Genomic DNA, 55566 nt, shown 5'->3' with positions numbered 1-55566 from the left:
CTGAAACGTGGCCGTCGCGATTGCATTGCCAAACACATCGTGCGCCCAGGTCAAGGCCGCATGCGGCGTCATCGTGACGTTGCTCGAAATCAAGCGGAGCTCGCGGCTTTCGCGCGGACGAAGCATCAAGCGGTGCGGCAACAGGTGCACGTGTTCGTTGAATCGATAAGTCGTCGTGTGAAGAACCTTCAGCATAATCAACGAAAGCTCCGATCGGGGCGGCCTCTGGCCAGGCCCCTTATCCGGTGGTCCCCTCGGGAAGTATGGCCGAGTTGAAGATGCCCATGCAAATGTCGATCCAGACGACCGAAACCGGACGAGGCACCGTGCAAGAACGCTGAGATTCATTCATACGGGCATGTTAACGGGTGTCGATGTGCAAGCACAACATCAGTTCGCGGTGCGATAGGATTCGACAAGTGTGACGTGCTGCAATGTGTGGACAGCCTCGTGTCGCGCGACATTCCTGGATAGTGAGGCGACTAGGAGGGATCGAACCATGAAGAACCGGCCACCACTTCCGCAACATTTGAGTCGCCATAGGTATCACGCGCTGCTGGTCCGGCTGCAAATCGAGCTCGTCAAGCTGCAGCGCTGCGTGATTGAGCGCGGCCAGCGTATCCTTGTCATCGTCGAGGGTCGCGACGCCGCCGGCAAGGATGGCACAATCAAGTCGATTGTCGAACATCTAAGCCCGCGTGATACCCGCGTCGTAGCGCTGGGGCCGCCGAGCAATCGGGAACGGTGTTCATGGTACTTCCAGCGTCACGTTTCGCACTTGCCCGCGGCGGGAGAGATCGTGCTGTTCAATCGCAGTTGGTACAACCGTGCTGGAGTTGAGCGTGTCATGGGCTTTTGCACCAAGGAGGAAACCGAGGAATTCCTCGAGACCGTGCCGGGTTTCGAAGCTATGATTGAGCGTTCGGGGATCACCCTGCTCAAGTACTATCTTAATATTTCGAAACAGGAGCAGAAGCGACGGCTCGCCGACCGCCAAAGGGATCCCCTGAAGCAATGGAAGATGAGCCCCATCGATGCCAAGGCGCAGAAGCTTTGGAAAGCTTATTCCGAAGCACGGGACAAGATGCTGGAGCGGACGCACACCGTCACCTCGCCCTGGACCGTGGTCCGCGGCGGTGACAAGGAACATGCGCGGCTTAATATCATTCGCGATGTGCTGTGGCGGCTGAGCTCGGCAAGATTGAGATCGACGGTCCTAACCATCTTGTGAAGAGCATGCCGGCTTGGTTCCCGCGCAGCAAATATGCCGTGAGGCGCCTGCGGGCCGCAGATCAAGTCTTAGCCAGCTGAGAACACCATCTCCAGTCCACTTTTTGGACTAGCGCTTCCCCCAGCAGTAGCTGCGAATACGCTCACGCGCTGAGTATCTCAGCTAATGGAGGCAAAGATGACTCGCATATCACTCGCTTCATTCGCGCTTATTCTGATCGTCAGCCCTGCCAGTCAAGGATTGGCAGATCCGCTCGCAGATAAGCTGACGTCGATGAACGCCCAATGGGATGCTGCCATTAACAACGCGGACTTCGATGCTCTATTACCATTGTATACCGATGACGGCAGATTGTTGCCGCCTGGCGCGCAGCCCGTCACTGGCCCTCTCGCAATCCGTGATTTCTTTGCTGGGCGGGGAAGAAGCGTCAGAGATCATAAGCTTGAGCTTGTGGACGTGCTACCCATCGGGAACTATGCCTATACCACGTCCCATTTCACGGCCACGTTAGTGGTGAATGAGAAGGCGGCGCCAGTTTCCGGCAGCACTGTGAGACTGCTTGAACGCCAACCCGACGGGCAGTGGAAGATAAAATCTCATATCTTTGTTAAAGAATAAATTCGCGTCTGCCACAGACAGTCGGCGCCCACAAACCTGACTGCGACGGGTAGCAGGTGATAAATGATGGTCATGCGCCCTATTGGCCTGTAGCCGTCCTTCTGTCGGGCAACTGTGATGTCTGCTCCAAGGGGTAGACGGACTAGGCACAGCGGGTTGTTTCAAGACCGCTTATGACCCTGGCCGTGTAAAAACGCGAAGATCAAAACATGGCAAGAATTACATTCTTCAGCTCGTTCTCTAAGTTGAACGCGCTTGCGAGTTTGACCGCTAAGACGGTCTTGAACGAATACCTTGTTCTATCGCCGCCAAACGTCCTGGCGTTTTCACACAACCAAGACCCGAAGGCGACCTTAAACTTGTAACCAGCGAGAGGCTGATCGCAGCTTAGCAGAGTCCTTGGTGGGACTTAGCACAAGCGGCACGCTCCCCAGGATCCGCAGCAACCCGCGCAACCACCGAACCCCTAGCCACCATACCCCCAGTCATCGAACCCGATGTCGTCATAGAACCCGATGCTGGCCGCCGCAACCGCAACCACGGAAGCCACGGCAACCACGGAAGCCACCGCAACCACGAACGCCAACAAACCCGCTACCACCGCAACCTCGGATGCCAACAAACCCACCACCACCGCAACCCCGGCCGCCGCCGCACCCCGCGCCACCATGGCCGCACCCGCAACCACCGCACCCGCGCGCTAGCTGCACGCCGCTGCCAAAGTTTTCTCTATCGAAAAGATGGAACGTGGCCAGACTGACGTCGGCCATTTCCTCTTCGCCAAGAAAGAAGCGCTGATTTGGCGAGGTATTGGATTGCGGGATATCGGCAGCGGGCATCGTGGATGCGGATGCACTACCCGCCAGCGAAAGACCCAGTCCGGCGGCACCTAGCGCCTTCACGGTGGTGGCTTTGGCTGTGCGTTTCTGCTTCGAAGCTTGCTTGACCCGTGGCGTGGTCGCACCCTCCGCAGTTCTTGTGAAAACGCTCGGCAAGAGTGCGCTCGGCGAAACCGGCGCGCAAGGGTTACCTGTGCCATAAAATGCGAAACATCTCATCGAGCTCCATTCATCTTCATGAGCGAGATCGAGACATAACCACTTTTGGTTGAGCCATCTGCGCACATGCAGCAGCATGGACCTGCATGTCAGGCCCCTGGCCCGAATGCGAAGTCTAAGCGGGCCGCCAAACAGTCTGCTTATCGGGGTAGACCGGAAACGGCGTTGCGCCCGCGAGCAATAGCTTCTGCGCTCGCGGCCGGTTGTTCAAGGGCGTGCGACAAGCAATGGCAGCACGTCTGCGCCGCCTGCCATGAGGGGATTCGACGGCTCGAAATGCTCCCGCAATTCTCGCTTCCGGACGAGTGAGCGCGCATCGAGAAACGCATCCTTCAGGCTGACCGCTTTCCGGAGCGCGACATTGAAAAAAGCGTCGCCGAAATAGGTCCACTTGGCCTTGTCCTGACAGCCGAACGACGGATGGTTGGCATCGGCCGCGGTGATGACCAGCACGTCGGGATTCGCCAGACGCGGGATAAAAACCCCCGAATAACAAGCCGAGATGACCACCACCTTGTGCCGCACACCTGTTTTCGCGAGCATGTCGCCGAGACGAGATGGCGTGAGCGTTTCTGTGAGCCGCCCCGCCTTGATTGCAAGGCCGTCAGGAGAGCCATGCGAGGTGAGAATCAAAAAGAGAACATCCTTCTCGGTATCCAAGCGGTTGGCTGCCGCCTGCAACGACCTGGTCAGAGCTTCGATCGTTGCATTTCCGCCTTTCTTGGAATTGTACTCCACGTTGATCGGGCCAGTCTCGAAACGGCCGGCTACGACCTGAGCTGCGCCGGTCGCCTCGGATCTAAACACGCCTTGATCGCCGAACAGGCCAAAGGACACCACGCCAACCTTTCCGGCGTCCTCAACAGCATGTACCGGCGAAACCAACGGCCAGATGGTCAGAAAAAAAGCGACGAGCGGCGCGACGAGCCGCCTGATCGAGGACCTGGAGGTCATGGCGAACCTCGATTCGAGATCGCCGCCACAGAACTGCGGCTCAACGCAAAATAGCCGAAAGCCAGTGAATTTTCATCCTTCGAAACGGCACGGGTATTGGTCCGGATATGGCCCGTCCGAGACATCCAACTGCACCGAGCGATGTCCGCATTCAGGGATATCCCGGAAGGCATGTGTTCATGTGGGCCGCCGAAGCGGAACCAGAAATTGCGTGGGGCGAGCGCGCGCTGCGGCTGTCTCCGTTCGATTCCTGGTCGTTCGCGGCGTTTGGCTCGCAGGCGCTCGGACACTTTCTTTTGGAGCGACCGGATGAGGCGGCAAAGGCGGCTTACCGGGCGGTGCAGTCCAATCCAGGGCACAGCATCAACTATGTCATCCTGATCGGGCCCCTGGTCACGCTCCGCCGGTTCGACGAGGCGAAGGCAGCCGCTGCGCGCGTAATTGAATTGCAGCCCAATTTTAGGATCAGTCAGCAGTTTGGCGATGTTGACTGCGCGCCGGCGCTCGCCACGAAGCTCGGCGCGGCATTGCAGACGGCCGGATTGCCCGAGTAGTTAGCCAACCTTGCATACTCGAGCATGTCTGCAGTTGGCCCATCGCTTCAGTTGGCGTAGTGCCACGCAATGGGCGGTCAAGTGAAGAACCCTTACGCGCCGGCGCTGATGGATGATCGCGGCATCCCAGTCGTGCCGCCGGGCGGATCGAGCGCGGGCTCGGCTGTCGCGGTGGCGGCCGGCCTGTGCGCAGCCTCGATCGGCACCGAGACGTCGGGCTCGCTGCTGTATCCCGCGAGCCAAAACGGCCTCGTCACTGTGAAGCCGACCGTTGGGCTGGTCAGCCGGGCCGGGATCGTGCCGATCGCGCACAGCCAGGACACTGCAGGGCCGATGACGCGGACGGTGCGCGACGCGGCGATGTTGTTGAACGTGCTGGCGGCCAAAGACCCGCTCGACCCGGCGACGGAGCGGCAGCGGCGGCCGGTCGACTACACCTATGGCGGCGGGCTGATCTACGACGCGCTCGGTTCCTACAACATGGCCTGGCGCATCGGCGTGGCGGTGGGGCTCGCCGCCGGCATCGTCGAGATCGCGTTTGCGCTGATCAAGCCGACCGCGCCGCCCTTGATGCGAACCAAAGGCATCGTCAAGCCACTGCTCATTCGTTGGGCGATGGGCTGCTGCGTGAAGCAGCGCGTGGCGCGGTTGCCGCAAAGCAGCAAACCGGAATCGAAGCGCATTCAGTAGCTTGAATGAATCGTGTCGATGGTGCGAATCTTGCTCGTCCTTTGACCAAGAATTGGAACCGTCTCTGACGCTTTCCGATCTGGCGACAAGGGAAAGGCCGATAAGCCATGAGGCTGGTCGGTGCCAGTCTCCAGCCATCGACGCTCGACGACCTCATCGCGCCGAGCCGCGCTCATTGTGTCCCGAAAATCCGAGCTGATCTCGCTGGCGTCGTCGCGCCGGCGCGCATGATCATCTCTGCGGTTCCACTCAAACAGGGCCCAGAAGACATCTCTTGCGACTTGGGAGGACGATGATGGAATCAAGAACATCCACGCGCCAAAGGCTCGTGACATTGGTGGTCGCGTTGCTGGGAATTGCACTGCTCTACCTCGCCCTCGGCGACGTTGCGCTCGCGGAGGATGCGGGCCCGCCAGCCTGCGGCGGCAAGATCCTCGAGAAGTGCACGCCCAATCCCGGCGACACCGCCTGGATGCTCACCTCCGTTGCGCTGGTGCTGATGATGACGGTCCCGGGGCTCGGGCTGTTCTATGGCGGTATGGTGCGCAAGAAGAACGTGGGCGACACCGTGATGACGAGTTTTGCGGTGACTTGCCTAGTTACGATTCTGTTCGCGATCCTGACCTATAGCCTGGCCTTCCGCGCCGGCACGCCGTTCATCGGCGGGCTGGACCGCATGTTCCTGAAGGACATCCTCAGCGACATCGGCAAGGGCGGGATCGGCAATCCCAATCCGCTCGCGGCGACGATCCCCGAAAGCGTCTACATCTGCTTCCAGATGACGTTCGCGATCATCACGCCCGCACTGATTGCAGGGGCCTTCGCCGAGCGGATGAAGTTCTCCGCGATGCTCTGGTTCATCGGCCTGTGGGCGATCTTCGTCTACGCGCCGGTCGCGCATTGGGTGTGGGGCCCTGACGGCATCTTCGCCTCCGGCAACGACGCCGCCTGGGTCAAGGTGCTCGACTTCGCCGGCGGGACTGTCGTGCATATCAATGCCGGCGTGGCAGGCCTGATGTGCGCCATCATGCTCGGCAAGCGCAAGGAGGCGGGACCGGCCCACAACATGGTGCTGACCTTCATCGGCGCCTCGCTGCTGTGGGTCGGCTGGTTCGGCTTCAACGCGGGCTCCGCGGTGACGGCAGGCATGCAGGCCGGCATGGCGATGCTGGTGACGCAGATCGYGACCGCGGTCGCCGGCTTCACCTGGATGCTGGTCGAGTGGTCGCTCAAGGGCAAGCCGACGGTCGTCGGCATCTGCTCGGGCGCGGTGGCAGGCCTCGTCGCCATCACGCCCGCGTCCGGTTTCGTCGGCCCGATCGGCGCCTTCGTGATCGGCATCGCGGCCGGCGTCCTCTGCTACTGGGGATGCACCGGGCTCAAGAACATGTTCAGCTATGACGACGCGCTCGATTGCTTCGGCGTCCACGCCGTCGGCGGCATCGTCGGCGCATTGCTCACCGGCGTCTTCGCCGTCGAGCAATATGGCGGCACCGCGGGGGCTCTGGAGGGAAACCCGGGCCAGTTCATCAACCAGTGCATCGGCGTCGCCACGGTCTTTGTCTACGATGCCGTCGTCAGCCTGATCATCCTGTACGTGATCAAGCTGTTTATCGGTTTGCGGGTGTCGGAGGATATGGAGCGCGACGGTCTCGACCTCGCACTGCATGGCGAGGTCGTGCACTAGATCGCCGACGGCAATGTTGAACGAATCCGGCCATCCGCGTTCCCCGCGGATGCGCCGGCACGGGAGAAGGCACGATGGCCGAGATTTTTGCGCAAGGTGACCTGCTGATCGAGCGGGTACCCGATGTAGCGCCATCGGGAACGCTCGCCGAAATCGCCGAAGGTGCGCCTCTGGTCCTGCTGGAGGGCGAGGCCACGGGACATTGTCATGCGATCCACGAGCGCGTGACGCTGTTTCGCGACGACGATCTGGCGCGCGACATTCCGGCCGGGCTCTATCTCGGGCATCTCCAGATCGCCTCGGCCTATGCGCGGGTGACGCATCAGGAGCATGCGCCGCTGACGCTGCCGCGAGGGACCTATGGGGTGCGCCGCCAGCGTGAACTGGGGCCTCGGGATGCGCGCGTCCTCGCCGACTGAGCAGGCGCTGTCTGCGGGCAGATGGCGGCGTTGGGCGATTACCGCGCGCGGTGGAGAGCCATCCGACGCTCGACGGCGCCTGCCGATCGCGACACCGCGGAGCAGGGCGTGCGTCTTGCCTATGAGGCCGCAGGACTGGAGCCGCCGGCCCGCATCGTATGGTGCGACAGCCCGCTGGCGCTGTCCGGGCTTGCCGGCCGGATGTCGCAGGGCGACGGCGGCAATGTGCGCTTTCGTCTCCTCGATCGCCTGCGCCGGCGCATAGCTTCGCAGGTTGAAGCGCGGGTTCACCGGAAGGTGCTTGCCGCAGTCGACAGCGCAGTCGATCCCGCCGACCTGCTGGTCGCCGCTGCGGCCGACGCGGTGATACGCAGCGTGCCGGAGCAAAATCTGTCCATGCTGGGCCAGCTGCGCTGAACCGGCCTGTCGTTCTCCGGCGTGTTACAGGCGCTCGCTGCTCCGCGGGGCTTTTCGACCTGCGCAGCGGGGCCGCACGATCTGTCGTGGCTTGGCGCTTATGACTATCTCCGCGAGGTCCTTGGTCTGCACGCAGAGGCGGAGCCGCTGCGCGGCCTGATGCAGCTCGCGACGAGCGTGGGCTGGCTACAGCCGCACGAGTACACCTGCTGGCCCGCGGAGCGACCGAACCTCATGTGCGGTGACGCGCGCGACCGGCTGGATCACGCCAGCGGTCCGGCACTGCGTTATCCCGACGGCTGGTCGATCTGGGCCTGGCGCGGGGTGGAGGTGCCCCGCTGGATCATAGAACATCGGGACCGGATCACGCTCGCTGCGATCGACGAGCAAGTCGACGTCCAGGTCCGCCGCTGCATGATCGAGATCATGACGCCGGAACGTTACGTCGCGCTCGGCGGCGCCACCTGTGTGGCCGAGGACGAGACCGGAATCCTGTGGCGCCGCAACTGGCTCGCCGCGGACGCCTTGGGCGGCCGTGGAGGTCGTCAACGCCACGCCCGAGCCGGACGGCACGCGCAGGCATTTCTTCCTCCAGGTGCCGGCCAATCTGCGCACGGCGCGCGAAGCGGTCGCATGGACCTACGGCATGAGGGCAGAGGCCTACGCACACCTCGTGCTGAGGACGTGATGCATGCGTGGTCGCTAGCTGCGGTAGTAGCGCCACATCCGCAGGAAGGTGCGATGGATCATGTCCGGCGGCTGATCGAACGGCTCGACATTGATCCGCACCATGTTGGTGTGGCTCATCCGCCAGGGCAGGCGCATCAACCAGCGCCAGAACGGCTGCTTGCGCCAGTCGGCCACCAGCGCGCTGGTGAGCGGTGCGTTCAGCACGATCTGGAGTTCATGCACCGTCATGGCGCGCTCGGCGATCTCGACAAGATCGATGCGCTCGATGGCGCGCCACCGGATCAGGCCGAAGGCCTGGATGAAGATGCCGTATTGGTTCGCGCCGATCGTGGGCCGGCCGGTCTCGAGCAGCGGAATGTTGTAATAGGTAAACCCGGCCGCGAGCGCCGCGAGCGCAAGCCAGTAGAGCGCGCCGGTGAGAAGCGCGGCCGTGCAGAAGATCGCGGCCAGCGCCGCCGTGACGTAGACCGGGAAATAAGTATCGTCGCGGCCATAAGCGACCGAATAGCCACCGACATGTCCCTCGTCCAAGGCTGCGATCATGGACGTGGAGGCTACGACCATCGGCCGCAAATAAAAACGGGGTCGCGAGGGCCCCGTCGGTGCTGCAGGTGGCCTAGGGGTTTGTCCTTATGTGCGGCCGCTTGGGAGTCTAGAGCGGACGTCGCGCGGCCTGGTCGTGATGGGCCGCTTCTGACCCGAAGCTGACACTAACACCGCTGTACGGTGGTTTTGACCAGTTGTAACATTGCATCAAAAGGAGGCAAGGCATTCGGGGCGCCGGCCCGCGAGCGGTCTAAATATTTCCAGCAACTTACCGCGGTCGCTCGGTAGTGCGACATCAGGTGTCGGGGCAACCTGCCGCAATGAATGGCCCGAGCGGGCGCGTGGTTTCGGTACATCACGATCAACGCCATCATGGAGATATCATCATGTCAAACGTGCAGCGGCGTGACGTTCTTATCGGCTCAGCGCTTGCTGCGGCGGCTGTGGCCGCGGCAAAGCCAGCGCTGGCCGGCGATCCGAGCTTCATGAACAACGTCCCCGATCCGCTTCTCGCGGCCGATGACCTGCCGACCTTCAAGTTCGCCTTGGAGAAATCCGAGGGAAAAGTCATCGGCGAAAGTTCCGGCAAGGAGGCGACGGTCAAGCAGCTGCCGATCTCCAAAGGCATCGCTGGGGTCTCCATGCGGCTCGAACCTGGCGCGATGCGCGAGCTTCATTGGCACGCCACAGCAGCCGAATGGGCATTCGTCATCGAGGGCGGCGTTCGCACCACGGTCATCGATCCGCAGGGCCGGGCGGAGACCAACGAATTCGAACCTGGCGATATCTGGTACTTTCCCCGCGGGCACGGCCACATGCTGCAGTGTCTCGGTAGCCAGCCCTGCCACTTTATTCTCATTTTCGACAACGGGTACTTTTCCGAGTTCGGCACCTTCAGCATCACGGACTGGATCGGCCACGCGCCGAAGACTCTTCTGGCCAAGAACTTCGGCGTGCCCGCGGCGACGTTTGACTCGTTTCCGAAGACGGAGGTCTATTTTGCCCGCGGGGCAATCGCTCCGGCACAGCCGGCCGCCCCGTTGCAAGGCGTGAATCTGCCGCCGCAGACGCACAAATACCGTTTGCTCGCCCAGGAACCACACGGGGTCTACAAGGGCGGCCGGGAGTGGCGCGTCGATGCCAGTCGGTTCCCGATCTCGACGACCGTGACCGGCGTCATCCTCGATCTCGATCCTGGTGCGTTACGCGAGCTGCACTGGCATCCTAACGCGGACGAGTGGCAATACGTAATCGACGGGCGGGTGTCCGTCACCCTGTTCGGCTCCCACGGACGGTTCCGCGTCGAGACGCTGGAGAAAGGCGACGTTGGCTACATTCCGCAGGGCTACGGGCACTCGATCGAAAATGTTGGCAATACGCCTGCGCGCATCCTGATCGGGTTCAACGCCGGCACTTACGAGACGATCAATCTGTCGCAGTGGATTGCCGGCAACCCCGCTGACGTGCTCGCCGTCAATTTCGCCCAACCGTCGGAATTATTCGAGAAGTTTCCCAAGCACGACGTGTTTCTCGCGAGCGCCAGCGGCCCTGACAAATCGGCGCGATCAGATGGGCGGTAGTACGTGAGGGTCCACAGCAGCAATCGGGACACGGAGCTTCTAACCGCGAAGTGCCCGAACTAAATTTTGTGTCGATCCGTTGATGAGCTGCGCCACTTCTGCAGCGCGGCATTTGCGGAGATCGCCCCGACATGAACCGACCAACACCGAAAACGTTGCAGCGGCGCTTTTTCTTGGCGCTTGGTCATGCCATTCACGTGACGTGGCCGGTGTTGTCGGCAATTCTGGCGATTCAGCTTGCCCTGGGCTTGCTGACTGGTTTTGTTGAGGGCTGGTCTCTCGGGGATGCAGTCTATTTTACTTTCATTACCGGCCTTACAATTGGTTACGGTGATCTCGTCCCGAGGCAGACGTTGACGCGCGCACTTGCGATAGGAATTGGCTTTCTCGGGCTCTTTGTCACGGGTCTCATAGCGGCAATTGCGGTCTACGCCATGCACTCTGCGCTCACCAATGCCGGGAACGGAGGCAAGTGATCCTGATATCGATGAGGTGATCAAGTAAGAGTGCCGTTTGCTGCATTGGATGAGTCAGCCCTTGGCCCATCAGCGAAGTGGCGACACCTTTCATTGAGGTCCGCTTAGTGGAGTAGAGCGGACTGACTTTGCTCACTCTGAGTTCTTCGCATTTTGACCCGAAGCGGACCTTTAAGTGCCGCCCGGTCCGGACTAGCAGCAGGCCACTGAAACCCTGCAAGCGCGTCTTCGGCAAGTTGAAAACATCGTCTCGAAAACATACGCTCCGTCCAGACGAAACTCAGGGCAGCTTCGTGCCGCGCGTTCCAGCCGCTGGGAAGATTCGCTCCGATGATGAAGCCCGCCGTCATTATCCCGGAGGATCAGTCTTTCGCCCTTGCGACCTTACCGCCCGGCCGGGCGCAGAAACGGCTTGCCCTTGCGGTCATGCTCGCTTTCCTGGGCGTCGTCTTAATCTTGGCAGGGGTGCTCTCGAACGTCCAGCTGGCGCGGATCGATAGCTTCGTCCCGGCCTACGGCACGGCGATGTTCGTGAATGACATGATCACCGCGGTCCTGCTGTTCAACCAGTTCGCCACCCTGCGTTCGAGTGCCCTCCTCGCAATCTCAACCGGGTATCTCTTCACGGGTCTCATGCTTGTCCCCTGGATGCTGGTCTTTCCAGGGGCGTTCGCGCCAGTTGGCCTGCTTGGCGCGGGGCTACAGAGCACGGATTGGCTCAACGCTCTAAGGTACGCCGGTTTTCCTACGTTCGTCATCGCATATACCCTTTTGAAGGTTGCCGATCCGCCCAAGCGATTGTGGGAGGGCTCAGTGGGCGCGACGATTCTTTCGAGTGTTGCGATGACGTCAGCCGTTGTGTGTGCCGTGACAGTTCTTGTCACAGTGGGTGAGGCATACTTGCCCCGCATCATGCTCGACCCGGTCCATTTTTCTACTCTCGCGCTCTATATTGCCAGTTGTCTAATCCTGTGGAACGCAGTTGCGCTCACTTTGCTCTGGATGCGCCAGCGTTCGGTGCTCGATCTGTGGCTGATGGTGGTTGTTTGCGCATATGCAATTGAGATCTATCTGGTCTCGTTTCCCGGTTTTGCCCGGTTCAGCGCCGGCTGGTATGCTGGCCGGGTCTTCGGGTTCGTGTCTAGCATTCTTGTTCTCTTTATCCTGCTGTATGAGATAACGACGCTTCACGCGCAGCTGCTCGGCGCGGTCCTGGCGCAACGTCGCGAACGTGAGGCGCGGCTGATGACCGGCGACGCCGTCTCGGCTTCAATTGCCCACGAAATCAAACAGCCATTAACGGCGATCATAGCCAGTGCCAACGCGGGATTGCACTGGCTTGATCGTGTCGAGCCTGACCTCGATAGTGCCAGGAATGCATTTCGGCGCGTCGTGACCACCGGACACCATGCGGACGCCGTGATCGAAAATATCCGGGTGCATTTCAAGACGGGTGCACGGACCCGGACTTCGCTCGATATCGACGATGTCATCCAGGAAGCTCTGGCCGTCGTCCGTGACCAATTGCGGAGACATCGGGTCGCCGTTCAAGCTGACGTTAACAAACGGCTACCGCGGATAAGAGGCGAACAGGTTCAGCTCCAGCAAGTGCTGGTGAATTTGATTACGAACGCAATTGACTCCATGGCCACGAAGAATGGGGAGCGGGTCCTATCCATAAGGTCTGAAGTCCATCACTTCAGATACGTGATGGTATCGGTAGAAGACACGGGGGAAGGTCTAGAGCCCGGCGGCGCCGTGGATCGGATATTCAACCCGATGTTCACGACCAAAACGGATGGCATGGGCATGGGGCTGTCAATCTGCCGGTCGATCATCGAGGCGCATGAAGGACAAGTATGGGTGACCGCCGATAAAGGCCGCGGCGCCATTTTTCACTTCACGGTTCCGGTAGACTCGGACAGCCCATCCTAGTAGCCGCCTGAGTCCGACTTTGGCCCTTAGCGTCGAAGCGTACCCATCACTTCGGCGTCGGCTGTTCGGGGAAGACCGGACATGGATGCAGGTATGCCAAACCGACGCGAATTGCACTAAGCCGCTGTCGCGGTAGAGCACGACGGCTCGATATCCGCGAGTAGGGAAGTGGCTCCGCTGCCCGGCGACAGATCGGCCCGGGTGGGCTCTGCCAGCAACTAGCTGCGCATGGCGGCGCGGAAACCGACGAAGCTCAACGCGCCCGCCACGGTGACGGCAATCCAGCTCACCCAAAACGGCACATCGACGCCATTCAAGGTGACGGACCATCCATCACAATCCGGATCAACTACAAAAGCGCGCTCAAGGCAAAGATGGCGGCGGCGAGCGTGCAAAAGGCTCTTATGGTCATTGCCCGTCTCCGACGGCACACGAGGACGTGGCTCGCCCCCGCAGCCAAAATGGGGAGGGGCCGGCGCGGCGGCCGCATTCTCAATGTGTCGCACAATCGCCGTTTCGCGACGCCGCGAGTCGGGATCACTTCCGCCTTTGGCACAAATGCGAAGTGCAGCGATGTCCGCGGTTACTGTGAGCGGCACTTCGTCCCCACAATCCGCGAGCAGTGTTACTGCGCCAGAAATCTATATGCGACAATCAGAGCCACCATGCTCGCGAAAATCAGCAGTGCTGGAAGGGGTTTTCGGATCATTGGCTTCGTCGAATGCAGTGCAGCCGATAGACCGGGCTGATTGGGCCGTTTCTCGAGCCGCACGACTTTGCCCTCTGTCATTGGTGTGCGAGCCTTTGGTTCCGGGGGCGCGCCCACGCCTCCCATCTCGCTGTAATAAGCGCTGTAGACCTCGCGAACGGCTAGGGCCGTGGACTCGGCCTCGCTCATTGTCTCGAGCCGAGTTCGATAGTTAGTCAGAAAGCTTTGGGCGCTGGACGGCAGGTCATCGAAACCACCGAGCTTGGCCATCATGAGCCAGGTGGCAAAATCCGCTTCAGCCTTCGTGCGCGCTTTCTTGGCGATACTAGCTTTGGAGCTAGAGGACATGGTGGTCCGATTGGTTTGAACCCGGCCGCGAAGCTGTTCATTGACACCATCCGCGCGGCGGGAAAGGCAATTGGCAATCCAGTCACAGTAATGACGGCGCGGGAGAGTTCAAACGCGAATCTTACTAACTAGTCGGCTCCTGGCTCAGGTTGAAGCGGACTGAGCAGGCTAGCTAGGGTAGGATTCACCTCCGCTGATGCCCCAACGGCAGTAGCTCTGCAACGCACATACGAACAGTAAACGCGGAAAACAGCGCCTGCAGGCCGATCCATTAACGTTTGCGGATATCCACTCCTTCGCACCCTGGCCGCATTCTTCCGCACGTGCAAAGGGATATGGCAACTGATCGGCCAAATCCTCAGCTCATCCACGGTCGTAAGCCACGGTCCGAGTGCCGCGGCGAAAGAGATTTGGCAGGCTGCTGCACGTCGCAGCTGCGGCTGCTTCGGACCCGGACTAGTCACGAACACAATGAATCCCTTGCGCCGCCAGTTTTGAGCCGTATGGCCGCCCATGTCGGCGCGAAGGGTCGAGGGGGTGGGGGCGATACACCGGGAGTTTTCGATGTCCGGTTATTTGAGATTTTGCTTCGCTGGTTTTGCTCTCGCTGGAATTCTTTCAACGACGCCCGCGTCCTCCGACCCTCTTGACGACTTGTTCAATATCGCTCCGCGCGCACGTGCTCCGACCTATCCGGCGCGAGCGGAATGCTTGGCGCGGCCCGGCGACTCGGTCCCCGATGGCCAGCATTGGGTCTATCGAGTCGATGGTCGCCGCAAATGTTGGTTCCTGGCCGAGGGCATTGCGACGGTGAAGAAGCCCGTTCGTTCTCGCATAGCTAAAGATCCCGTGGCTAGTCGTAAGCGGAGCCCGGTCGTTGACGCGCGCGTAGAGTTGCTGCGGCCCAGACCGGCCGAGCAGTCTCAGCCCCCTGTCCCTGAATTCAAAGTAGCTGAGGCTGCTTCCGAACTTGGAACGAGCACGACGGCCCCGATACCAGCGGTACCCGATCTGCATCGGCGTACCAACCAGCTCACGTCGGAGTTCTCCGTGCCGCCCCAAGTTGACGTAGAGAAGCTTCTTGCGGCTGCGAGTGACGCCGCTGCTGCCTCGATGCCCCCGGTTCTGCCGGTGGGCATGGGCCCTAGGGGGGCCGGCGATGAGGGGAGGGGCTGGGCGGTGACCTGGTTGGGCTTGCTGCTGATCGTCTTAGGAGTCGGCTCCGTATCGAGCTCAAGCCGTGCGCTACGCGAAGCCGTGCTGTTGCGCTATCGGGAATTGATGGGTCTCGGAGCCGCACCAGGAAGAGCAAGCTACGGCATGTAGTTGTCACGTGGCGAGATCTCGGCATGTCGCCGTGTGACCCAAAGCGGATCTAGCCGCCCATACCTCATCCCGGTTAGATGAAGCGAGACGCGACGTCTTCGGCCTCTAGGACGGGATGGCTTAAAGGATGTACCCACTTATAGTTGGTTCGCTAGCCTGACGAAACAGCCTAAGATTGTATTGGATGCAGCCGAGGAGGACTTCCGATGCGCAGGCAGCCTGTTCCGCTTACCCCGGGTGACCTGGTCAATCATCAATTCGGCACCGACGACAACCTGATAGGCACCCCAGGCGCACCGACCTCGTTCGGTGATGCTGGTGGCAGCATGTTCGACTTCTCGAAGGGAGGGAACGACACTTTCGATGAAATCGGACCTTCCAACTACACATTCTATGGGGACGTGGTCGGCAGTATTTTCGATTCTGCTCAGGGCGGCGATGACATTTTTAACGGACTCACCGCGACCAGTGTCACTGCCTACGGCGACGCGGGTGCCGACATGTCGGACCAAAGTAAGGGCGGCAACGATACCTTCTTGAGTGGTACCGGCAGACAGCAAATCAATACGTTCTTCGGCGACGCTGGCGGCGCCATGTCGGGTCATTCTCAGGGCGGCGATGACAGCTTCATAACCCAGACGGTACAGGGCGGCACCCACACCTTTTACGGTGACGCGGGCGGCGACATGTCTGGCCATAGCAAGGGCGGGGACGACAGCTTTCAGGGCTCTAGGCAGGCTGGAAACATCTTTTTTGGTGATAGCGGAAGCAACATGTCCGGTCACGCCCAGGGCGGCGATGACTCATTCACCGCCAGAACGGACTCAAGCAACCGGGGATGCCGGCGGTGACATGACCGGCCACAGCAAAGGTGGCAACGACACCTTCAACGGGGCCTTGTTCGCAACGCAGGTGTTCTACGGTGATGCCGGAGGCAACATGTCCGGCCATGCTGAGGGAGGCGACGACCGTTTCACGGGCTCCGGTGGGGCGATCATGTCAAAGACCTTCTATGGCGATGCCGGCGGTGACATCTCCGGCTTTGCCAAGGGTGGCAACGATACTTTCATAAACGAGGGCGGCTCCACGGTGTCTTTTTACGGGGACGCCGGCGCCACAATGTCCGGCCATGCGCAAGGCGGGAACGACCTTGCGACGTTGCAGGGTACCAAGAACTTCGCCGTTGGCGATGCTGTTACGATGCTCGACGCTACCAGCGGAGGTAATGACAGTCTCAGCGGCGGCGACAGTTCGTTGACGGATGTTGTGAACCAGCTCTATGGAGACGCGCAAGTCATGGGCGGGGCGACCCAAGGAGGCGATGATCTTATCTTCGGGGGCCACGCCGTTGACAGCGGCCGGGTCGACAACTTCTTATGGGGCGATGCGGCGCAAATTTCAGGTCGTGCTAAGGGCGGCAGCGATGTCCTATACGCGGGGACGGCTGGGCAAGGTTGCACAGTCAGCAATGAGATGTGGGGAGATGGTGAACTGAGCGGCAATGCTCATGGAGGTTCCGATACGTTTGTATTCAAGGACAATGGTCTAATGACTGTTGGAGCCAACAATCTCATCCAAGATTTCAGCCAATGCCAGGATGATAGGATCGCTTTCATTGACGTTGCGGGTGTGCACTCGTTTGGTGACCTTGTCATCACCCAGAGCGGAACTAGCACCATTATCATGGCGGGAGCTGATCAGGTAACGCTTGCAAACTTCACCGACTTGATGACGGCGAATGACTTTTTGTTTGTTTGAGAGCGCTCCTCTTCGTTACCATGGTCGCGATCGGCCGACGGCGCAAGCGGCTAGGGATGCGACAGGTCCAGCCCGTGGCCGCACCGCGTGAAGACCTTGACGACTTCGTGGGCATCTGGACCTGCGCCCGATAGCCGTCGAACTTGATTTCGTGAATCCATCGCTCGATCGCGGAGGCGAGTGCCGGCTGCACGAAACGGGAAACGGCGCCTTGATGCCATGCGCTTCCAGCTTTTTCCGTTGGAAGGCCATCGCTATACGAGGCGCAGGCTTGTGAACTCCTGAGATACGACGGGACGTCGCTCAGTTGCACATTGCAGCGATGCAACATCCCTCTCGGACCAGCGCTCTCCATGTTGACGGCGACGACCTTGATCGACCTGCAATATCGCCGACGAGGAGATCTTGAATGACGGTTTCGAGATTCGTAGTCTCAAGGTCGGCTTCGCGCCAGGCACGGCCAGCCTGTCCAAAGTCGTTGGCGACCAGATAGACGGTTGGCTCGTCCGCCGACATGAGAGAAGAGTTCTCGGCAAAGTTAATCTCGAACGCTCAACATTTGTTAGAGCCTGCGATGAATCCAGGGGCGGAGAATATCTACCGACGCCCAGCCTTGAGCCGGTGCGTCGTGGCGGTCCCGGCGTCTCCGCTCCTCTCGAGCCCCGGAGGCGCTTGGGGCCACTCACCCGTACACGCGCCTCAGTGGGCGCCAGCCGTTCTTGTCGATCTCCACCCCGAAAGCCTTCCGGCATGCGCAGTTCTCGCAGTCGTTTCTCGCTGGAATTGAAGAGCTGATCTATTCAATGCGGGTGTTGCGCGTCAGTGGATACGTCTGACGTAGAGCCTGATACTACTCTCGTCGTCCCGCTTCGGGTTCAGAAGCATCTCTGAACACGATTAGCTGGTTCGGGCATGGGCCAATAGTAACTATCCGAAAGGCCGCTATCGGTGCAGAGCGGAAACGTCCTTAATTGGGGTGAGCTTGGCTTTTAGAAAGTCCACGATTTGGTACTTAGTTCAGCCATCTCCGAGGAATGCTTCCGGAACATGGCGATCCGCTTGTTTGTGAATTCTGCGATTACACCGGGAAATTCAAGGGGCGCCTTAATCATCGCAAGCCTTTGAGCGAATTCAAAAGCAAATTGCATGTTGGTTTGTGCCATTTCCAGTAGCTGCGCTTGATAAGCTCGCACGTTTGCGTTGGCTGAAGAAAGAATATCAACCCCTCTCTTTGAATTGTTTTCCGTCATCTGTTTGGAGTCATTTTGTAAGGCTGCATCCGTGACAAGAAGCGGATTCTTAACGGGGAGGGCGTCTTGCTGCGAATCTGCGCTCACGGGCGGAACGCCCGCTTTCGGGCTCCTGATAATAGCTTGCGCAGTCCGTTGGGCCTTCGCGACCATTCTCGGGCGGCGGGCGTGCTTTGACGCCGTTGCCGGTTTACGTTTGCTCATCTGACACTCCAAGGATGACGATCGACCAAGGTCGTTGCCAGACGACAACCTGCTATGCAGCGCGACGTTCCGAAAGTCCCACTTACTGAGGCCGACATCTCATGTTCGTTGATCCCCTGTCGTACCTTTGCAACTTCGAACGTCTTTGACGGCTTTTAATCCGTCAGTTTCTCTCACCTAATGCCGTTAAGCTAGTTCCGTCTGGACAGCGATCCGCCTGAGCGCACGTTTTCGACGCCGACCCGAATTGAGCCCGCCAAGTCGCTTCGCATTCGCCGCGACATGCCGTCGATACTGACGGACTATTTCATTGCCCGAAGCTCCAGCCATTAGACTTGCAGGGGCTTCGAAAGCCGCGTGCATCTTTTGGCCGACCCTCAATTCAGCTTCGCGACGGACAATTGCTGTCACGCACTTGGAGACGACGCCTTCGAGCCCGACCTTGCAAGCATGGGCAAACATCTCGCCCCCGTCGATCTCAGAACTCTCGCTAAACTGGACGTCGGTGTCGGCGAGAGCGCAGCCTGCATGAGGTGCAGCGACAGGGCCTGGTTTCGGCAGCTTCATCGAGACGGTGGGATCTTGGTCGGCTATGTCCGCGCGTGTTCGCGACACCTTCGCCGCCTTCACCGGCGCCGGCATCTAGGAGCAGATCCGAGTAGAGTCGGGCGAGGAGCCGGGTTCAAGCAGGGGCAGCATGAAGCGGCGGCGCTGAACGCACAGGAAGCGTGACTGGGAGCGACTGACGGCATGCTAGGAGAAGAAGGAAGCAGAGAAGGAAATACGCCACCGGGCTCAAATACATGTCCCGGCGGCGGTGTTCATTTCCAGCCCCGAGATGGGACCTAACAAAAACCTCGGATATAGGTCCTACGCACGAAACCTAGGAAGGTTTCAGGGGCCACCAGTGCACGCTGGCGGGCCTAGCACTCCCGGGAGCCCACCAGTGGATGATGACGCATGGCTGGCTGTCCCACTAGTCTCAAAATAGAACGCTGCCGAGCTCGAAATACATGTCCCGGCAGCGCCTCATTCTCAAACTGAGCACTGAAATCCCAGTTAGCGCTAATTTTGCAATGGGCGTGCCACAGGTTTGTGACTGCGCTCGCCGGTTCACGCTGGCGGGCCTTCTCATCACGTAAGGCAGGAGACAATCGCTAGGACAACGTCAGCGCCCAGGTCTGAGGCATATGCCGAAAGCAGAACGCCGGCGGAAAGTGCGACAGCAATCACTTCGAAAATCGTCATTTGGAACTCCCCTCTTCAACTCCAAGCGGGGAGCGTTAGGCCTGGCCTGTTTCCACTGTGTTTCGTGGGCTCACCAAAGAATTTCGTGCACGTGGTTGTGATACACCGGGAAAAACAGGCAGTTTGTTAAATGCACGTGCTGAAGGAGGGCTCCGCTTAGCTGCCAGAGCAGCTTCTTGATTGCACACCGTGCCCGACGACAAGTCGGGACAATGTGGTAACAGGGTGCGTCAAAAAGGATCGTGCAAATTTGCAAGGTCGGTTCTCGACGGCCGCCCTGATGCCACTAGAGTAACTGTTGTGAAGGTCTCTAGTTAATCTCGCCAATGGAGCCCCAAATGTCCGAGAGCCGCCCCCCCTTTCCCCCGTTCACACGTGAAACCGCCATCATCAAGGTACGGCAGGCCGAGGATGGCTGGAATTCGTGCAACCCAGAAAAGGTCGCCTTGGCGTACTCGACCGATACCTATTGGAGAAATCGGGCCGAGTTCGCGAAAGGACGCGCGGAAGTCGTCGCGTTTCTTACTAGGAAGTGGACTAAGGAGTTGGATTATCGGCTCATAAAGGAGCTCTGGGCCTTCAATGAAAATCGGATCGCCGTTCGCTTCGCGTACGAATGGCACGACGACTCGGAAAATTGGTTCCGCTCGTACGGGAACGAGAACTGGGAGTTCAACGAAGATGGACTGATGCGACGCAGGTTCGCGTGCATCAACGACCTCCCAATCAAGGCATCGGAGCGCAAGTATCATTGGGACCGTAGCGCCCCGCGTCCCGCGGATCATCCCAGCCTATCCGACCTCGAGCTTTAGCATTCGGCGTCGGTGTCGGCCGCGCGCTGGGCCAGTGCGTCGGCGACGTCGGAAGTCGGATCCCGCGACCACCCCTCGACGGCATTGAAAGATACAATTCGGAGCGGATAGGCGTACTGGCCGGACAGGAGATTTTGCAGAACGCCCTCGAGGTTAGTGTCAGCCTCATCCGTTTCCCGCCAGGCGCAACCGGCGCGCGCCGAAGTCTTCAAGCACCAGATAGATGTCGCGGTCGAGGCGGTCGGCTGGCACGATCGAGGGCGAGGAACGCATACGCTACTCCGATACTACGAAGGCGAAGAGAACGGCCCCGGCTCCGGAGGGATCAAGGGGGTAGGCCGAGTCCGCTCCGCCAACTCTGGCAGCGAGCCAGCGACGATTCAAATATTCGCCTGCTCTTGTCGTTCCCCTTGAGACCCTTGTCCCGGAAGAAAAGGGCCCCAGCTCAAATGGGGATGAGCCGGGGCCTAGAGGTTACCTTCGGCGAGCCCGAGGGCGTCGGGAAAACTTGGCACTAGCCGCGATGTTCCTGCGCGATGGCTTGCTGGCGCCCGTGGCCGGACTCGAACCGGCAACACACTGATTACAGGTCAGCCGCTCTACCACTGAGCTACAAGCGGCTCCAGCCAGGCAGGGGGAGTGCAAGCTGGGGACGTGGCTTGTCGGCCACACGTCCGACTAAACCGAGACGGTTTGTCGGGATTCGGACAGACGAGCCAGCGCCATTTATTCAGCCTGTCAGCCATTGAAGTGGTGTGATCGGCGGATCAGCCCGGCGGTCTCCTCCAAGGGCCGCCGGGTTTTTCCGGTTTGCCAGTGGCCAGGGGCTGACGCCGCTGAGTGAGTGGAGGCAAGTGGCTTGGATAAGGATCTTCATTTCAAAATTGCTGTCATCGCCCTTGGCGCGTTTACGACCGTCTTGGCTATCAGGCTGATATATCCTGTCTGAGGTGTTTCTTCGATGGCGGTGCTTGTTCAGCCGCATCGATGGAACCGTGACACCAGGCTGCATATTCCGCATGAACGCCGCCCACTTAAATATACCGCGGGCGGCGGCTTCCAGCCCGGGAGGAATCAGCAAAATCCCGGATATCCACTAAGAGATGCGCGCGAAAAGGTTCAGCCGCACCACGGGGATGTTTGTGGGGATGGCGGATTTGGAGCGGGGCTGGCCCCAAGATGGCGGGCGTCATTCGCGACTGCTCGCGGGCGCATAGCGCGTAGTCTTGGCAGCGCTCTCAATGTTGTGGTTTTCGGCCTCTGCTGGAGTTTCGAATGGCACCGCTACGACTTCGCCGTTCGGTGCAATCATCACGGCAAGGTACGGGAGCCCCAGCTGGGGCGGATTGTAAACAACGAAAGTTATGCCTGACATTTTCATGTATCTCGCATCCGAGGTAACGGCTGAGCGCCATCTTCCATGCGAAGCGATCTCCCGCTATTGCCCACCGGCCGTATCCCTAGATCAAGGTGAAGGAACTCTTGCGAAACTTTTCGTCGTGCGGGCGCCTATACAGTTCCCAAAAAAGGGCCCCAGCTAAAATGGGGATGAGCCGGGGCCTAGAGGTTACCTTCGGCGAGCCCGAGGGCGTCGGGAAAACTTGGCAAAAACCACGATGTTCTGGCTCGGCAGAATCCCTGCGGCGCAAAACGTCAACGGTGCAGGGGTAGCACCAGCTGGACCCCGATCGGCCGAGCGCGCGCTGTGTGAAACAGCCACACGCAGGGGAGATTTAGAACTTGGCTGGGAACGTCTATGTCGCGCCCGGCTTGTGTTATGCGGTGACGGTCTCGGTCCCACGAGACAGAAGCCTGTCCGGAAGCCCCAGCATCATCACGCCCCCCGGCCCGATGCTGGGGCCTCCACGGGCAGAGGATTCAAAGATGGGTCCCAATGCCAATACGGTTTTGGGCGTCCTGCTGGCGGCAGCCCTCCTATACCTCATTTTTGTTCATTAGCCGGTTTCCGGGCTCAGTGGCCTAGTTTGAAATTGTCGCCTAGTTTCGATAGCGTTCCTGCTTCGGAACGAGGCGGTGTTTTGGGCGGAGTCATGCGAGAGTTTCGCGCATACATAATCGATGATGAGGGGCACATAACGCTCCGAGTTGACCTTGAGGTACACGATGAGGCGGAGGCTAGGGAGCGAGCCAAATTGCTTGTAGACGGGTACACGGTAGAGCTTTGGGAAGGCGCAACCAGGCTCGATAGATTTGAGCCGATCAGCAGGCATTAAGGCAGGCCGCCTCAGTTGGCGGCCTCTTTCATGCTGCAGGTGGCGCGCGGCGCAAGAAGCGCAAGGATACAACTTCAGATTCGTTGTCGTCGGCCGACCGCCATGAAAGACTGACGGCATATTTCGCGTCTCGGAGGGAATACCCGATGCGCCTTGCATTGCCTTATGTGGGAATTGGTTTTTGCGCGCTTCTCTCGGGCTGGTTGTCCTTTACCCTGATCTATTGAGTGAGTAGGCCGCCCGGGCCTAGCAAGCGCACGTAAGTCCCGCTCTCGTGCATCTGGAGCCAGCCGCGCTCGATCGCGTGTTTGAGCCCGGCGCCGAATTCGCTGCCGCTGCCCTTCAGCTTGAACAAGAAGGGCGCGTTGATCCTCTCGATATAGATCCGGCCGTCCTGGACAGGGKCGACGCTCGCTGCGAGCTCGACGAGCTTGCGCGCGGCCGCTTCCGGGTCAGGTCGTTCTTCGGTGTGCTTCATCGGCGTATCCCATTGGCCGCCCGCGCGGCGGTGATGTKTGCGCGGTGCTGGTAGCTCTCCGCCGGCTTCCAGCTGTCGAATGTGGTGCCGCAGACGCAGCGCATCAACGTGCTCCGGATTTCGCTGTCGAGCTTCTCGCCCCGCGCCCGCTTGGCCGCAACCTCGGCCCGCCAGTCCCGATCGTGGCGCCATTCGGCGAAGGCATTGTTGGGAATGCTCGGCTGTAGCTCCGACCATGCGGTCTCGAAAGCCTCGCGCGCGGCTTCGAGTGGCGGCTATGCCACTTAGCCATGTGCCTGGCTCCATGCCGGGATAAAAGCCGATCGACCAACCCCATTGATCGGCGTGCACAGGCACGCCGGCGCGCGCGCCGATGGTCCCGATGCGGACGTCGCCGGAATAGATGTGCCAACTCTCCTCGTGCGGATTGTCGGAGCGGCGGCGGGTGAGGGCGGTGTTATTGATCATGACGACAGGATAGGCGCTCATCGGATGCCGAGCCAGCCGCTGGTGCTTGCCGGAGGGACCCGGCCCGGACCCAATAGGTTGGTCAATAGGCTGCCCAGGAGCCGCCGTACCGATGCACAGCGGTTCTGATCGCTTTGAGCCCTCGCTATCGCTTGTCGTTCGTCATCCGCGAACGCGTGTTCATCAAAGGATATTGGAATAAGGGGAAAAATTATCGCTACTAACCTGCATCACGTAAACGTTTTTCATGACCTCAAGCCCGGCATCACTGCCGGGCTTTTCTTTTGGTCGGACGCAATTTGAGGCAGAGCAAATCAAACGTGCAGCTAAAAGGCGGCAGAGTAAATCAGCGCCGCGTTCCCGCAGGGCGAGCGCCAGAGTGGGTTAAGTTACCATGTGGGCCGCTTCGCCGGAACGGAGTTGATCGCCTCGCGGACCAAGCGCGTGGCGTCTCACCGTCGGCGCGTCGGTCCAGTTTTAAACACTGCGCCCGCGCCTGATTGACGCTATCCTCACCGAGGAACCAGCGTCGGCGAGCTCCGTTGATCGATCTTAGTCGTTCAAGGAGGAGCGCCATGGACTGGAACCGCGTTGAAGGCAACTGGAAGCAGATGAAGGGCAAAGTGAAGGAACAGTGGGGCAAGCTTACCGACGATGATCTTGATGTGATCAACGGGAAGCAAGAGCAACTCGAAGGGAGATTGCAGCAACGGTACGGCTACGCCAAGGATCAGGCGCAAAAGGAAGTGGATGAATGGTACGGTCGCCAAAAATGGTGATGACGGACATTGCTGGTTGAAATCCGAAGGGCCGCTGTCTCTGAGCAGCGGCCCTTGTTCATTACTAAAGCGCCCGGAGTAGTCGGTATAGTAAAGGTCGTGAACTGCTTTGCTGCACCATTACGCCTCGCATTCCACCGTGGAAGCAACCGCGGCGCCGCTACCACTGCCTGAGGATGTTCCGAAGGCCGAGGACGCACTAGCCAGGCCGTACACTAGTTTGGTGGTGGAGAGTGTTCGGTCAGGGACGCTGCCGAACACTCGCTCTAGGCGATCCGCCTACCGCTTGTATTGGTTCACCTGCCGCACGATCCAGCGGCGGGTGTGGCCTAGCTGTGGAATCGCAACAGGTCGTCCTTCGGGAGGCCGAGGCGCTCTGACGTGATTGCCGATCCAATGGCGATGGCCAGAGCGACAGCAGTATGACTAAAGCTGCTCGATTCGGACTCCGGACCGAGCACTATCTATGCACGCTTCGACGACACGGCGCTCGCAAAGTAGGACGGTGAAAGGCGCTGCGCGGCTATTCTTCGCGCCCTCTTTAACGAAGCGGCGTGCTGTCGCTTCTCCGATGCCGGAAGCTGCTCCTGTGACGTTGACGACCTCCGTGGAACCTGCTGGCCATGCGAGACGCTCCGGCTTCTAACCCTCATAACCTTCGTCTCGGCGGTCGGATCCAAATTCTCGACTGTTTCCGCTTTTCAGGAACGATGTTCGAGACGGTCGATTGTTGGACAACCCCCGAAACGAAGGATTGGACCCATGGACTGACCGGCAAAAAGATCGCCATTCTCGCCACGAACGGCTTCGAGCAGGCCGAGCTGGAAGTGCCGCAGGAGCGCTTGAAGAAGGCTGGCGCAACGGTCGATGTCGTCTCGCTCGCCGCAGGCGAGATCAAGGGCTGGGACAAGAAGGATTGGGGGCGACCGGTGAAGGTCGACAAGACGCGCGACGAGGCATCGGCCGCCGACTACGACGCGATCGTATTGCCTGGCGGGCAGATCAATCCGGATCTTCTGCGGGTCGAGTCCAAAGCGCTGAAGTTCATCAAGGATATCTTCGATGCCAAGAAGATCGTCGCGGCCGTCTGCCACGCCCCTTGGCTTCTCATCGAGACCGGCATCGCGAAAGGTCGCAAGATGACCTCCTTCAAGTCGATCAAGACGGATGTCGCGAACGCCGGTGCGAAGTGGGAAGATGCAGAGGTCGTCGTCGATCAGGGCGTCATCACTTCTCGCAACCCCGGCGATCTCGAGGCCTTCTGCGCCAAGATCGTGGAAGAGGTCAAGGAAGGTCGACATACCCAGCGCAGCGCGGCCTAACGACGATGAAGAGCACCAAATTATCAGGCGAGGCGGGTTCGAAAGCCCGCGTTGTCATCCTCGATTCCGGGGAGGAAGCGTTCACTACGCTCACCAAATTCGCAAACGACGCTGGAATCACGGCGGCGTCGCTCACCGCCATCGGCGCTTTTGAAAGGGCGACCGTTGGCTGGTTCGATTTCGAGAAAAAGACTTATAAGAAGATCGAGATCGCGGAGCAGTGCGAGGTGCTGAGCGCGATCGGCGATATTGCGGTCGGCGACGACGGAAAGGCAAGCCTCCACGTGCATGTGGTCCTGGGTCTGGCCGACGGTACAACCCGGGGCGGGCATCTTCTCGAAGGAAAGGTTCGACCGACGCTCGAGGTTATCGTCGCGGACACGCCAGCTCACCTCAGACGGAAGAAGAAGCCAGATCTCGGCATAGCTCTGATCGATATCGTGGCAGGAAAGATGTGACGAGTTGGTGTAATCGACGTCGACTAGGCCGATCGGGTCGGGCTAGGTTTCGTTCATTCGGTACCTTTGCGCGTGACGCCTTCTACGCGATCCAGCGCCCGGGTTCGATAGCGATAGCTGAGAACGCCATAAGATCAGTGTCGTGAGGAGGACAATCGCTCCAAGGAAAAAGCTTCGAGACCTATCTTGCTCTCCTTTCGGCGACTTTACGCAGCGCGTCGTTTTCTGGTCTTGGCCGCCTTTTTGGCGGACCTCGAACGCTCCGATGCCGGCCGCTTGGCCGAAGCCGCGCCACCCAATCGACCACCTTTGCGGGACGGCGAATGATCTTCCTCAGTGCCGCGACCCGAGCCGCTCTTCTTCCCGCCGTGGGTTTCCTTGTTTACGGTCGCCCACGCGCGCCGCTCGGCTTCCTTCTCCGGAACGCCACGGTGTTCGTAGCCTTCTTCGATATGCTCGGCCTGTCGCTTCTGCTTGTCGGTGTAACTTGACTTGTCGCCACGAGGCATGATGCTCCTCCCGTAGAACGGAAATATTCGTTTTAAGACTGGGAACGGCCGCCGGTTCCAATCTCAGGACGTCTCTTAACGCGGGAGCGATGCGAGGTCCAAGGCATGCGAGCCGATAACGCGGCCCCGCTCCTCGCTCGCTGATCAGGAGGCGGAGCATCGACGGAATCGCGCAGTTAGGCGAATTCCTTGATCGCTTCGGCCAGTGCCGCGCGCGCGACCTCTATCAATCCGGACAAGGTCTTATTCCCGTGGGCGGCGCTATCGAGCAGCTTTTGTGCGATCTCCCTTCTGATTTCATGGGCACCGCCGTGAGGGAGAGACCGACAAGCTTCTTCGAGGGCGACTTCGAGATTGGCAATCGTCCGGTCGTCGAGCGCTTTCATGGATCGTCGTTGCTCCAGGTCGGCGGCTGCGGTCCGCGCGAGTGGGCCCATTCGTCCACGTGGCACGCGATGTCTGCTTGGCGGACTTTTTTGAGCATCTCTTCGCGAGCGGTGCCGGGCGGAAGATTCGATGCCTTCTTAAGGGCTTCCTTCGCGAAAATGGCAAGCCGGTCTTTGAGAAAATTTGATTGCTTGAAACGACGCCGTTTCGACATGCGCAGCTTCCTCCTAGGGCGGACCACAACGCGTGTTCTCGTCGCCGATAGTGCCTCGGGCCGCGCGGCGACGGATTAAGTTAGGTCCAGGCGATCGGAGCCGCCAAGAAGAAAAACGACGTGAGCAGCTTCACGATTTGGAACCGAGCGCGTTGCGGCGCCGCAAAAATGTTTTCTTTCTTGCGCGCTCAGTGTTGGGGCGGGCATTCGGGACAAGTGTCGCCGATCGATCCGAGCACGTCGCAGATCTCCGTGACGGCTTCCTCCGGCGAGATGCCGGACGGCGGATCCTGGCGGGCGATGTCGAAGGCGCGTTCTCGGGCATGAGGATCGGCGCGGTCCTGCGCCCAGCCGTGCTCTTCGCATTCGTGGATAGCGCCGGCCTCCTGCAGCACGTTGATGGCCCAACCTCGCAGGGTGCGAATCGCCGGCCGTCGTTCTTTCGTAATCAGCATCGAGGTTGCTCCTGCCGGGACGAATCCTTCCGCCCCCTCCGTCGTTCCAGGCGGTTAGCACAGGGCAGGGATTCACAATCGGCGGGATCGGAGCTTGTCCACGTGTTCCGCGGCACCTGAAGGCGGGCAAGCCTGCCAAGAAGCCCCGCAAGGCGGCGGGCTAAAAAGAGATGTTGATGCCGATCGTCGGCAAGAAGCCGGAGAAGGAAGCGGCGGCCAAGAAGCCCGCGACGGGCGAGCGGCGGAAGTCGGCCTAGGCGGCTGTTGTTCGGGACATCGGCGCGATAGGGTGCTTCGTCCGGACGCTTCGATGATCTTCACGATCGGTATCATCTCCGACACGCACGGCCTGCTTAGGCCGGAGGCGCTGCGCGTGCTGGCCGATGTCGATCACATCATTCACTGCGGCGACATCGGCGATCCCGAGATCATCACCGTACTGCGTAGAATTGCCCCCGTCACGGCGATCAGAGGGAACGTGGATACGGGCGAGTGGGCCACCGAATTTGCCGAAACCGAGTTCGTGCGGCTCGCCGGACGGCTGTTCTACATTCTGCACGACCTCAACACCTTGCAGGTCGATCCCGTAGCAGAGGGCATCGATGTCATTATTTCCGGCCACTCCCACGTGCCGAAGATCAACACCGTCGACGGCTTGCTATACGTAAATCCAGGAAGTGCTGGGCGCCGACGCTTCAAGCTACCGATTACGCTTGCGAGCCTCGAAGTCACGTCCGACGGACTGAAACCAATCATCCACGATCTTGCCGTCGGATAGGCCCTGCTGCGGCACGTCCAGTCAGGCGAAACTCTCGGTGCCGTTTCGGCCGCCTGGGCGTCGAGCCAGTTACGGACCGATGGATGCGGTTCGGGCTTCATCGCCTCGGAGACCACATTGGTATCGAGCAAGATCATTCGAAGTGCATCGGCTCAGCGGGAAGCGCGCACGGCCATGTTCAAGTGCCTCGACATCGGCATTGTTGAGGCCGATCTTCCGGCTCATCTCCGAAAGGGCGGTGCCGAGCCGCAGCCGACCCTCGGGACGCACGGCGGCCTCAAGAATGTTTCCGCTTCCGCGCTGCGATTGTGCTGCGCCGCGCGGACTTTCAGAGCACGATGCGTCTCCTCGGAGAGGTTACGGATGGTGACATCGGCCATTATGGCGTCCTCCAGAGACGGCCGGCGATGCTATCAAAGTCAAATATTTGATGGCATTCTTCAAGGGATAATAGCCTCAGATCGGTAGATCCAGCTGCACGTACCTTTCGATTTTACCGCCAGAACGGGAAGCCTCCCGCCCGGAGCGTGAAGCAGTAGCCATCGCCGTCGAGGCCGGAGTCGTGCCCTTTTTTGTTGCTGACGGAGTGCTTATTTTGGCCAACGACACCCAGTTTTCGTTGAGGACATCCCGTGTCCGGCATTGTTACAGTTGCCGAGAGGAAATCCCGCGAAACCGCCAGACGGCGGGCCCCGGCCGATCTCGTCATGTCCGAGATGAGGGCCTTGGGCGCCGAGCGTGGCGGAAGCTTTCTGATCTTCGGTTCGGCTGCCGAGGATCGGATGAAGTTCGACAGCGACCTCGACGTTGTCGTCGATTTTCCCGCCGATTTGGAATCGGAGGCCCTCGAATTCGTGGAAGACGCCTGCCGTAGGCAGGACCTTCCGGCGGACATCCATCTCAAATCCAGGTCGAGCGAGCGCTTTTTGGAACGCATCCGCGGTCATATGGTGCAGATGCCATGAGCGACGCCAGATGGACGGACGTCGACAAGGACCTCGACTACGCGCTGATGCACCACGGCATGGCGATCCGTCTCTTCGAGGCCGCAGGCTTCGATGCGCCCGACCTGGATGGCTACAGGAATTCGAGAGCGTTCATGCACGCGATGGGAGCGGGTTATACGTCGATCGAGAACGCGCTTCTCGGGTTCTCGCCATCCGGCGAGGCATGGCACAAGGATCTCATCGACCGCCTATCGAGGCTGCTGACGGGGGAGAACGCCAGGCCGGCATTCTTCGACGCTGAAATGCGCCGCGATCTTCTCGAGTGCCTAACGATGCGGCATCGCGTCCGGCACAGCGAATACGACGAGTTCGTCGCGAGCAAGGCCGAACCCATCGAGGCAGTGCGCCGGGTACTCCCTCGCATCAAGGATGTCGCCGCGCGGTTCAAGAAGCAGATCGACCCCGATCCGAAGGATGAAAATGACGGTGGGGATGGGTCTGGGGGTGGCGCACTTAAAACACGGCCCGTCCATTCAGTAAATTGCTACACAATCAAATCGTGAGCCGCATGGAGATTGGCGTGCCAGGAGTGGTCGTGGTGCGCATTTGAAATATCAATCCCGTCAGCATCCTGGACCGGCTCCGGCCCCTCGCGCGCAACAGCATGCTGACCATCTCCATAGGCTTTTCCATTTCCGTGGCTCAGTTGCTGAAGGTCATACATGCCTGAAGACGTATTGTCGGCGCCACTCTTAAAATGAAAGGAATCGCCAAGGTCGGTGCCAACCGCTGATTTGGCCTGATCTGCGTTGTCGGAAGAAGGGCCGCCCTTTCCTTCAGTCTTAATCTTCAATGCCGAATGTGCGTCGTTGGCAGAATTTACGGACGCCATTGGTATATGGTGCTGCGGTTTGCCACTATCTAAATCACCTGCCTGTGGATGCCGTGCGTGTTGCTTGCCGGCCGCGGAGCCATCTTCAAAAGTCTGCAAATCGCCGTGCGCCTGTCCGCGATTCGAATCTTCTCCCAGGGTCTCATGCTTGGCATGCCCCTTGGCGGCCACGGAGCCGTTGTCGGACTCCTGCAGGGCCTTCTGCGATTGACCGTGATTTGAACCGTCTCCCAGGGTCTCATGCTTGGCATGCCCCTTGGCGGCCACGGAGCCGTTGTCGGACTCCTGCAGGGCCTTCTGCGATTGACCGTGATTTGCACCGTCTCCCAGGGTCTCATGCTTGGCATGCCCCTTGGCGGCCACGGAACCGTTGTCGAACTCCTGCAGGGCCTTCTGCGATTGACCGTGATTTGAACCGTCTCCCAGGGTCTCATGCTTGGCATGCCCCTTGGCGGCCACGGAGCCGTCGTCGGACTCATGCAGGGCCTTCTGCGATTGACCGTGATTTGAACCGTCTCCCAGGGTCTCATGCTTGGCATGCCCCTTGGCGGCCACGGAGCCGTCGTCGGACTCATGCAGGGCCTTCTGCGATTGACCGTGATTTAAACTGTCTCCCGCGGTCTCAAGCTTAGCGGCTTCGGAGTTGTTGTCGGGAGCGCGCAAATCGGATTGCGATCGACCTTGATTTGACCCGTTTTCCCGGCCTGTCTGCGTGGGGTCACGTTGCGCGGCTTCGTTCGCCGCCGCCGCAACAACATCAATGGTCCCGGAACCTCGGGGAATAGCAGTTTCTCGGCCACTGCCGCGATCCTCCGCATGGGCGTTGCCGACATAAAGCTCGCTGCCGTCTGTGGCGATTGTATCGCCTTGGGCGAACTCGAATGCGAACGCCCCACCGTACACGGCCGTACCGCCGAAATTTGCGCAGCCGAGAAGTGCGGATGCCGGTCCGTTGGCGTCGCTTGCGGTTGATGAAGTAACGATGTCATCGCCGAAATCGAACGCTTGCACGGCGTGGTTGGCACCATCGACCTCGTAGATCAAGGCGGCGAAAGCTGCAACCATGAAGATGTTGTAGCTGCTCGAACCCGACCTCGGCGCGTTCAGTGCTGCCTGCACAAATTGGCTCGCGGCAATCTCGGCCACGGGGTCGACGAGTTTGCCGGTCGGCGATGACGTCCCGCTTGCGGCGCCGGCGCGGTCCTTGCTCGCGCCTCTGGCCGGGGTGCCACCTGATACTGCTTCCTTGCGGCTAATTTTAATGGTGACGACTTCCGCGCAGCCGTTTGCGGCCATGACCGTGAAACTTTCGGTTGCGGCGTGACCGGGCGAATCGTCCAACGCTGCCCAGATCGCAGCTGCCAGGATACTCATCGCGCCATAACGGCGCGACAATGCAAGCGCGGCGAGCTCCGTCCGGCTGTTGATTCTGAGCTTCTCTCGCGCGTGGTCGATGTGAATCCTCACGATCTCCAGAGAGACACCGAGCATCCGAGCAATTTCACTGTCCGACAAACCTTCGGCGACGAGATCCATGATCGTCCGCTCGTTGACGGTCAGAACCCCCAGAACGTTATTGCCGAACGAGGCGATTCCATTAGCTTCGTTACCGACCCTCGCCAGGTCTGACCCCGATTTTTCCAACCTCAGGGACTGCAGCAGCGCTTCTGGTTTGGCGTTCATCGAAATCGCGCCGCAAGCACCGGTCGCCAGTGCCCTGGCGAGATCGCCGCAGGCGACAGTAGCAGTGAAGAACACCAGCCGGGAGGAAAGACCTTCGTCGTCCGCGACGGCGAGGATGTCGGAGGCGGTTACATCGGTGAATCCGTCCTCCAGTAACACCACATCGGGGGTCAAACTGCGAATGGCCGCAAGGCAACTTGCTCCATCAAGACAGCATGCGACTACTTCGAAATCGGGCTGCGCTCCGAGCAGCGATGCAAAACCCTGCAGAACAATGGGACGTCGATCTGCTATCACAAGTCGAACGCGACGCATGGGCTTCCTTCGCTCGGCCTCGCGCACAGCATGCGAAGCGGCGACTTAACTCCGCTCGACTGATTGCGTTCCTAATTGTCATAATGGTTCGTGCGGACGCTTCTGACGATGAGTTCAATCAGTTAGTGACAGCTCCATATGGCTCGGCTCTTAGCCGTCCGTCAGAGGTCTACCGCTCCAAGTCGGGGAGGGGGCTGCAGCTTGAAGATGATTGCTCGTGATCCCGCTTGTGCAATCGAGGAGTGAAGCGCTGCTCAAAGCTATTTTATCCCGGCAACGCTACAGAAAAGGATCCCCGACCGGCGTCTCGCTTTCGAGCGGACCGACAGCTCTCACCAGTGCCGATAGTGCCGATGCCAGTCGTGCCGAACGACCGGATAGGAGTCGCGGTAACAGGCGGTAGTTCGGATCACCGACAAGGCCGGACCGTGCTCGACTTCATGGAAGCCAGGCCTTCCGAGCCGCAGCTGGAACGGGCTGCTCCGTCGAACGCCACGACGGCGCAGAGGCCGCGCCCAGGCTTCTTGGCTCCATAAGGGCCGGCCGAGCCAACGCCTGCAGAGCCGCCGGGCGGCACGTGAGCGAGCGCGGGCGAAGGCATCCTGACCAGCCCGTTGTCTAGGATCGGGAAAAACCGGAAACTTTCCGGAATGCTTTGAGTTGGCAGCGACTGGGTTCGGTCACCGGAGAGTGAGCATGGTCGACGAAGTCGTCTTGAAGAAAGCCACGGAGACCGCCTGGACGGTGTACCGCGCGCGGCACCCCGATGTCGATGCACACGATAGCCGGCGCTCCTGCTGGAGCGCCACCTCTACAGCAAGTCCTAAGCGTGGAGGAGCGATACCGAAGAACTCGCTGGCTTCGGGATAGCTTACCTGCAGCGGCTTGCTGGAGACGAATGTTGACGGCCATAAAAATGCTCGCGGCGCGAGTGGCTCGCGGAAGCACGAGACCGGCATGGACGCTGCTCGCGATTTCATTCCTCATGTCCGCAGTTGTCGTGCTAGTTCTGCGGTTCGTGTCCGGGGCCTAGCCGATGCGGATTGCCCAACTTGCTCCGTTGGCCGAGAGTGTCCCTCCAAAGCTTTACGGCGGCACCGAGCGTGTGATCGCTTGGCTGGTGGACGAACTGGTCGAATTCGGACACGACGTCACCCTGTTCGCAAGCGGGGACTCGAAGACGAAGGGAAAGCTCCAGGCGGTGTGGCCGCGCGCGTTGCGCCTAGGGCGGAAGGGTGCGGACCCGAATGCCGCCTGCGCGCTTCTGATCGAGGCCATCGCCGAGCGCGCGCGCGACTTCGACGTGATCCACTCCCACGTCGACTGGTTGCCCCTTCCGGTGCTGCGCCGGACCGGCGTGCCTTTCCTGACGACAATGCACGGCCGACTCGATCTCCTAGGCCTGCCCCAGGTTATGCGTGCTTTTGCGGACGCTCCATTCGTCTCGATTTCGGACGACCAGCGTCGGCCGCTACCGGAGGCGAACTGGATCGCGACGATCCAGCATGGACTGCCCAAGGACCTGTTTCGGCCCTCTTGTGAATCAGGTTCGTACTTGGCCTTTCTCGGTCGGTTGACGGCAGAATAAAGGGCCCGAGGACGCCATGCGCATCGCGCGCGGGGCGCGGATGCCGCTGCGGATAGCCGCCAAGATCCCTCGCGCGGAGAGGGCCTATTTCAAAAATCACCTCGAGCCTAACATCGATGGCCAGCAGGTCCAACTCGTCGGCGAGGTCGACGACGCGAAGAAGCAGCCGTTCCTCGCGAACGCAGCAGGCCTGCTGTTTCCAATCGGTTGGCCCGAGCCGTTCGGTCTGGTCATGATCGAGGCAATGGCGTGCGGGACACCCGTGATCGCGTATCGATCAGGCTCGGTGCCGGAAGTGGTGGACGACGGCGTCACCGGCTTCATCGTCGACGGGGAGGAGCAGGCGATCAAGGCCGTGAAAGAATTGGGCCGGCTGGACATACGAGTGGTCCGCGCCCGGTTCGAGGAGCGCTTGGCCGCAAGCCGGATGGCGAATGAGTACGAAAGCCGATATCGGGGGCTGCTCGCAGGACGCCTTGCGTAAGACAGCACTTCCGGCTCGCGCGGACGCAAAGGATCCGAAAAGGGTCGGCCTGTTCTCGCCTTTCAGGGAACGGCTTGGATTCCAGCTCGTTGAGCTGCCTACCAGGAGGCTCCAATGAAGACGATCTTCTCCGCGACGGCAGCTTTTGTTCTGCTCGCTACGGCGGCTCTTGCGGACGAACCGTCCTCTGCGCACCCGAAYGGTCGTGCATCCGAAGAGTCCGCGAAGCAAGCGGAAGACTGCGCAAAACAGGTGTGGCCCAATTTCTCGGAAGCCTGCCTCCACTCGGTAGGCAAGCGGATCGTCGTACGGCTTGTGACCACCGAACGTCGGTGAAGGACGCCGGAAAGCACGGGCCACCTCGAGTCCTTGGTCGCACTGTTCCTCGATCGGGAACAAGCGGCAATTCCGGACGTTGGGGGCCGGCATCCAATCGATGAAAAGCTTTCTTGCCGTCGTTTTGCTCTGCACCGCCGTGATCGGCGACGCTGCGTTCGCGCAATCCACTCAGCCGTCCGATCGCGCCGCTCCGGCGGCGACCGCTCAGCCCTCAGACGCGATGGTGGCACTCAAGGGAAATTGGCGCGCCTCCAAGCTGATGGGCCTGAACGTCTACAACGAGGCCAACGAGAAGCTGGGCGACATCAACGAACTGATCGTCGACAAGAGCGGCAGGATCGACGCGGCGGTGATCGGCATCGGCGGCTTCCTCGGCATGGGCGAGCACGACATCGCCGTCCCGATGGACAAGCTCAAGTTCGTCGAAGAGCCGGTCCGGACCAGCTCGAGCAGCACCTCGACCACGCCGCGCGGATACAACCACCGGCGCCGCATCGACGACCACCACGAACCGCAGGCACCCCACTGGAGCGCCTGTTGCCGAAGGTGAAGAGCGCGTTCCCGCCGATTCAGACTAATGAGCCCTCTTTTGTGGATCCCGGCTCGAAGTGGAACAGAGCTGTTGACGCCGACTTTTCCCTGACAGCAGGCGAACGCAGTCGGCTTGAATGCGAGGAACAGGGACGCCATGACGAAGGTAATTTTGACCGCCACACTGGTTCTTGCCACCACGGCCTGCGCCGCGACGGCACAGCCCGTCCGATGGACGACCTACGCCATTCCCGAGACCGGCACCGCGGTCGATTTCCCGGCCTCGATCTTCACCGAACAGTCGAGCAAGCCCGACGGCTACGGTCAGCGGTTCCGGACCCCCGACGGCCGAGCGGACATCACGGTGCAGGCGGCTCCCAACGTTTCGAACGATTCCCCGGCCGCTTTCCTCGCCAAGAAGCGTCCGCCCGCGCAGATCCAGTACAAGCGCGTGACGTCGCGCTTTTTCGCGGTCTCGAGCTACAAGGGCGACAAGGTCTGGTACGACCGCTGCAATTTTTCCGGCCGCATGGTCCACTGCGTGCTCATCAACTATCCGGCCAGCGAAGAGCGCGACTGGGACGGGATCGTGACCCGGATAAGCCTATCGCTTCGTGGCGACTAGCCGCCTCAGGAACCGTGATCGCTCCAGAAGTGGCCAGGCGCGCTGCCGTGTCCTGATCCGAGGTAGCTTTGGTTATTTTGAGGAGCGTGATCGCGGCTTGCCGGTCGTGCGACTGCGACGTGTTATGTTACTGTTTCCTGATTTTCGAGCATGACTCCGGGCACGCGTTTCCGTTCCTGGCGAGCGAGAGTACAAATTCATACACGGTGTCGGAAGGGACGAGCCGGAACCCGCTACGGCTGGGGGAGCTGGGGGTCGTCCACGAGTCCGCGAAGAGCAACCTGAAGTTCGTCGACCTTAAAGGGATTCCGCAACAGGCGGGAGCGTTCGCCCCGCGCCGAACTGACAGCGGCCGTTTCGGAGTAGCCGCTGGCGAAGATCACGGGGAGGTCGGGCAATCGCCTCAGGCGCCGAGCGACGTCCGCGCCGCTCATTCCGGGCATCGCGAAATCGAGTATCGCCGCGTCCGGCGTTACCGCGCCGATGGCCTCGGTGGCCGTGGCTCCGCCTTCGGTGATGACCGGCCGGTAGCCAAGTACTTTCCAGCGAATCCTTGAGGAAAGCGCGGAAGTCCGGATCGTCGTCCACGACTAGGACGCTCGCTCGTCGGGCTTCGGGCTCAGCCTCGACCGTGGCCTTCTCGACGTTCGATGGGATTCGGTCGGTCCTGCGCAGAAGCAGCCGCTCCGTCGTTCCTCGTCCGCGCGCGCTCTCGATCTCGGCTGCGCCGCCGGACTGCCGCAGGGTGCCGTAGACCCGGCTGAGGCCTAGAATGAATCTCGGGGACGAGCGGTTCGCGTGTCGGAACGGGTCGCCCCCGTTCGTCTTGAGTCGAAGTCCCCGTACCCTGGAGCGTTGTGTTCACCATGGCCCCGCGATCGAACTGGAAGGGCTTCCTCCGACTGTCCCTCGTTACCTGTCCCGTCGCGCTCTATCCGGCGACGTCCGAGAGCGAGAAGATCAACTTCAATCAGCTCAATCGGCAGACTGGCCATCGGATCAAGTACCTGAAGGTCGACGCCGATACCGGCGACGAGGTCCCCAGCGAGGACATCGTTAAGGGCTACCAGCTTGAGAAGGACCAGTTCATCGAGGTGACCAAGGAGGAGCTGGAGGAGCTCGCGCTGGAATCGACCCGGACCATCGAGATCGACGAGTTTGTCGACCGTACCGAGATCGACCCACGGTATCTGATCAGGCCCTACTATCTGCGTCCGGACGGGAAAGTCGGCCACGACGCCTTCGCGGTCATTCGCGAGACCATCCGAGATATGGACAAGGTCGCTATCGGACGCGTGGTGCTGACCAACCGCGAGCACATCATCGCGCTTGAACCTAGAGACAAAGGGCTGATAGGCACCCTGCTGCGCTATCCGTATGAGGTTCGCGATCCGGCGGAATATTTCGACGATATCCAGGACGTCAAAGTAACGAAGGACATGCTCGACCTAGCCAGGCACATCGTCAACCAGAAGGCGGGTCGGTTCGATCCCGAGAAGTTCGAGGATCATTACGAGACAGCGCTGGTCGACCTCATCAATCTGAAGCGCGCGGGGAAGCCGATCACTCCGAAAGAACGGCCGAGGGGCGAGAACGTCGTCGATCTGATGGACGCGCTGCGGAAGAGCGTCGGCGGCGCCGCGGCCGAGACCAAGGCACCGAAAAAGCCGGTCAAGAAGGCGAAGAAGGCCTCGGCGGGCCAAAAGGAGATGCTGATGCCGATCGCCGGCAAGAAGGCGGCGAAGGAAGCGGCCGTAAAGAAGCCGGCCGCCGGAGCACGGCGAAAGTCGGCTTAGGAACCGATAGGTCCCGAGGACTTTGGCAGACGTAGGAGGAGTGTATGGATGCAAGCGAAACCGCGGCGATGACAGAAGCCTCCGGGTTGACGAATGATCAGCACGGTCTTGAGAATTCTCTTCGGGAGAAGCCATGGACTAAGAAGCAAGTGGACCTCGGACGGTGGGCGGAGGAATTGGCCGAGCGGCTCCGGAAGGTGACGGTGGAAGCGCCGTTGCGCTCGCTCTTGGCGGCTTTCGTGCTGGGAGTTTGGTTCGCCCGTCGGCGTTGAGATCTAACGTCACCACCGGCCCGCAGGCTCCATGCCAAGAAAACTGAAAACCTACCAGACCTCGCTGGGATTCTATGATCTGGCGATCTCGGCGCCATCGATGAAAGCGGCGCTGGACGCCTGGGGCGCGGGTAGCAACCTCTTTCATCAGGGCGCCGCGAAGGAGACGGACGACCCCGACGCCGTTGCCGCGACGATGGCGCAGCCTGGCGTGGTGCTTAGGCGCCCCGCCGGATCGAACGGACGCTTCGCCGAGCATTCCGACCTGCCGACCAGCGAGGAAGTCGAACATCCTCACACGAGCCGATCGAAGGCGAAGAAGTCCACAGGCCCGCAGATCAGCGAGAAAGCGGTCAGCAGGGCCGCGGTCGATTTCGAGCGGGAGCGGAAGCAGCGTGACGCAGCGCGCCGGAGCGAACTCGCTGAGGACGCCAAGAAGCGCGAGCGTCGCGATCGAGCGGTCGCCAAGGCGCAGGCTGCATTCGATAAAGCCCAGCGCGAACATGATGTCCGAGCAGGCCACATCGAAGCGGAGCGCGACGCCGTCGGGAAAAGGGCTCAAGACGAGGAGGCTCGTTGGCAGAGAGAGAAGGGGAAGCTGACCGATGCTTTGCGACGCGCTCAGAACGAGTAGTGCTGAACTTTGCGAGTCGGAACGGAGTGCGTCCAGATCCGTTGGATCCGTACATCTTTCACGATCGGAGACCGCACATGAAATGGATTTTGGCAACGGCTTGCGCAGCTACGATTTCTCTCACTCTGACGCCCAGTGCGGACGCCAAGGGCTGCATCAAGGGAGCCATCGTTGGTGGTGTCGCCGGACACATGGCGGGACACGGCAAGCTCGGCGCTGCGGCCGGCTGCGTCGTCGGTCATCACGAAGCGAACAAGGCCGACGCCAATAAGGCAAACGCTCAGGCACCTGCGGATCAGAAGTGATCAGTTTGGATTTTCGCGCGCCAAGTCGGCGCGCGACGGGCATTTCCATTTTTAAACCCGAGCGCGTTGCGGCGCGGCAAACTCGTTGTATGCGCTCGCTGGCGCGCTCGGTGTTAGGCCGTGCATTCCGGGCAAGTGTCGCCGATTGATCCGAGCACGTCGCTGATCTCCATGACGGCCCCCTCCGGCGAGACACCAGAAGGCGGATCCAGGCGGGCGATGTCGAAGGCACGTTCTAGGGCATGAGGATCGGCGCGATCCTGTGCCCAGCCGTGCTCTTCGCATTCGTGGATCGCACCGGCCTCTTGCAATACGGCGAGCGCCCAGCCTCGCAGTGTTCGGATCTCCGGGCGTCTGTGTTTCGTCATTAGCATCGCGTCGCTCCTGCCCGGACGAATCCTTCCACCTCCTCGGTCGTTCCGGACGGTTAGCACGGGATTGGGATTCAGAATCAGCATTGCGGACGACTATCCACCTGTTCCACCCGACCGTGCCATAAGCGTAGGCAATCAGCCTTCCTCGGCGGTCAGGTTCATCGAGCCATGTTCTTTGCGGATTCGGAGGATCGGGAAATCACGTGAGGTTGCTACGGCAGAGCTCGTTCAAGGTCTCAAGCGGAAATAGGTTCGTCGGCCTCTATGGGGGCCGGAGTAAAACGAGCACAACCATCCGGCCAAGGCTGCGGGCGTCTCTGCTCGACCGCCAATGGCCATTGAGACGGTCTTCGCCGCAGCGGAAAGACCGGACTTTCTCCATAAGTTGCAGGGTTTGACTATGCGGTCAGGTGTTCGACGCCCGTGATCGCGGGCCTACCGGCCGAGACGCTTCTCCACTTTTTTGCGGGTGTTGCCGACCTTCTTGACCGCTTTCTTGACCGCGGAGGCCGAGCGCTTGGTCTTCTTGGCTTCGTAGCCGACTTCGTGCTTCTGCCCGCCGGCGACGCGGGCCCGGTCCTGCTTGCGTCCTCGCGTGGTCTTCTTCGCTGCCTTTGCCATGGTCGGCTCCTTCATTGAACGATGCCGAAGCAACGTCACAAGGATTAACTGGTTCCGGAACTATTCCGCACGTGTAATCTTGAATCGCGTTTGTTGCGTGGAGTTAGTTCGTGGCGTCTGCGCGTAGTAAGCCGGCCGATGGAGTCAAGGCACCGTTCCCGGATTTCGTCGAGCCGGCCCTGGCATCCTCGATCGAGAGGGTGCCGTCCGGAGAGCGATGGATTCACGAAATCAAATTCGACGGCTACCGCGACCAGACCCACATCCTCAACGATGCCGTCAAGATCTTCACCCGCCGCGGTCACGACTGGACGCATCGCTTCAAGAAGGCTGCCCACGACGCTTGGCGCATCAAGGCAAAGTCCGCGGTCGTCGACGGCGAGATCGTCGTGCCCGCAGCCGACGGTACCACCGATTTCTCGGTCCTTCAGAACGAGCTCAAGGGTTCGTCCGACAAGATCGTGCTGGTCGCCTTCGACCTGCTCTACCTGGATGGCCGCGACCTCAGGAGGCTGCCGCTCTGGCAGCGCAAGGCCGCGCTCAAGAAAATCGTCGCGGGCACCGACGTCCAATTTAGCGAAAGCTTCGAAATCGAAGGCGCCGAGATGTTCGCCCACGCCTGCAAGCTCGGGATGGAAGGTGTGGTCTCGAAGGTCGGCGACTCGACCTATCCGAGAGGCCGCAGCAACGACTGGGTCAAGAAGCCCTGCGCGCAGCGCGAGACGCTGACCATCGCTGGTTTCGCCCTCGACGGCACCAAGTGGGACGGGCTCTACGTCGGGCGGCACAAGGGCAACGATCTCGTCTACGCCGGTAAGGTGGACCACGGCTTCGACAAGGTCTCTGCCGCCGAGCTCCGAAAGCGGCTGGAGCCGCTAGTCCGGAAGACGCAGGCCTTCGCGAAGCGGGTCGCGCACAAAGGCATCTGGGGCGAGCCCCGGCTGAAGGCGGAGATCGAGTACCGCGCGAAGTCGGCGGAAGGGAAGGTCCGGCACCCGTTCTTCAAGGGGCTGCGGGAACACGTGTAAGGCGCGTAAGGGCTAACCGGCGCGAAGAAACGTTTTTGCGATTTCCGCGTTTGTCGTCATAGTTTTGGGGCACGCAGCGATCATCGTAGCCGGAGGCGTTCTGGGTGGATACAGAGTCGATTTCGGATAGCCATTCGTCCCCCCGCGACTCCGACCCCTCGTCAGTGCTGGCGGCCCTGGGCGACATCATCCGGAAGATATCGAACGCCGACGATCTGGCGTATGCCGCCGCAGAACTACTCGGGAAGACGTTTGGCGTCAGCCGCGCCGGCTACGGCACGATCGATACCACCAAGGAAACGATCACCATCGCGCGGGACTGGAACGCACCCGGCGTTCAGAGCCTGGCCGGCGTGCTTCAGTTTCGCGACTACGGATCCTACATCGACGATCTGAAGCGGGGCGAAACCGTCATCTTCGAAGATGCGAGATCGGACCCCCGGACGCGCGATCACGCGGCGGCACTGGAGGCGATCTCCGCGCGCGCGATCGTCAACATGCCGATCTCGGAGCCGAACGGCTTGGTCGCCCTCTTGTATCTCAACCACGCCGAGCCTCGGAAGTGGTCTCACCGCGACATCGCTCTGATCCAGGAAGTCGCCGAGCGGACGCGGACGGCGGTCGAGCGGCGTCGCGCCGAGACGACCGTCAAGCAGAACGAGACGAGGCTCGTCTTCCTCGATGCGCTCGCCAGAGAGACCGGCAAAAGCCGGGACGCCGATGCGATCCTCGATGTCACGACCCGCATGCTCGGCGAATATCTCGGCGTGTCGAGTTGCGCCTACGCCGACATGGATCCGGATCAGGATGGATTCACGATCCGGGGCGACTGGGCGGCGCCGGGAGCGATGCACCTTCTCGGCCACTACAGTCTTGCCGACTTCGGCAGGCGCGCGGTCGTAGATCTTAGAGCAGGGCGGCCCCTGGTCATCCATGACAATCTCAAGGAGCTCGCGCCGGAAGAAGCCGCGACGTTCCAGAATATCGGTATCGGCGCCACCATCTGCATGCCGCTCGTCAAGGAAAAACGCCTAACCGCGCTGATGGCGATCCATCATCGGCACGCTCATCGGTGGACCGACCTCGAGCTCGCGCTGCTGGCGGAGGTTACCGAACGTTCCTGGGCGCATATCGAGCGAGTACGTTCCGAAGGCGACGCGCAGGAGGCGGCGGACCGCCTGGAGCTCGCAACCAAGGCCGCAGGTATCGGGACCTGGGACTACGATCCGGTGAACGACGTTCTGCGCTGGGACCGCCGCTGCAAGGCGCTCTTCGGGTTGGCGGAAGACGCGGCGGTCACCTATGACACATTCCTGCATGGCTTGCACCCCGATGACAGGCAGCAAGCGGACGAGGCGGTGCAACGGGTGCTCACCGTCGGAAGCGGAGGCAGCTTCGAGGTCGAGTACCGCACCATTGGTGCGGACGACGGCGTCGAACGCTGGGTCGCTTCCTCGGGGGAGGCCATCTTCGAGCATGATCGCGCGGTCCGCTTCATCGGCACGGTGCTCGACATCACCGCCCGCAAAAAATCGGAGCGGCACCTTCGGATTCTCAACGACACCGGGGCATCGCTCGCGAAAGAGCTCGATCTCGAGAAGATCGTCCAGATCGTCACGGACGCCGGCGTCGAATTGAGCGGCGCGCAGTTCGGCGCCTTTTTCTACAACGTGCTGTCCGAGGACGGCGGAAGCTACATGCTATACGCGCTCTCGGGTGTGCCGCGATCGGCCTTCGAGAATTTCCCGATGCCACGGGCGACGGCCGTGTTCGAGCCGACTTTTCTGGGAACGGCAATTGTCCGCTCCGACGATATCCTGCTGGATCCGCGATACGGCAAGAACGCGCCGAGGCGCGGCATGCCCGAAGGGCATCTTCCCGTTCGGTCCTATCTGGCGGTGCCTGTCATCTCACGGTCCGGCGAGGTTCTCGGGGGCCTGTTCTTCGGACACAGCGAGCCCGGGCGCTTCGGAGAGGAGCACGAAACGGCGCTCTTGGGCATCGCCGGTCACGGCGCGACCGCGATCGACAACGCACGGCTCTTCCAAGCGGCCGAACTCGAACTCAAGCAGCGGCGCACCGCGGAAACCACGCTGCAAGCGCTGAACGCCGATCTCGAAAACCGCGTCGCGTCGGAGATAGCCGAGCGTCTTAAGGCCGAGGAGCAGCTCCGACACGCTCAGAAGATGGAGGCCGTGGGGCAATTGACCGGCGGCATCGCGCACGACTTCAACAACATGCTTGCCGTGATCTTAGGTGGCCTCAACCTAGCGCGCCGAAAAATGCGTGCGGGCGACTACAATATCGACCGGTTCGTGGATGGCGCGGTCGATGCCGCATCGAGAGCGGCGACACTCACGCAGCGTCTGCTCGCGTTCTCGCGGCAGCAGCCGCTCGAACCCGAGACCCTCGACGTCAACAGGATGATCGCCGGCATGAACGAAATGCTGGACCGCGCGCTGGGGGAGACGATCGCAATAGAAACCGTGCTCGCGGCCGGATTGTGGCGTGTGCGCGCCGATCCCGGTCAACTCGAAAGCGCGGTTTTGAACCTGGCGGTGAATGCACGCGACGCGATGCAGGGCGGCGGCAAGCTGACCATCGAGACGTCGAACGCGTTCATCGATGCGAAGTATGCTCACGACTACGGCCTCGCATCCGGGCAGTACGTCCTCCTCGCCGTCACGGACAACGGGGCTGGCATGACCGAGGACGTCGTTTCCAAAGCCTTCGATCCGTTCTTCACCACCAAGGAAGTCGGCAAAGGCACCGGCCTGGGCCTCAGTCAGGTATATGGTTTCGTTCGGCAATCGGGCGGCCATGTGAAGATCTACTCCGAACCGGCAGTGGGCACCTCGGTCAAGATTTATCTGCCTCGCCAGGTCGGCGACGAAGGCAGCGCCTCGAAGGCGGAAGTCGAAACACCGTCTAACAGCGGTGCGCCGGTTGAGGTGATCTTGGTTGTGGAAGACGACGAGCGCGTCCGCGCGATCTCTTGCGCCACCTTGCGGGAATTCGGGTACACCGTCGTCGAAGCAGGCGGTGGACGCGAAGCGATCCGCATCGTCGAAGGTGGCGTCGCGCCGGATCTCCTGTTTACGGACGTCGTCATGCCGGAGATGACCGGCCGCGAACTTGCTACGGCGCTACTGAAACTCCGCCCAGCGATGAAGGTACTATTCACGACCGGCTACACGCGCAATGCCATCGTACACAACGGGGTGCTCGATCCCGGCACTAATCTGATCCCCAAACCGTTCAACATCGAAGAGCTTTCCGCCGCGGTCCGCAAGCTGCTTGACGGGCTCTGATTCGCTGGTGACGTCTAAACGACCGCGTAGAGTCGGCCGAGATCGAGACCGGTTGGATGCCCGTGCCCGGCCAGGCCCAAGGTCTTATCGAGCGAACACCATGCCGACCTAAGACTTGCGCGGATGCTGACTTTGAAATTGAGCGTCATTCAGGACTACGCGATCCAGGCGCGCGTTGCGACGGTAATAGGCGACACCGTGTTCTTGGGCGTGAAATTCGCCGAAACCGACGGTCCGCTGCTACCGTGCAAAATCCGGCCATCGGTGCCAGCACGATCGGATGCTCGATCTTGAACAGTTCAACAAGACGTCGGTTAGACCACATCGCACACCTCCTACCAGTGGCCGGCGGACGCGCCGCCATCGACATGCATGATCTCGCCGGTGACGAAAGCCGCGCGCTCCAGATACATCACGGCGTCGACGGATGTGGCGCCGGGCTTTCCGTTGCCCATGGGCGAGCTGCATCCGCTGCGTGCCGCTGCTGAGCAGAATGGCAGCACCGACTTCACGCCACTCTGGTCAGGCCAGGCAGCCGCGCTCGCCCGGGAGATGCCCGCCAAAATGTTGATCGATCTCATTGTACAGGAAGCCACCAAGTTTGGGGGCGGCTGATGTGCGGCTTAAGATGCAGACCAAAGTCCGAGTTGGGTCGATATTGTTGCAAAGTCGAAAATCGAATAACCTCAAAAATCTCGTGGCAGTTGATCTTTGGACTTCTCTGCTGCTGCGTCGCTTTTCGACGCCGCGACGAGGTCAGTGGTCGATTTTGGATGAATCGATATGGTACCTCACGTCGCCGCGCGTAAGAGGCATCAGCGGCTCTAGGAATTTTCGTTCGCCACCCCAAAAGACTTCTTCAACCTGGGGTAATTCCAGGATTGAGCCAAGGCGAAGGAATCAGCTCTCCAGGAACGTAAGTGGCCAGGCTCATGTGGCCTTGCAACGATTGGAAAGCGGCAATGGAATACTATGTCGGACTCGACGTATCGCGCAACCCGCTGTTGAGCAGCGATCGCGCCGGAGGCCCTAATGTCGAATGATGCACTTTTTCAGGACGTCATCAGGAAAAGACGTAGCGTACGCAAGTTTGAACCTGGCCGGAATGTCGATCGGGACATTCTTCGAAGGATCGTCGATTGCGGCCGATGGGCTCCTTCCGGCGCCAACGTTCAATGCTGGGATTTCATCGTTGTCGACGACCCGGTCGTGCGTGATCGAGTTACGGGCGTGTTCCTGCGGCAGGCACAGCGCCTAGTGGACCACGCGAAGGGATTTCCTGCGGTCAAGAAAACCTATTTGGCGAATACCGCCGCGATCATTCTGGTGCTCGGCGATCCTCGCTGGAAGGTCTGCTTCCCTCAAGCCACTACTAGGGAGTGGGATCCCGAATATCGCGCTAACAATGAGGCTATCTTCCTTTGCTCGCTTGGCGCCGCGATCCAGAACATTCAACTTGGCGTTGCGGCAGAAGGGCTAACGTCCGCATGGCTCTCGGGTGGTGGCGAGGATCTGACCAATCGGGAGCTCACGGAGGTTCTGGGCTATCCGATTTGGATGAAGGCTTACGGCACGATTCCAATCGGCTATCCGGCCGTCGATCAAGACCGTCGATATCGTCGGCCTCTTGAGCAACTGGCGCATTGGAATGGCTATCAACCCCGCCAGTACCGTCGACACGCGCAGGTCGACTTTTACGAAAGCACGTTACGTCCTTTCGCGATGTATCGCGGCGACGAGTCCGTCGACTCTTGGCCGGACCGGGACGAGATGCTCGGAGAGTGGAAAGAGGCTTTTGCAGGCGACATGGCCAATCCGGATGGAGTGTTGGAGCAAGAGGCGGACTTCTCCGTCCCGAGGGTGATAGGTCAGGCGACAAAGCGCCGCAACAGCTGAGAGTTTCCCGAGGTGCTCAGAACCGCGGGGGCCCACGCATCGGCACCAATACGTGACGAGAGTGCGGCGGCCCGCATTACGGCTGTAATGCTTCAGCTCGCCCCGGTTCGATCGTCAGTCCACATTCCCCTCGCCACACTTCGGGCTCACTACCAAGGCGGTGATGTCGAGGCTGGACTGGCTGACTTGGCGGCACCCGCTGGCACGCTGATTGACGATCTGCTGTGGTGGACCGCAGCCTTGAAGACGGCGCGCGGGCTGAAAGGGTCGTCACGATCGTGATCGGCCGCGGAAGAACCGTACCGAGCAAGAGTTCATAACGATTTATCGGCTCCATGTCCTAAAAGTCAAATTGCATGATCATGGCACCTCATTGGACAATGGCGTTAAAAAGCTAGCAGAAATCTGACGTCCAAGAAGGCTGCTCGCGCCCGCCAAAAACTTGTCATAGGAGGGGCGTCTATTCGCCCATCCCGGTGACACAGTGCGGTTGTAGATCGGTTGATAGGGATAGACCGGAAATTTGCGGTTGAGAACCAAACCGACGCGATTGACCTTAGCTAACCTTGCCGCACTGCCTGCCGACCTCAGCTGGTGGACTCTTAGCTGGCCCCAACCTCTAGCCGCTTCAAAACTTCGCAACCGTTCGCATCCCAAGGACGATGGCGTCCTTCAACGACACGCCCGGCATGGTCCCGGTCGGGCTGGTTGCACCACCACCGGGGCGGCGAATGTACTGGAAGTTAGGTTGCAATGTGAGGCCGGCGCGCACCTCATACTGATAGACGGCGGTCAACAGGCCTTCAGACGTCCGCACCGGCCAATTGGGTCCGTACCGAGACTGGAAGTCGTGGTCCAACGCCGTTGCCCATTGCGATACATGGGCGTAGGCGACGGCGACGCCGAACTTATCGTGCGGCCGCGTATCCGCGAGACCGACGAATTCAAATCCCCCGTCGGCGTAGACATCGATCAGGTTGCGGTCCGGTGGCGAGTACGACGCACGTGCGAACACGCCGATGCCGCGGTCGTCGTCGCCACGAACGCGGAAAATCTTCTGTTCGAAGACACCGTAGATCCCGTAGTCACCCCCGAACCTGGCCGGCGTTTCCGACGTCGCGGGGTCTGCGAGCGAAAGCCCACTTGTATCGAAGCGCTCGCTGTCAAAACTGCCAAGATGACGCCAGCCGCCTAGCTTGAGCTTGCCGTCGAGACCGGGATCGCCCTTCTTCGCATTCCACTGAAACTGAGCCTCAGTGAGCAGCAGCGGAGGATCGTTGACGCGAAAATTCAGCCCGTACCGGTCGCGAAGCTGCGGATCGTCGGAACCCGGGCCGGCGGGATTGCCGTCGAAGACCGCTCCGATAAGGGTCAAATTGTCAGTCACATCAGCACGGAGCCGCGCGCCGACGGCTGCCAGTGGAGGTGAGGGGCCGCCGCTCGGCATATTCAAGGCGAAGATGCCGGGCCAACCGAGTGAGGCATTCGTGAACACATCAGTGTATTTCGCGGTCGCAAACTCGGAATCGGCAGCAAGCTGCCCGGCGCGCAATGCGAGCTTGTCGTCGTTCCACTTCTTCTCGAACCACATTTCGTAGAGACGCGTGGTCGGAAGTGCCTCTATGCCGCTCACATCGAGGAAATTCAGCAACGACCCGCGCGAGAGGCCGCCCCCGTCGATCCGGAAGACGTTGGCATGAAACGTAACTCCGTTCAGCCCGACCATCTTCTGGAGATCGACGTCCATGGCAAAATTGATGCGATCTTCGTAGATCGCACTCTGCTTCGCGCCGCCCGAGGGATTGCCGAGTACCTCGCCGATATATGTCACGGCAAACTTGATGCCGTTTTTCTCGAAAGGATTTGGCAGAAGGCCGAGGGTCGATTCCTGCACCGTGCTCTCGCCGGTATCGGGATCGGATGGCTTCAGATCGTCGGTCTTCTTGTCTTCCTGCGCGAAGGCGCTCCCTAGAAGGAGCGCAACGAGCGTCAGTGCCAGCAGCCAAGCGCGCATCGTTCGACCTACCCCTCCCGCATGGTGCAGTGTTCGGCGGGCCGCCACAACGTCCTTTCGGCACCGCCGACACCATCCTCGTGAGTTACAAAGTGTACACAGCCCGCAACCACCCCTTCTCGGATGCTCGTTTCGTAAGTGGAACCTTCGAGTTCCGCTCCCGTTATCTCGCGTAGGTTTTCGGAAGATCAGATAGGATTGATGATGTCGGCGGCGACCGAAAAACGCAGTGACAAAGGCTCCAGCGGTTCGGCGCGCGAGCGCGCCGGAAAGCTCTTTGGCGACATCGCCAACCGCACATCCCAGGCCGCCGGCCGCGCACTGACCTTCATGATTGCCGCCGCCGTTGTGATCATTTGGGCGATCACGGGCCCAATCTTCCATTACTCCGACACGTGGCAATTGGTGATCAATACCGGCACTACGATCGTGACGTTCCTGATGGTCTTCCTGATCCAGAATTCCCAGAATCGCGATAGCGCGGCGATCCAGGTGAAGCTGGACGAGCTCGTCAGGGTGAGTGCCGTGCACAACTCGTTCGTCGGGATCGAGCACCTGACCGACGATGAGCTCGACGAAATACGCTCGAAATGCGAGGTCCGGGCCAAGGCCGAAAAAGCCGGAGAGCAGACCGTAGAGAGTGCCAGGAAGAAAGCGCGTCGCGCCGCGGACCTCGTCACCGAATGAACGGTGAAGCCGATCATGACCGCGGTATCCGACACAGCGCGGTTTCGAGGAATATTGACTGCGTTGTCGAGCTGGAAAAGGAAGAGGAACGAAAACTATCGAGGTTTCATAGGGCTTCTCACATGGTCGGATGGTTCGTCGGGACCATTCATTTTGTGATCCTTCAGCTCCTTCTCGTCGTCGGATGGGTCCTTTGGAATACCTACGGGTCCGCTCGCTTCGATCCTTACCCGTTCAATTTCCTGTCGGCGGTCCTCGCGCTCGAAGCCGTGCTTTTGACGTCCTTCGTTCTGATCCGCCAGAACGCCATGGATCAACGCTCCGAGCAGCGTAATCACCTCGATCTTCAGATCAACCTCCTGGCGGAGAAAGAGGCGACCAGCATTCTCCATAAGTTGGATGCCATCGCTACGAAGTTCGGCGTGGAATTACCACAGGATCTCGAGGCCACAGAGCTTGCGAAGGATACCCAGGTGGAAAGCATTGCGCGCGATATACGCTCCAAGAACGACAAGACGTCCTTCTAACCTTTTGGGTGAGGTGAAAGTCAGCTCTCTGGAGCTAGAAAGCTGAACGTGATGCCATCTCCGCGCAGCCAAAAAAGCAGCAAGGAAATCTAGGCACTGGGGGATCTGCCAATCAGGGCACTCCAGGCGCTCTAATCCGCAATTGGATCGGCAGCCGGGATCATTGGGGCTGGAAAGCGAGCCGTGCCACGTTCGCCCTCTAACTGCAATCTCGAGCTTTGTTGAGCCGGCATTTTACGGAATTCCATTTCGGTACGGGATGTTTTATTGAAACAATCGGGGCGCGGACAAATTATCCGCTAGTCAGCAAAGCCTTAGGCCGGCGCGCCGCCGCGCTATTTTGAGTAATCGCTTTGCCTCCACCCGGAGCGCCTCCGCACGGCGAACAAGCCGATCAGCGGCCGCGCGCAGCTCCTTGATGCGAAACTTGCGGATCTCGCTAGACGTCTCTGTGAGCTTGCCCGACAGATCGCCAGAAACCGGCCGCCGACGCCTTATTTCGCCAGGGAGGTCGTCTGACCGCGGGGTGGGGGTGTTTGAACGCATGGGCAAAGCTCCCAGCGGGTTTCTGTCGCGGTGCTGATCGCAGTTGGCGTGCTCGGGCTGTTGGCTGTCGTCATGGAGGCCCAACAGCACGAGCCGGGAGTCGAATAGGGGCGCCCAGGTTAGACCGGACTTCAGCTGGCGCGGGCCTGACGCGGCCGCCCCACTAGCCTGCTCAGAGCGCCCTCCTCTGCTCGCCTCGCATGTATCGTCCTCGGCGCGAGTTGGGTAAAGGCTCCCCTTCGGACAATAAGCATTCTGAAACTGCGTACTTATGACCACAGCTTAGAGCGTAAGGATCAGCCAGACCATTAGACCTGCCGTAGCGGCTTGAGCATGCTGGGAATGAGAATGATGGACCTGGTCATGGCTTCCCAATCACCGGCACCGTTGAACGTTCCGGAATGGGTTGTGGGTGACTGCTTGCGTTCACCTGGATTAATGCGGGTGCTCTCGATTTCCTTCATCATGCCGGTGCCTAGTCGGTTTCCACCGCGCGCCTGCAACAGGGCGAGTGCTTTTTGAGAACCTGAGCATGTTCCTCCAAGAGGATGCGAAGACCGCGGTCATTGATGGCGAAAGCGCAGCGCCCAGAATGGACGCCAGTGCAACTCCGAGCGATCGTCGCCTGTCACACCACTCAACGCTCGGTCTACTCGCCCCGCGCGCTGATTTCCCTTTCCGCCTCAAGCCAAAACTCCAAGTCCTTCCCAGCGGGGCGCCCAGCCTGCTCCCACAGCTCATAGGCGCGCGCCGTGATCTGGCGCCGCTGGGAAGATGGGAATAGCTTCCGCCTCAGCTGATCTGCGAAACGTCTAAGCCTGCTCGCGGTGCTCTCGTCAGCGGTGCAGGCCGCTACGCGGGTAGCCAGTGCGATCTGGTGCTCCAGCTTTTTCCGGTCGTCCATGGTCGCCGCCTCCTTCCTCCTCTCGAGGGAGACGACTCCGGGGCCGCGCAATGGTTTCGAACGCAATCGCCCCGGGCCTAAATTGCGAGGGCTGCCGATCCCGCGTGATATCGTGCGTTCACTTCTGCACACAACATGCCTGGCAAGCCGCTGAAGACCTCGTCCTGGACTTGCGTCGGAAGATCAGGCAAGTCCTAAAGCACTTCCGGCATTAGGAGTTCCCGTGTCGCGGCCATAATCCATGGCGTTAAGCTCCCGCTCGCCGGCACCGGTCAATGTCCAGCCATTACGCTCCGCGCGGATCAGCTTTTGCTGCTCCAGCTTCCGCGCGATCCGGTACACGCGGCTGTCGCTCATTCCGAGCAGCTTCGCCACGTCGCGGCGGCTCTTGCGGGGTGCTGATCGATAGCGCGCAGCAACGTGTCCTCGTCACGCTCGTTCGCCCGCTCACGCTCCACAATGCCGAAATCCGAGACCGACAGCGCAACGACGGTCGGGATGGCGCGCCCTTGGTGTCCCTGAGCTTAGGGTGCTGCACGGTCACTAATTCGAAATGGACCGGCTCGAACGACGGGCCGCGGAACTTGCCGAGGGCTTCGAAGGCGATCACTTGGCCGTTCCGACGCAAGGCAACGTTGCCGTCAACCTCATTTAGAAACGCCCCGCCGCCCTTTGGGATCAGGTCGTCATCGGCCGCGCGCTTTGTCGGATGCGCCAGGGCGAGCACGCACGGCCCGCCAGGCAGGTTCGTCATGGACCGCAGCAATCGCGCATAGTTGCCCATTTGGACGTTGTCGTTGTCGTCGTCGCCCTCGAAATACGCGGCGACCGTGTCGACGATGACCAGGGTGGGTTGCAGTTTCTTCGCTGCCACCTCGGCTTCGATGTTCGCGACGTTCTCCGAAATCTTCACCACACCGTTGATGAAATGCACGTCCATGGTGTCCGGGTCGATTCCCATCTCTTGAGTCACGCCGAGCCACCGCGCCTGAACGTCGGTCGGGCTTTCGCCGGCCGCGTGAAGATTCCGCCAAGCACGGAAAGCTGGTCCGTCACGTTGACGAGCAGCCTGGCTCCCAGGGCGGCCAAAGGCGGCGACGGTCCGCCGCTGGGCAGGTCGAGCGACCTGATGGCCGGCCAGCCCATCGAGGCGTTGGTGAGCACATCCGTGTACTTGGTGTTGAAGAATTCGCTGTCGGCGGCGAACTGACCCAATTTGAGCGAGACCTTCTTCGCGCCCCACTGCTTCTCGAAATAGGCTTCGTACAGCCGCGTCGATGGCAGAGCCTCAATTCCGCTGACGACAAACAAATTTTGCAGATTACTACGCGACAGCCCGTCGCCATGGATTTGGAACATGTTGGCATGAAAGGTGAGCTTGTTGATCCCGACAAGCTTCTGCAGATCGACATCGACGGCAAGGTTCAGGCGGCCTTCGTAGATCGTGCCTTGCTTTAATCCTCCGGAAGCGTTGCCGAGTACCTCGCCGATGTAGGTCGCCGCGAATTTCACGCCGTACCTCTGCAGCGGATTGGGTAGAAGACCGAGCGTTTTCTCCTCCACCGTGCTCCGCCCGTGTCGGGATCGGCGGGCTTGTCGTCGTCGGTCTTCTTGTCCTCCATTTCTTGGCGACCGATGTCGATGCCAAGAAGCTGGGGATCGGTGACTCCGAAGGGGACGACAAGAGATATTTTCTCAAAACTATGATCGAGAAAGATATTGATCTTCGCACGCTGGTGGCGTTGTGGAAGGCACTGTTTCCTAAGGACAACGATTTCCTTAACCGTCCCGAGGTCGCAGAAGTATTGTCGCAGATCCCTTCAAAGCCGGGAAGTGACGAGACTGATGTAACCGTGCCCATTGCGCCCACTACGCCCAGCGGTACGGCGTCGTCGGTGGACGGTTGTGCTCAACGCAAGCCGAAGAATGACAGAATGATGCCAATTACGACGACAAGTCCGACCAAGTAGATAATACCGTTCATGGCGTTGTCTCCCTGTGTTGTGAGAGTTCAAATCGAAACGTTGCCTATTGTTCCCACGGCGAGCGCGAGCATCAATCCGCGCCACATTTCCCGCGCTGTCGCGGCGCTCGGACGGCGCTATAGCGGATTGCATGTCTTCTCGCGCCCAGTGTGCAAACCAAGGAGGAGAGGGCTCAAGGCTAGCGAGCCCAACGAGCAGATGCAGCGCGATGCGGACAAAGGGATCAAGACCCGCAACTCCGGAGCGTCCGGTTACGTGGCGATCAAGAGAAGCCGGGCGCTTCTGCGCATTCTCCCGGCCAACCGGGAAGGGAGCAGACCACCGGTTCGGGTAGCCAGACCGGGACACCGAAATAGAGGCGTTCTCATGAGGCCGCCCACTGAGTGGCCTTTATCCACAGCGCCCTCCAACGGCTTCTCCTTCCACTGCGCTCGAGCTTCCCACTCGATGCGCGCCTTGCCATCTACGGTCATGTAAGTGGTCGAAAGGCCACTAGTCAGGTGCTCTGCGGACGTTTGAATATTGCGATGCGAAACTTCCAATGTCGCCCCGTGCGCCTAATTGGAACCTCCCGGGCTTCAGGCGTGTTCATCGACAGACAACCCACAGGAGTTGCCGATGAACAGAATGCTTATGTCACTCGGGACAGCAACCTTGATGGCAATCTCAATTGCCAGCGCATCTGCGAAAGATAAGCAAAGCGAAACGTTTCTTAAGAAGGCAATCGAGGGCAATTTCGCTGAAGTGAGCATGGGAGAGCTGGCGCAACAGAACGGTCAAAGCGACGCCGTCAAATCGTTTGGCAGAATGCTCTCTACAGACCACGCTGCCGCCAATCAGAAGGCATTAAATGCTGCCCAAGCACTGGGAATGAACTCACCAGGCGGACCGAATGCGAAGCAAAAAGCTGACCATGACAAGATGTCAAAAATGACCGGCGCAGGTTTCGATAAGATGTTCGCTACCCACATGGTCGCAGACCACCAGAAGGATATCGCCGAGTACAAGAAGGCATCAAAAAGTAAGGATGCTGCTGGAGAATATGCTTCTGGCCAGATAGATACGTTGCAAAAGCACCTGGACACCGCAAAATCGTTGAAAGCCGGTAATTAATCGGACGCCGGAATTGCGTCGACGGGGGCGCGGCAAGACAAATAATTTGCCAGAACGCCGCGATTTCGGGCGGACCAGCAGGTCATAATTCGAAGCACGCAGACCCTTCTTGTCGTCAAGGACGGCGCGGGCTCACGTTTATCAATTCAGTCAGCGGTTCGTGCTAGCAGGCAATTTCCGTATGCCGCGATAATCAACAAACTCATCAGAAAATCTCCAACCCCGGCTCGTCGCAAGATCAGTGACTCTCAGGGGTCACGACCTGGCTCGTTCTCCACATCGAGAAAACGGGAGTGTAAAGTCATTTCATTCTTAGACCCGTCAAGCAAAACGCGAACGCGGTGGCGCGTTCCCCTAGATCCGCGAACAACGCCATGTCGGCCGGCCATTCTGGGACCCGCCGCTGCGTTCACGATGATCCGTTGCCCTTTCACCAGCTCGTTTTTGAGGAGTCTGAGGTCTAGTAGGGTCGGCAGGCTGCGTCTGTTTGGCGGAGGCATGGTGGAAACCTAGCGCCGCCGGACGCGACGCAAAATGTCTCGTCGTCGTACCATGTAGTTTGCAATCAGCAGCCTGACAGCCAAGACGGCGAGCGCGACAGCCACAATCTCGCAGATCATTTGGACCTCGAAACGTTCATTTACTTCACGAGATCATCAAATCGTCAAGGCACGTAGTGTTGCGCGACGGAATTACGTTAGACGATCGTTTGGAGACAAATTGACCAAAGAGGATTTCAGCAGACAAAATCGGTCAGCTCAAAGCGTCAGCTCGCAACGGCGACCGAGCAGGTAGCATCAAGAGCATCAGCGAGTCGAGCGGCGGTTTGGGGGTCAAGGCGGAACAGCTTTATAGCCTTTGCGACACGGGTCGTAGGCGGCCTCATTGCTAAACTTAGGCCTTAGGCTCGTCCGGAAAATCGAAGCTGAGAAAAGTGAGGGCGACCGCTCCGACGATCAAGAGCACGACGCACAGCGCCGCGATTCCGTAGGGCCACACTTAGGTCTCCGTTGGAAAGAACGAAGCCGGCGCGCCGAGTATGATGGCACGCCGGCGTCGCCATGCTGAATCCGGACAGGGCAACTCGTCCGGTGACGACAGCGTAATCGGGCAACCGACGAGCGCAATCGAAGGCTGAAATTAAGCTTGAGCGGTAGGGTAAATGAGGGAGGAACTGCCCGACAAGCGAAGGCGTGTGCCAGAGGAAGAAGCCGATGACCTGTTCGACTAACTTTCATGTCAAGACGCGAGGATCGGACTAAATTACAAACGTCGTGCCAAGATTGAGGACCATCTTTACCATCCACTGGCCCTTGATCGTAAAGGTCATGGAGCTCGGGTTTGGTATCTCGAAATTAAAAAAGACGCTTCCGCTCTTATTAAACGCCGCGCCCGACAACGCATCAGGAAAAAATGACACGTTTTGCGTGACGTCACCTCGGTGGCCCTTGACGTCCTTCAATGACCATGGACCGCTGATGGACCGCTGATGTTGCGCATAAGTTGCGAATCTAGTTGGAAGTCCGTGTCCGAAACACCGCTTCCAGAGATTGGTCC

General features: G+C 60.2%; 55 protein-coding genes and 10 pseudogenes (1 of these 65 only partly in view). 37 read left to right on the top strand and 28 right to left on the bottom strand.

Translation table 11 applies throughout. The features are described 5' to 3' along the window. Positions 1-201 carry the beginning of a transglutaminase family protein gene (locus tag AC1DW2_RS04860; RefSeq protein WP_038935054.1) on the bottom strand. 663 nt of this gene lie to the left of the window's left edge, so the window shows 201 of its 864 coding nt (coding positions 1-201); its start codon is at positions 199-201; its stop codon lies off the left edge, out of view. A 298-nt stretch (positions 202-499) separates the two neighbouring features. On the opposite strand from AC1DW2_RS04860, the gene ppk2 reads away from it, so the two are divergent. Both ppk2 and AC1DW2_RS04850 read left to right on the top strand, forming a co-directional pair. After that, a complete protein-coding gene (gene ppk2 / locus AC1DW2_RS04855; RefSeq protein WP_208088306.1) occupies positions 500-1231 on the top strand; it encodes a polyphosphate kinase 2 in 732 nt (243 codons plus the stop codon). 177 nt (positions 1232-1408) lie between these two features. Continuing rightward, positions 1409-1849, top strand: coding sequence for a YybH family protein (locus AC1DW2_RS04850; RefSeq protein ID WP_208088305.1), 441 nt, complete (start codon positions 1409-1411; stop codon positions 1847-1849). A gap of 466 nt (positions 1850-2315) precedes the next feature. Here the strand turns inward: AC1DW2_RS04850 and AC1DW2_RS04845 are convergent, their stop codons facing one another. Together AC1DW2_RS04845 and AC1DW2_RS04840 are read right to left on the bottom strand one after the other, a co-directional pair. Continuing rightward, complete coding sequence (locus AC1DW2_RS04845) at positions 2316-2519, bottom strand: hypothetical protein (RefSeq protein ID WP_225005392.1); 204 nt, start codon at positions 2517-2519, stop codon at positions 2316-2318. 595 nt (positions 2520-3114) lie between these two features. Next, a complete protein-coding gene (locus AC1DW2_RS04840; protein WP_207794596.1) occupies positions 3115-3861 on the bottom strand; it encodes a C13 family peptidase in 747 nt (248 codons plus the stop codon). A gap of 179 nt (positions 3862-4040) precedes the next feature. Between AC1DW2_RS04840 and AC1DW2_RS04835 the strand changes: the two genes are divergently transcribed. The 7 genes and pseudogenes from AC1DW2_RS04835 (at position 4041) to AC1DW2_RS04805 (ending at position 8316) form a co-directional block, all read left to right on the top strand. Next, the gene (locus AC1DW2_RS04835; protein ID WP_354248905.1) at positions 4041-4415 is read left to right on the top strand and encodes a hypothetical protein; all 375 of its coding nucleotides are present in this window, start codon (positions 4041-4043) and stop codon (positions 4413-4415) included. A gap of 108 nt (positions 4416-4523) precedes the next feature. Further along, a complete protein-coding gene (locus AC1DW2_RS04830) occupies positions 4524-5105 on the top strand; it encodes an amidase family protein (RefSeq protein ID WP_249814695.1) in 582 nt (193 codons plus the stop codon). Between the two features lie 292 nt (positions 5106-5397). Beyond that, on the top strand, positions 5398-6792 hold the full coding sequence (locus AC1DW2_RS04825) for an ammonium transporter (RefSeq protein WP_477005329.1): 1395 nt from the start codon (positions 5398-5400) through the stop codon (positions 6790-6792). Between the two features lie 74 nt (positions 6793-6866). Further along, entirely contained in the window at positions 6867-7211 is a 345-nt protein-coding gene (locus tag AC1DW2_RS04820; RefSeq protein ID WP_208088304.1) for a hypothetical protein, read from the top strand. 108 nt (positions 7212-7319) lie between these two features. Then, entirely contained in the window at positions 7320-7628 is a 309-nt protein-coding gene (locus tag AC1DW2_RS04815) for a hypothetical protein (protein WP_208088303.1), read from the top strand. A gap of 21 nt (positions 7629-7649) precedes the next feature. Next, positions 7650-8123 (top strand): annotated as a pseudogene (locus AC1DW2_RS04810) (DUF6745 domain-containing protein); the annotation flags it as partial. Positions 8124-8163: 40 nt separating this feature from the next. Beyond that, entirely contained in the window at positions 8164-8316 is a 153-nt protein-coding gene (locus AC1DW2_RS04805) for a DUF6745 domain-containing protein (RefSeq protein ID WP_208088302.1), read from the top strand. A 14-nt stretch (positions 8317-8330) separates the two neighbouring features. Here the strand turns inward: AC1DW2_RS04805 and AC1DW2_RS04800 are convergent, their stop codons facing one another. Beyond that, positions 8331-8861, bottom strand: coding sequence for a hypothetical protein (locus AC1DW2_RS04800; protein ID WP_135178336.1), 531 nt, complete (start codon positions 8859-8861; stop codon positions 8331-8333). Positions 8862-9184: 323 nt separating this feature from the next. Here AC1DW2_RS04800 and AC1DW2_RS04795 point away from each other — a divergent pair, with 323 nt between their 5' ends. The 3 genes from AC1DW2_RS04795 (at position 9185) to AC1DW2_RS04785 (ending at position 12855) form a co-directional block, all read left to right on the top strand. Then, entirely contained in the window at positions 9185-10444 is a 1260-nt protein-coding gene (locus AC1DW2_RS04795; RefSeq protein ID WP_477005328.1) for a cupin domain-containing protein, read from the top strand. Positions 10445-10575: 131 nt separating this feature from the next. Next, complete coding sequence (locus AC1DW2_RS04790) at positions 10576-10920, top strand: potassium channel family protein (protein WP_225005387.1); 345 nt, start codon at positions 10576-10578, stop codon at positions 10918-10920. 330 nt (positions 10921-11250) lie between these two features. Next, a complete protein-coding gene (locus AC1DW2_RS04785; protein ID WP_225005383.1) occupies positions 11251-12855 on the top strand; it encodes an MASE4 domain-containing protein in 1605 nt (534 codons plus the stop codon). Positions 12856-13480: 625 nt separating this feature from the next. Here AC1DW2_RS04785 and AC1DW2_RS04780 read toward each other — a convergent pair. Then, on the bottom strand, positions 13481-13912 hold the full coding sequence (locus tag AC1DW2_RS04780) for a hypothetical protein (protein ID WP_208088300.1): 432 nt from the start codon (positions 13910-13912) through the stop codon (positions 13481-13483). Positions 13913-15444: 1532 nt separating this feature from the next. Between AC1DW2_RS04780 and AC1DW2_RS04775 the strand changes: the two genes are divergently transcribed. Together AC1DW2_RS04775 and AC1DW2_RS04770 are read left to right on the top strand one after the other, a co-directional pair. After that, positions 15445-16089 (top strand): hypothetical protein, encoded by a 645-nt coding sequence (locus tag AC1DW2_RS04775; RefSeq protein WP_477005327.1) that lies wholly within the window; start codon positions 15445-15447, stop codon positions 16087-16089. A 1-nt stretch (position 16090) separates the two neighbouring features. Further along, positions 16091-16996: a hypothetical protein gene (locus AC1DW2_RS04770; RefSeq protein WP_477005326.1), complete on the top strand. Its 906-nt coding sequence runs from the start codon at positions 16091-16093 to the stop codon at positions 16994-16996. Between the two features lie 989 nt (positions 16997-17985). Here AC1DW2_RS04770 and AC1DW2_RS04765 read toward each other — a convergent pair. Both AC1DW2_RS04765 and AC1DW2_RS04760 read right to left on the bottom strand, forming a co-directional pair. Continuing rightward, the gene (locus AC1DW2_RS04765; RefSeq protein ID WP_063984134.1) at positions 17986-18450 is read right to left on the bottom strand and encodes a hypothetical protein; all 465 of its coding nucleotides are present in this window, start codon (positions 18448-18450) and stop codon (positions 17986-17988) included. 414 nt (positions 18451-18864) lie between these two features. Continuing rightward, positions 18865-18966, bottom strand: a pseudogene (locus AC1DW2_RS04760) (non-homologous end-joining DNA ligase); the annotation flags it as partial. A gap of 1070 nt (positions 18967-20036) precedes the next feature. Between AC1DW2_RS04760 and AC1DW2_RS04755 the strand changes: the two are divergent. After that, on the top strand, positions 20037-20510 hold the full coding sequence (locus AC1DW2_RS04755) for a nuclear transport factor 2 family protein (protein WP_208088297.1): 474 nt from the start codon (positions 20037-20039) through the stop codon (positions 20508-20510). Here the strand turns inward: AC1DW2_RS04755 and AC1DW2_RS04750 are convergent. The 3 genes and pseudogenes from AC1DW2_RS04750 to AC1DW2_RS04740 form a co-directional block, all read right to left on the bottom strand. Further along, positions 20507-20783, bottom strand: a pseudogene (locus AC1DW2_RS04750) (hypothetical protein). The gene AC1DW2_RS04755 and the pseudogene AC1DW2_RS04750 sit on opposite strands and share 4 nt — an antisense overlap. A gap of 457 nt (positions 20784-21240) precedes the next feature. Next, positions 21241-21591 (bottom strand): hypothetical protein, encoded by a 351-nt coding sequence (locus tag AC1DW2_RS04745; protein WP_208088296.1) that lies wholly within the window; start codon positions 21589-21591, stop codon positions 21241-21243. A gap of 1373 nt (positions 21592-22964) precedes the next feature. Further along, entirely contained in the window at positions 22965-23711 is a 747-nt protein-coding gene (locus AC1DW2_RS04740; RefSeq protein WP_477005325.1) for a hypothetical protein, read from the bottom strand. Between the two features lie 554 nt (positions 23712-24265). On the opposite strand from AC1DW2_RS04740, the gene AC1DW2_RS04735 reads away from it, so the two are divergent. Next, positions 24266-24469, top strand: coding sequence for a CsbD family protein (locus AC1DW2_RS04735; protein WP_028154667.1), 204 nt, complete (start codon positions 24266-24268; stop codon positions 24467-24469). Between the two features lie 528 nt (positions 24470-24997). On the opposite strand, the pseudogene AC1DW2_RS04730 reads toward AC1DW2_RS04735, so the two are convergent. Continuing rightward, positions 24998-25075, bottom strand: a pseudogene (locus tag AC1DW2_RS04730) (SDR family NAD(P)-dependent oxidoreductase); the annotation flags it as partial. A 104-nt stretch (positions 25076-25179) separates the two neighbouring features. Between AC1DW2_RS04730 and AC1DW2_RS04725 the strand changes: the two are divergent. Continuing rightward, the gene (locus AC1DW2_RS04725; RefSeq protein ID WP_477005324.1) at positions 25180-25791 is read left to right on the top strand and encodes a type 1 glutamine amidotransferase domain-containing protein; all 612 of its coding nucleotides are present in this window, start codon (positions 25180-25182) and stop codon (positions 25789-25791) included. Between the two features lie 5 nt (positions 25792-25796). Next, the gene (locus tag AC1DW2_RS04720) at positions 25797-26249 is read left to right on the top strand and encodes a PPC domain-containing DNA-binding protein (protein ID WP_038936829.1); all 453 of its coding nucleotides are present in this window, start codon (positions 25797-25799) and stop codon (positions 26247-26249) included. 206 nt (positions 26250-26455) lie between these two features. On the opposite strand, the gene AC1DW2_RS04715 is transcribed toward AC1DW2_RS04720, so the two are convergent. The 4 genes from AC1DW2_RS04715 to AC1DW2_RS04700 form a co-directional block, all read right to left on the bottom strand. Further along, positions 26456-26758 (bottom strand): hypothetical protein, encoded by a 303-nt coding sequence (locus AC1DW2_RS04715; RefSeq protein ID WP_028154436.1) that lies wholly within the window; start codon positions 26756-26758, stop codon positions 26456-26458. Between the two features lie 176 nt (positions 26759-26934). Further along, complete coding sequence (locus tag AC1DW2_RS04710; RefSeq protein ID WP_041959927.1) at positions 26935-27144, bottom strand: hypothetical protein; 210 nt, start codon at positions 27142-27144, stop codon at positions 26935-26937. Next, the gene (locus AC1DW2_RS04705; RefSeq protein ID WP_038936831.1) at positions 27141-27359 is read right to left on the bottom strand and encodes a hypothetical protein; all 219 of its coding nucleotides are present in this window, start codon (positions 27357-27359) and stop codon (positions 27141-27143) included. The genes AC1DW2_RS04710 and AC1DW2_RS04705 overlap by 4 nt, the downstream gene beginning before the upstream one ends. 188 nt (positions 27360-27547) lie before the next feature. After that, positions 27548-27814, bottom strand: a complete 267-nt coding sequence (locus tag AC1DW2_RS04700) for a hypothetical protein (protein WP_038936832.1) — start codon at positions 27812-27814, stop codon at positions 27548-27550. A 310-nt stretch (positions 27815-28124) separates the two neighbouring features. Between AC1DW2_RS04700 and AC1DW2_RS04695 the strand changes: the two genes are divergently transcribed. Continuing rightward, positions 28125-28592: a metallophosphoesterase family protein gene (locus AC1DW2_RS04695; protein WP_038936834.1), complete on the top strand. Its 468-nt coding sequence runs from the start codon at positions 28125-28127 to the stop codon at positions 28590-28592. Positions 28593-28633: 41 nt separating this feature from the next. Here AC1DW2_RS04695 and AC1DW2_RS04690 read toward each other — a convergent pair. Both AC1DW2_RS04690 and AC1DW2_RS04685 read right to left on the bottom strand, forming a co-directional pair. Further along, positions 28634-28729: pseudogene (locus AC1DW2_RS04690) on the bottom strand (VapC toxin family PIN domain ribonuclease); the annotation flags it as partial. Continuing rightward, a pseudogene (locus AC1DW2_RS04685) lies at positions 28726-28972 on the bottom strand (FitA-like ribbon-helix-helix domain-containing protein). The pseudogenes AC1DW2_RS04685 and AC1DW2_RS04690, both read right to left, overlap by 4 nt. 252 nt (positions 28973-29224) lie before the next feature. Between AC1DW2_RS04685 and AC1DW2_RS04680 the strand changes: the two are divergent. Both AC1DW2_RS04680 and AC1DW2_RS04675 read left to right on the top strand, forming a co-directional pair. After that, positions 29225-29557, top strand: a complete 333-nt coding sequence (locus tag AC1DW2_RS04680; protein ID WP_148311918.1) for a nucleotidyltransferase domain-containing protein — start codon at positions 29225-29227, stop codon at positions 29555-29557. After that, entirely contained in the window at positions 29554-30102 is a 549-nt protein-coding gene (locus AC1DW2_RS04675; protein ID WP_038936836.1) for a ribonuclease toxin HepT-like protein, read from the top strand. The genes AC1DW2_RS04680 and AC1DW2_RS04675 overlap by 4 nt, the downstream gene beginning before the upstream one ends. On the opposite strand, the gene AC1DW2_RS04670 is transcribed toward AC1DW2_RS04675, so the two are convergent. Further along, complete coding sequence (locus AC1DW2_RS04670) at positions 30084-32429, bottom strand: response regulator transcription factor (RefSeq protein ID WP_208088259.1); 2346 nt, start codon at positions 32427-32429, stop codon at positions 30084-30086. The two genes, AC1DW2_RS04675 and AC1DW2_RS04670, sit on opposite strands and share 19 nt — an antisense overlap. A 1036-nt stretch (positions 32430-33465) precedes the next feature. Between AC1DW2_RS04670 and AC1DW2_RS04665 the strand changes: the two are divergent. The 4 genes and pseudogenes from AC1DW2_RS04665 to AC1DW2_RS04650 all read left to right on the top strand — a co-directional run bounded on the left by AC1DW2_RS04665 (position 33466) and on the right by AC1DW2_RS04650 (position 35996). Then, a pseudogene (locus tag AC1DW2_RS04665) lies at positions 33466-34501 on the top strand (glycosyltransferase family 4 protein). 114 nt (positions 34502-34615) lie between these two features. Then, positions 34616-34837, top strand: a complete 222-nt coding sequence (locus AC1DW2_RS04660) for a hypothetical protein (protein ID WP_038936839.1) — start codon at positions 34616-34618, stop codon at positions 34835-34837. Positions 34838-34937: 100 nt separating this feature from the next. Continuing rightward, positions 34938-35418, top strand: a pseudogene (locus tag AC1DW2_RS04655) (PRC-barrel domain-containing protein). A gap of 110 nt (positions 35419-35528) precedes the next feature. Beyond that, positions 35529-35996 carry a hypothetical protein gene (locus AC1DW2_RS04650; RefSeq protein WP_477005323.1) on the top strand — a complete coding sequence of 156 codons (468 nt, stop codon included), beginning with the start codon at positions 35529-35531 and terminating at the stop codon, positions 35994-35996. Positions 35997-36229: 233 nt separating this feature from the next. Here the strand turns inward: AC1DW2_RS04650 and AC1DW2_RS04645 are convergent, their stop codons facing one another. Beyond that, positions 36230-36514 (bottom strand): response regulator, encoded by a 285-nt coding sequence (locus AC1DW2_RS04645; protein WP_224517747.1) that lies wholly within the window; start codon positions 36512-36514, stop codon positions 36230-36232. Positions 36515-36862: 348 nt separating this feature from the next. Here AC1DW2_RS04645 and ku point away from each other — a divergent pair, with 348 nt between their 5' ends. The 4 genes from ku to AC1DW2_RS04625 all read left to right on the top strand — a co-directional run bounded on the left by ku (position 36863) and on the right by AC1DW2_RS04625 (position 39003). Further along, positions 36863-37792: a non-homologous end joining protein Ku gene (gene ku, locus AC1DW2_RS04640; RefSeq protein ID WP_038936843.1), complete on the top strand. Its 930-nt coding sequence runs from the start codon at positions 36863-36865 to the stop codon at positions 37790-37792. 44 nt (positions 37793-37836) lie between these two features. Next, complete coding sequence (locus tag AC1DW2_RS04635) at positions 37837-38064, top strand: hypothetical protein (RefSeq protein WP_038936844.1); 228 nt, start codon at positions 37837-37839, stop codon at positions 38062-38064. A gap of 31 nt (positions 38065-38095) precedes the next feature. Then, entirely contained in the window at positions 38096-38698 is a 603-nt protein-coding gene (locus tag AC1DW2_RS04630) for a cell envelope integrity/translocation protein TolA (protein WP_039147069.1), read from the top strand. Positions 38699-38775: 77 nt separating this feature from the next. Then, on the top strand, positions 38776-39003 hold the full coding sequence (locus AC1DW2_RS04625; RefSeq protein ID WP_038936846.1) for a hypothetical protein: 228 nt from the start codon (positions 38776-38778) through the stop codon (positions 39001-39003). 113 nt (positions 39004-39116) lie between these two features. Here the strand turns inward: AC1DW2_RS04625 and AC1DW2_RS04620 are convergent, their stop codons facing one another. Beyond that, positions 39117-39377, bottom strand: coding sequence for a hypothetical protein (locus AC1DW2_RS04620; protein ID WP_038936848.1), 261 nt, complete (start codon positions 39375-39377; stop codon positions 39117-39119). 435 nt (positions 39378-39812) lie between these two features. Further along, the gene (locus AC1DW2_RS04615) at positions 39813-39998 is read right to left on the bottom strand and encodes a DUF3606 domain-containing protein (protein ID WP_038936849.1); all 186 of its coding nucleotides are present in this window, start codon (positions 39996-39998) and stop codon (positions 39813-39815) included. A gap of 110 nt (positions 39999-40108) precedes the next feature. Here AC1DW2_RS04615 and ligD point away from each other — a divergent pair, with 110 nt between their 5' ends. Together ligD and AC1DW2_RS04605 are read left to right on the top strand one after the other, a co-directional pair. Continuing rightward, positions 40109-41026 carry a non-homologous end-joining DNA ligase gene (gene ligD, locus AC1DW2_RS04610; RefSeq protein WP_039147073.1) on the top strand — a complete coding sequence of 306 codons (918 nt, stop codon included), beginning with the start codon at positions 40109-40111 and terminating at the stop codon, positions 41024-41026. A gap of 104 nt (positions 41027-41130) precedes the next feature. Next, positions 41131-44337, top strand: a complete 3207-nt coding sequence (locus AC1DW2_RS04605) for a GAF domain-containing protein (protein ID WP_232208724.1) — start codon at positions 41131-41133, stop codon at positions 44335-44337. A gap of 335 nt (positions 44338-44672) precedes the next feature. Here AC1DW2_RS04605 and AC1DW2_RS04600 read toward each other — a convergent pair. Then, positions 44673-44762, bottom strand: a pseudogene (locus AC1DW2_RS04600) (3-oxoacyl-ACP reductase); the annotation flags it as partial. Between the two features lie 28 nt (positions 44763-44790). Between AC1DW2_RS04600 and AC1DW2_RS04595 the strand changes: the two are divergent. Together AC1DW2_RS04595 and AC1DW2_RS04590 are read left to right on the top strand one after the other, a co-directional pair. Beyond that, positions 44791-44952 (top strand): hypothetical protein, encoded by a 162-nt coding sequence (locus tag AC1DW2_RS04595; protein WP_175627452.1) that lies wholly within the window; start codon positions 44791-44793, stop codon positions 44950-44952. Between the two features lie 417 nt (positions 44953-45369). Further along, positions 45370-46233: a nitroreductase family protein gene (locus AC1DW2_RS04590; RefSeq protein ID WP_477005322.1), complete on the top strand. Its 864-nt coding sequence runs from the start codon at positions 45370-45372 to the stop codon at positions 46231-46233. Between the two features lie 628 nt (positions 46234-46861). On the opposite strand, the gene AC1DW2_RS04585 is transcribed toward AC1DW2_RS04590, so the two are convergent. Next, positions 46862-48295 carry a carbohydrate porin gene (locus AC1DW2_RS04585; protein ID WP_477005321.1) on the bottom strand — a complete coding sequence of 478 codons (1434 nt, stop codon included), beginning with the start codon at positions 48293-48295 and terminating at the stop codon, positions 46862-46864. 156 nt (positions 48296-48451) lie between these two features. On the opposite strand from AC1DW2_RS04585, the gene AC1DW2_RS04580 reads away from it, so the two are divergent. After that, on the top strand, positions 48452-48934 hold the full coding sequence (locus AC1DW2_RS04580) for a low affinity iron permease family protein (RefSeq protein ID WP_085971541.1): 483 nt from the start codon (positions 48452-48454) through the stop codon (positions 48932-48934). After that, on the top strand, positions 48931-49461 hold the full coding sequence (locus AC1DW2_RS04575) for a DUF1003 domain-containing protein (RefSeq protein ID WP_208088253.1): 531 nt from the start codon (positions 48931-48933) through the stop codon (positions 49459-49461). Before AC1DW2_RS04580 ends, AC1DW2_RS04575 begins: the two co-directional genes overlap by 4 nt. An 854-nt stretch (positions 49462-50315) precedes the next feature. Here the strand turns inward: AC1DW2_RS04575 and AC1DW2_RS04570 are convergent. From AC1DW2_RS04570 to AC1DW2_RS04555, 4 genes and pseudogenes are all read right to left on the bottom strand, one after another. Then, the gene (locus AC1DW2_RS04570) at positions 50316-50474 is read right to left on the bottom strand and encodes a hypothetical protein (RefSeq protein ID WP_210165493.1); all 159 of its coding nucleotides are present in this window, start codon (positions 50472-50474) and stop codon (positions 50316-50318) included. Between the two features lie 182 nt (positions 50475-50656). Next, positions 50657-50911 carry a DUF2934 domain-containing protein gene (locus tag AC1DW2_RS04565; RefSeq protein ID WP_477005320.1) on the bottom strand — a complete coding sequence of 85 codons (255 nt, stop codon included), beginning with the start codon at positions 50909-50911 and terminating at the stop codon, positions 50657-50659. A gap of 286 nt (positions 50912-51197) precedes the next feature. After that, entirely contained in the window at positions 51198-52052 is an 855-nt protein-coding gene (locus tag AC1DW2_RS04560) for an AAA family ATPase (protein ID WP_477005452.1), read from the bottom strand. Continuing rightward, positions 51980-52423, bottom strand: a pseudogene (locus AC1DW2_RS04555) (carbohydrate porin); the annotation flags it as partial. The gene AC1DW2_RS04560 and the pseudogene AC1DW2_RS04555, both read right to left, overlap by 73 nt. Positions 52424-52536: 113 nt before the next feature. Here AC1DW2_RS04555 and AC1DW2_RS04550 point away from each other — a divergent pair. Next, positions 52537-52881: a hypothetical protein gene (locus AC1DW2_RS04550; RefSeq protein WP_477005319.1), complete on the top strand. Its 345-nt coding sequence runs from the start codon at positions 52537-52539 to the stop codon at positions 52879-52881. A 633-nt stretch (positions 52882-53514) separates the two neighbouring features. Next, a complete protein-coding gene (locus AC1DW2_RS04545) occupies positions 53515-54009 on the top strand; it encodes a DUF4142 domain-containing protein (RefSeq protein ID WP_039147080.1) in 495 nt (164 codons plus the stop codon). A gap of 1258 nt (positions 54010-55267) precedes the next feature. Here the strand turns inward: AC1DW2_RS04545 and AC1DW2_RS04540 are convergent. Further along, on the bottom strand, positions 55268-55566 hold a 299-nt coding region (locus AC1DW2_RS04540; RefSeq protein ID WP_477005318.1), incomplete at its 5' end, for a hypothetical protein.

Source organism: Bradyrhizobium sp. P3_C3 (assembly GCF_056402655.1).
Note: the sequence above shows the minus strand (reverse complement) of the source record. Positions and strands in the feature narration are given on the sequence as shown.

Bases quoted from the DNA above. Each gene is read 5' to 3' on its own strand.
- ppk2 (WP_208088306.1), top strand. From the start codon at position 500: ATGAAGAACCGGCCACCACTTCCGCAACATTTGAGTCGCCATAGGTAT.
- AC1DW2_RS04850 (WP_208088305.1), top strand. From the start codon at position 1,409: ATGACTCGCATATCACTCGCTTCATTCGCGCTTATTCTGATCGTCAGC.
- AC1DW2_RS04845 (WP_225005392.1), bottom strand. From the start codon at position 2,519: ATGGTGGCGCGGGGTGCGGCGGCGGCCGGGGTTGCGGTGGTGGTGGGT.
- AC1DW2_RS04840 (WP_207794596.1), bottom strand. From the start codon at position 3,861: ATGACCTCCAGGTCCTCGATCAGGCGGCTCGTCGCGCCGCTCGTCGCT.
- AC1DW2_RS04835 (WP_354248905.1), top strand. From the start codon at position 4,041: ATGTGGGCCGCCGAAGCGGAACCAGAAATTGCGTGGGGCGAGCGCGCG.
- AC1DW2_RS04830 (WP_249814695.1), top strand. From the start codon at position 4,524: ATGGATGATCGCGGCATCCCAGTCGTGCCGCCGGGCGGATCGAGCGCG.
- AC1DW2_RS04820 (WP_208088304.1), top strand. From the start codon at position 6,867: ATGGCCGAGATTTTTGCGCAAGGTGACCTGCTGATCGAGCGGGTACCC.
- AC1DW2_RS04800 (WP_135178336.1), bottom strand. From the start codon at position 8,861: ATGATCGCAGCCTTGGACGAGGGACATGTCGGTGGCTATTCGGTCGCT.
- AC1DW2_RS04795 (WP_477005328.1), top strand. From the start codon at position 9,185: ATGAATGGCCCGAGCGGGCGCGTGGTTTCGGTACATCACGATCAACGC.
- AC1DW2_RS04790 (WP_225005387.1), top strand. From the start codon at position 10,576: ATGAACCGACCAACACCGAAAACGTTGCAGCGGCGCTTTTTCTTGGCG.
- AC1DW2_RS04785 (WP_225005383.1), top strand. From the start codon at position 11,251: ATGATGAAGCCCGCCGTCATTATCCCGGAGGATCAGTCTTTCGCCCTT.
- AC1DW2_RS04780 (WP_208088300.1), bottom strand. From the start codon at position 13,912: ATGTCCTCTAGCTCCAAAGCTAGTATCGCCAAGAAAGCGCGCACGAAG.
- AC1DW2_RS04775 (WP_477005327.1), top strand. From the start codon at position 15,445: ATGCGCAGGCAGCCTGTTCCGCTTACCCCGGGTGACCTGGTCAATCAT.
- AC1DW2_RS04770 (WP_477005326.1), top strand. From the start codon at position 16,091: ATGACCGGCCACAGCAAAGGTGGCAACGACACCTTCAACGGGGCCTTG.
- AC1DW2_RS04765 (WP_063984134.1), bottom strand. From the start codon at position 18,450: ATGAGCAAACGTAAACCGGCAACGGCGTCAAAGCACGCCCGCCGCCCG.
- AC1DW2_RS04755 (WP_208088297.1), top strand. From the start codon at position 20,037: ATGTCCGAGAGCCGCCCCCCCTTTCCCCCGTTCACACGTGAAACCGCC.
- AC1DW2_RS04735 (WP_028154667.1), top strand. From the start codon at position 24,266: ATGGACTGGAACCGCGTTGAAGGCAACTGGAAGCAGATGAAGGGCAAA.
- AC1DW2_RS04725 (WP_477005324.1), top strand. From the start codon at position 25,180: ATGTTCGAGACGGTCGATTGTTGGACAACCCCCGAAACGAAGGATTGG.
- AC1DW2_RS04720 (WP_038936829.1), top strand. From the start codon at position 25,797: ATGAAGAGCACCAAATTATCAGGCGAGGCGGGTTCGAAAGCCCGCGTT.
- AC1DW2_RS04715 (WP_028154436.1), bottom strand. From the start codon at position 26,758: ATGCCTCGTGGCGACAAGTCAAGTTACACCGACAAGCAGAAGCGACAG.
- AC1DW2_RS04710 (WP_041959927.1), bottom strand. From the start codon at position 27,144: ATGAAAGCGCTCGACGACCGGACGATTGCCAATCTCGAAGTCGCCCTC.
- AC1DW2_RS04705 (WP_038936831.1), bottom strand. From the start codon at position 27,359: ATGTCGAAACGGCGTCGTTTCAAGCAATCAAATTTTCTCAAAGACCGG.
- AC1DW2_RS04700 (WP_038936832.1), bottom strand. From the start codon at position 27,814: ATGCTGATTACGAAAGAACGACGGCCGGCGATTCGCACCCTGCGAGGT.
- AC1DW2_RS04695 (WP_038936834.1), top strand. From the start codon at position 28,125: ATGATCTTCACGATCGGTATCATCTCCGACACGCACGGCCTGCTTAGG.
- AC1DW2_RS04675 (WP_038936836.1), top strand. From the start codon at position 29,554: ATGAGCGACGCCAGATGGACGGACGTCGACAAGGACCTCGACTACGCG.
- AC1DW2_RS04670 (WP_208088259.1), bottom strand. From the start codon at position 32,429: ATGCGTCGCGTTCGACTTGTGATAGCAGATCGACGTCCCATTGTTCTG.
- AC1DW2_RS04650 (WP_477005323.1), top strand. From the start codon at position 35,529: ATGACGAAGGTAATTTTGACCGCCACACTGGTTCTTGCCACCACGGCC.
- ku (WP_038936843.1), top strand. From the start codon at position 36,863: ATGGCCCCGCGATCGAACTGGAAGGGCTTCCTCCGACTGTCCCTCGTT.
- AC1DW2_RS04635 (WP_038936844.1), top strand. From the start codon at position 37,837: ATGGATGCAAGCGAAACCGCGGCGATGACAGAAGCCTCCGGGTTGACG.
- AC1DW2_RS04630 (WP_039147069.1), top strand. From the start codon at position 38,096: ATGCCAAGAAAACTGAAAACCTACCAGACCTCGCTGGGATTCTATGAT.
- AC1DW2_RS04625 (WP_038936846.1), top strand. From the start codon at position 38,776: ATGAAATGGATTTTGGCAACGGCTTGCGCAGCTACGATTTCTCTCACT.
- AC1DW2_RS04620 (WP_038936848.1), bottom strand. From the start codon at position 39,377: ATGCTAATGACGAAACACAGACGCCCGGAGATCCGAACACTGCGAGGC.
- AC1DW2_RS04615 (WP_038936849.1), bottom strand. From the start codon at position 39,998: ATGGCAAAGGCAGCGAAGAAGACCACGCGAGGACGCAAGCAGGACCGG.
- AC1DW2_RS04595 (WP_175627452.1), top strand. From the start codon at position 44,791: ATGGGCGAGCTGCATCCGCTGCGTGCCGCTGCTGAGCAGAATGGCAGC.
- AC1DW2_RS04590 (WP_477005322.1), top strand. From the start codon at position 45,370: ATGTCGAATGATGCACTTTTTCAGGACGTCATCAGGAAAAGACGTAGC.
- AC1DW2_RS04580 (WP_085971541.1), top strand. From the start codon at position 48,452: ATGTCGGCGGCGACCGAAAAACGCAGTGACAAAGGCTCCAGCGGTTCG.
- AC1DW2_RS04575 (WP_208088253.1), top strand. From the start codon at position 48,931: ATGAACGGTGAAGCCGATCATGACCGCGGTATCCGACACAGCGCGGTT.
- AC1DW2_RS04570 (WP_210165493.1), bottom strand. From the start codon at position 50,474: ATGATGAAGGAAATCGAGAGCACCCGCATTAATCCAGGTGAACGCAAG.
- AC1DW2_RS04565 (WP_477005320.1), bottom strand. From the start codon at position 50,911: ATGGACGACCGGAAAAAGCTGGAGCACCAGATCGCACTGGCTACCCGC.
- AC1DW2_RS04545 (WP_039147080.1), top strand. From the start codon at position 53,515: ATGAACAGAATGCTTATGTCACTCGGGACAGCAACCTTGATGGCAATC.